The organism is Verrucomicrobium sp. BvORR034 (genome assembly GCF_000739635.1).
Lineage (GTDB): Bacteria > Verrucomicrobiota > Verrucomicrobiia > Verrucomicrobiales > Verrucomicrobiaceae > Verrucomicrobium.
Map to the genome: position 1 here is coordinate 1 of NZ_BATQ01000058.1, position 57,671 is coordinate 57,671.

The window sequence follows — 57,671 nt, forward strand, 5'->3', positions numbered from 1 at the left end:
TGACCGCGTTTTTACAAACGTAGCTACGAGTTGCTTCTGCTGCGGTGCGGGAGGGGGGAAGCTTGTGGATGCATTCGTGAGAATGCGTGGGTGCAAGTGGTCGTGTAGGGCGGCTTGACCTCTTGTCGTGCGAGCGATGCCCCCCTGACCGCGTTTTTACGAACGCAGATACGAGCTTCTTCTGCGGCGGTGTGGGAGGGGAAGGAAGCTTGTAGATGCATTCGTGAGAATGCGTGGATGCAAATGGCCGAGTGGGGCGGCTTGGCCTCTTGTCGTGCGAGCGATACCCCCTGACCGCGTTTTTACAAACGCAGCTACGAGATACTTCTGCGACAAGGTTCCATTCTTGAACTGGGCTTCATCTTCTGGGAGGCGTGTTCGTCGTCGGTGTGCATTGGCTGATCCATCATTCAAACCTGCGACCAACTCAGCCCCCGAAGGATCAGGTCTGACAGGGCAGTTCAGTTGTCTCGTGCGATTTTCCTGCTCGGAGGTGCGAGGGAAGTGCATTCTGCATGTTTGCTGCTTTGAGCGACAGCCTGCCCAGTCCCACAATCGCTTCACGCTGAGCGCTTGGATTTTGTGGTGGCGGTTTGGTATGTCCCGTGCCCAAGGGCTGGCATGCTTTTCTTCAACCTTCCCAAGCGCCCCGTCGCGGTTCCCTCCACATGTGAGTGTGGTACCATCGTCTTTTTCGAGAACACCGTCTGTGTCGGTTGCGGTCGCCTGCTGGGGTATGTGCCGGAGACGGGGCGGGTTCATTCGTTCACGCAGGAGGCCTCCTCAGGAAACTACCGCAGTGGTGATCCTGCGCTGAAGCAGCGGCGCTACCGCTCCTGCGAGCACCGGGGCGGTGTTCTCGGCTGCAACTGGATGATCCCTACCGGGGAATCGGTCAACCAATGCCAGTCCTGCTTGCTGACCCGGACCTACCCAGACATCAACATCCCCGGCAATGATGCCAAGTGGGCCCAGGCGGAGGCCGCCAAGCGGCGGGTGGCTTCGCAGTTGCAGCGTTTGGGCATCCCGCTTGTGTCACAGTTGCTTGCGCCGGAAGGGGTATGTTTTGATTTTCTGCAAACCTCACCTGGCGATGCGCCCGTCATCACCGGGCATGAGAATGGCGTCATCACCCTGAATGTGGATGAGGCCGATGCCGCCTCTCGCGAGCTGGTCAGGCAGCAGTTGGGGGAGGAGTTTCGCACTCTGGCCGGACACATGCGTCATGAACTGGCGCACTATTATTGGGACGTACTGGCGTCCGACCCCACGTGGCTGGCAGCATTCCGGCAGCGCTTCGGAGACGAGCAAGTGGACTATGGCGGCAGTCTCACTCAGTTCTATGGGGGAGGGGCGCGGCTCGACTGGAACCAGGACTGCATCACACCCTACGCCTCAGCGCACCCGTGGGAGGACTGGGCGGAGACCTTTGCTCACTTCCTGCATCTGCATGAGGGCGTGCACGTGGCACGCACTTATGGGTTGGAAGGCGGACAGTTGCCGTTCGCGATTCAGAAGTTTGATTTGAAGGTGCTCGGACCTCGAGTGCCCAAGCGGGAGGCGCGCTTCTTCCTGGAGGATATCAATGCGTGGGTGAAGCTCAGTCTGCTAACCAACGAGATGTCCCGTGCGCTGGGGCACCCCAATTCCTATCCCTTCGTGCTCAACGGCCCGGTCGTTGGGAAGTTGTGGTTTGTCCGACAGAGCATCTCCCTCATTGCCGAGCGATTGCACGGAGCGAGCCAGACGGCCTGGTCGGCAGCTGCTTGACGAGGTGCCGAGCGGGCGAAGACGTCTGGAAGGCCAGCTTGTCGGCAAGACTCCGCCGATTGTGCTGAATAGCGTTTGACGGCACGGTCCGACGTCGCTCATTTGCGGTCGTTTCTTGCATGAAGCTGATCCGATCCCTTGCCCTAGGAAGATTCGCCTCCGGGGAGTTTCTCCGCCGCGTTGTATTGTGTCTGGGGTTGGCGATGCTTTCCGGTGCCGGAACGTTGCAAGCCCAGGCCTATCGCGGGGGCACTCAGACAGGGCCGTCCTTCGATGACATCCCCGTGATCGTTTACCGGATGGTCATTCTGGAAAGCCGGCGTCCGCTTGTCGAACACGGGGCGCAGTTTTCTGAAGCAGATTTTTCCACCCGGTTGCAGCAATGGCGCACGAGTGGCTCTGCTGATGTGGTAGTGGACAAGGGATTCATCCTTCCAGAAGGCGCTCAGGCCATTGATCCGAACTTCAGTGGTGCGGGCGGCCGGGCTCTCATGATGGGCACGCAGGACAACCGGTCTCCCGGGCCGGCGATGCGTCTCAAGTCCGGCCGTACGGCAGATGGATTCCATTCTGAAGTGAAGCTCAGTGTTTGGGCAATGTCGGGTCAGTCACTCAAGGACAGCCTCGCCACCTTGGAAAACCCCGCGATGGTGGCAGGCTCAGCTCCTGTGAGCAGCCAGGGTCCCAAAGTTGCCGAGGTGCCCTGCCAGCAGGGCCCGGAAGTGCAGCATGCTTGGAACAGCGCCTTGCGGACGGTGACGGCTCTGGTGTGCCAGTCCGGTGAAGGTTCAGGTCGCTACTGCAACATCTTCCTGAATCCCATTTCCTCCCGGCCATCCTGGATCGATCAGCCCGGATTGCCCAAGCAGTACAAGTCGGCTGACTTGCGAATGGTAGGAGGAGCGGTGCCCTCGAGCACTTTCTGGAGCTACATCAAGAACACCCGGCCGGACATCATTCGTCCCAAGGTGATGGGTGGGGGGATCCTCGAACTTTTCTGGAGCGATACCGAATGGCAGACCTTCACGGACCTGACCAAGCAGGCGGGCACTGCGTGGGCCAATTTGCCAGATGCCCGGCTCTCAGCGGAGAAGCCTTCCATCAAGCTGAACTCCCCGCAGATGAACGTCAGCATCTCCCTGGCCAGCGAACTGCCATCGCAAGGCTATCTGCTGAAGCTGGACTGCCCCACCATGACCTCCGAGAGCAGCGGAACAAAGCTCACGGGAGACCAGTTTGGCATCTCGCTTCCGGCGTTGTGTGAATCGCACCAACATCGGTGGACAGTCTTCGCCCGGCTGGCGGGCAACGTGACCTATCTGCTCGCATTTCGACCTCAGTTTGAGGAAGCGGCGAATGTGGAGCCTTCCCGCGCCGTCGCCGTTCCAGATGCTCTCCCCGGAGGCAAGGCCACCGTGCCGGAGATCTCTGCTCCGGCACCGGTCGCCCCGATGCCTGAGCCCAAAGGTCCACCCCCGCTGCCCGAGGCTCCTCCCATGGCTCCGGTGCCAGCCGCTCAAGCGCTCCAGCTCTACGCAGGCGAGTGGCAGGGCACCATCTATGGCCGTCCCAACGCTCGCATGCGCCTCAGTTGCATGTGGGATGAAAAGCGGCAGGAACTGACCCGTGATACCAAAATCGACATGGAGCCTGGTTATTCCCGGCCCATTCTGAACACCACGGTCTTGAGCCGTGATCCGGTGACCGGGGCGTTCAAGTCCCGCATGGTACCCACCACCAAGACGCCTCCGGCGATCGCCGATGGCGAATGGGATGCCGTCAAGCGCACCTTCACGTGGAGCTCGGTGGACAAGCGCACCGGCAGCCGCATGGTCACGACGGCCATGTTCCCTCTGGAGGGTGTGATGGAATGGCGTCAGGTCCTTACCCACTCAAGTGGGGAAGAGGCGATCAATGAAGGTGGGCGGAGTGTACGGGTAAAGCGCTAACTGCTTATCAGTTGCGATAGAGAGGTGGCAGAACAGGTCCTTGCGGCATTGCGCTTTGCGTTTGACGACAGGAGCTGGAACCCCTTCTGTGTTGGCAGTAGCTTATCCATAAATTTCCATGATTTCTCCGCGTCGCGTCTCCCGTCTCCATCGCTGGCCGGTTCTTAAAAGCGCAGTCTTGGCCGCTGTGTTGGGAGGGGTGCAAGTCTTGGCGTCGGCAACTGCGGCAGCTGCTCCCGCGGGGCCACCCTCCTATGACGATGTCCCTGTGTTGGTCTGCCGCCTCGTGGTAGTGGAAAGCACGTCCCAACTGGTGGACAAAGGAACGCAGTTGAGTGAATCCGCCTTCAATCAGGAATTGGAGCGCTGGCGTTCTACGGGCGGGGGCGAAGTGATCGTGGACGAAGGTTTCTTGATGCCTGTCGGTGCTGGGACGGTGAGCCCTCATTTTGATTCTGCCGGTGGGCAGGTGGTGCCAATGCCTGGGGGCGCGGGCGTGAGGGAGCCGGGGCTGACCTTGCGAATGGTGGCTCAGGCCCATGGGGCGAAGTTTCAGATCGCCGCGGCATTCGGAGCCTGGAGTCCCCCGGGAAAATCTCTGAAGGAGGGGCTTACCCTGACGCGATTGCTGCGTGCCCCCATGGAAGGGCGAACCGCTGGAGTGCTGGCAAGCCTGCAAGGGAGTCAGGCGGGCAAGGAGCTGGAGTACCAGTGGGAAACCGGACTGCAGCAAGCCACGGCTGTGTCGGGGCATTTGCTGCAGGGAGCGGGGGCGCGACTGCACCACTCTGTTTTCATTTTGCCGATTGCCACCCGTCCCTCGCTGGTGGCTCAGCCAGGCCAGCCTGTTCGTTTTCAGGGCGGGAGCCTGCAGTTGGTGGAGGGGCGAGTGCCCAGTTCGCTCTTCTGGCGGGTGGTGAACCATGTGCGCCCGGATCTTGCCCGACCGCCTGCCTATGCGGGGCGGGTGCTGGATCTCTACTGGCCAGATGAAAAGTGGGGACTGCTGGTCAAAACCATGCAGGAAGCTGGGGGCTCATTTTCGGCCCTTCCGACGTTGCCGCTGACGGCCACCCCGGAACCCCAACGAGTGGTGGGAAATGCCATGGTGGTCCGATGGAAATGGCAAATGCCCCTGCCAAGTGCGGCTTTCACCGTGGATATCGAAGATCCGCTCTCCGATGGTGCGTCGGGCGGTGAGCCACTCGTCCGCCACTGCGAATCGCATCAAGGCCGCTGGATATTGTTTGCCCGCCCCATTGGCGAAGAGACGAGGCTGATGGCCTTCCGCGCTACTTTCACGGGAGGTGAGACTGTGCCGGTGAAAGCCCTGGCGGTGACTGAGGAAACCATTGCCATGCCGGTAGCCGCGCCGGTCAAAACTGCTGTCGCAGTCCCGGTCTCGCCCTCGGCTGTCACTGCTGCGTCCAAGGCGAATGCCCAAGGACCGCTGGACCTCTATGCTGGGGAGTGGTCAGGCACGATCAACGGCCAGGCCAACTCCCGCGTGAAGATGATCTGCAACTGGAATTCGTCACGCACCCAATTAATGCGTGATAGCAGCGTCACGATCGATTCTGCCACACAGTCACCGGTGTACAGCTCCATGATCATGAAGTTCGATGAGCTGACGGGCAAGTTTCACTCCCAGATCGTGGCGAAGGATACCGACACCCCAAGTGTGGCAGAGGGGAGCTACGATGCAGCGACGAAGACTTTCATCTGGACCGCCGCCAATGACCTCACAGGTTATACTATGGTGACCCGGGCGGTGTTTCCTCGAGATGGCGTCATGGAATGGACTCAATCCGTTCTGGACCGAGAAGGGAATCTGGTCAGCCAGGGGGGCGGAAAGAACGTCCGTCAACGCCGCTAGGCCACACCATTCTCCTGGGCGGCTCCTCGTCCGAAGATCAGCAAGTGATTGTTGAAGGGCGTGCCCTCGTGAAGGGGGCGGGCTGTGAGCAACTGCAAGCCGGCCTCATGCAGCACCGCCTCCAGTTGCCCTTGCTCCGGATAGGAGACGGGCGGGGACTTCATGAGTTTCACGCGGTTCATGAGCCTATCCGTCATGAGGGTGACGCGGTAGCGCCAGTTGTCCGCCTTCAAGCCAGTACGAATCACCAGCCGCCCACCAGGGGCCACATGACGGGCAGCAGAGGTGAGCAAGGTCGCCTGTGCGTCGGTGGGCAGGTAGTGCAGCACATCCAGGAGGCAGACGTGACCAGAGATGTCTGGCCAGGGATCGCGGGCGTCCCCCTGATGAAACACGGGTGGATTGGGCAGAGCCTCCGCCGCCTTCCGCGCCGCAGCGATCTTATGGGGATCGAAGTCCAACCCATGCAGCGGACCCAGTGCGCCGCGTTCGAGGAGATAAAAGCAAAGCAGACCAGTCCCGCAGCCTACGTCCAGCACGGGCAGTGACGAGCCCGCCAACAAACCACCGACCCCTTGGTAAAGCGGATCCATCTTCACCTTCCAGTAGGCAAAGTGACGGTCGAACGGCGTGCCATACCGACCCGAAATGTTCCGGGCGACCACCTTGAGTGGATGAGCATCCGGCCGCCTCGCCACGAGGGGGGGAGGCGCTGGAGCCGGGGCTGGAGGAAGCGGGGTCAACGAGGGGAGAATTATAGCAGGTCGGTACCGTAGGTGCCTGACGCTGGAGACTTGAGCCGCGACCGCAGGGCGCTGTCATCCAGGGCACGGTCAATCACATCCTGCAAGGCGCGGGACATCAACTCCCGCAACACGGGGATCGGAGAGCCGCTTCCGGGCATGTAGGCCCCCATTTCCCGCTCACCCGAATAGACACGGCTGAAAAGCACCTGGCCGCCCCCGGACCGAACCACATTCACACGGATCTTAACATAAGCTGCAGGTCTGACGACCTGATCGCAGCGCAGTTCGAGGATCTCGCCGGTGATCATGTAAGGAGCGGTGGTATGGGAAACCAGCATCTTCCGTGCGCTCAAACCGTGCGCGAAGGCATTGCGCACCAGTTCTGCCACCGGCACGTTGGCCATGATGTTTTCGATCGGTGTCCCGATAGGCGTTTTGACGGTTCCCAAATAGTAGGGGTGATCGTTGCGCAAATCGGCGAAGCGGCCGGCGGCGACGCGACGAGGTCCAACGGGGCCCTGGCTCAGTCCTGGTTGGTAGTCCAGGCTGACCGGAGTCGAGGAGCAGGCGGCGAGAATCAGCGCCATACCGGCGCCCAAATAGAATCTAAGCAGCGTCGCGGGAAATCTCATGGGAACTAATTACTACGGAGCTTCCTTCCAAGCAACTTTGGAAGTCTTAACAGAAAGCCAAAGAAGAGCCGGGTGAACATCCAGGTGAGCAACACGTTGTCCCGGTAATAGTTGAAATGGGACACTCCGCCTTCGGCTTTGGTGAAATATCGGCACGGAGCGGGGACATTGAGAGGAGGGTGACCTTTCCAGATCAGCCGCATGGCCACCTCGGGGTCGAAGTCAAAGCGGCGGGCCCAGCGGGTCTTGTGCATGACCTGCTTGAGAGGTGCCGCAGGGTAAACGCGGAATCCGAAGAGACAGTCACCCAGATCAGACATCGTCTCCAGCCGGGCCCACCAGTTCGCGATCCGCCGGCCACGCAGACGGATGAGAGGGGCGCTGCTGTCAAATTGGGGCAAACCCAGCACGACCGCCTCCGGCTTGCTCTGGGAAGCTTCCATGAATTTCCTGATCGAGCCGGAGGCATGCTGCCCATCGGCATCCATGGTCAGCACATGCGTGTAACCTTCGGCCACGGCCTCGGTGGTGCCCCGCAATACGGCAGAGCCCTTGCCGGAATTTGTCGGCAGTTTGAGAATTCTGAGGTCGCCTTCGTGCTCGGACAAGAGCGCTTCCACTGCCTTCTCACTACCATCGGTGCTGCCATCCACCACCACCCACACCGGTGACCATTCTTCCAATGCACCCTTCACCGTCTCCACGAGCTTTGCGCCCGTGTTGAAGGAGGGAATCAGTAGAAGGTGAGTACGGGAGCGTTCTGGCATCGCGCTGTCTTAGCAGGCAAGTTACGCCGTGCAAAGGTTTGCTTGTTTGAGGGCCTGATTGGACAAAAACCCGCAAATAAGGGGTGTGTTACGGGGCTCGCATTGCTGGCATGCGGCATCATCCTGCCTTGCGGGTGGGCACCCATGGAAAGGCCTTTCCACACCCGCTCAGGTCCGTGCAGCAGTCGCAATTTTCTCGACTCAGGGCACGCGAAACACCTTCTGGGTTGTGGGGTCCATCGCCAGCGATCCACTGGAAAGACCGGTCACGTCCAACTCATTGTAAGGAGGGTAAGGGCTCTTCACGCGACCTGGCTTGGCGGTCTTGGACCCCACCAGCGGGGCACCTGAGGCGGCCGGGCTGGGCGTGGAGGGTTTCGAATTTGAAGCGGTGCTGGGCTCGTCTGCGACGGTGGGCTCCTGACGGCGGGGCTCCGGCGCTGGCGTGCTGTCGGGACTCGTCACGGGCGAGTTGGAAGTCGTGGTGACAGGGGAGTGGTTGCCGCTTGCAGGCTTCGAAGGGGTCTCGTCCGGCTTTGGAGTTGCGGGCGCGTTGTTCTTTGGCGTCTGCGTTTTGCCCAGAGAGGGGGAGGGTTCCTGGCGACGGGTCGGGGGCTCCACGGGTTTCTGCCGCGTAGGCGGTGCAGGTTCCGAAGGAGGAGACTCGTAAGGAAGGTCCTGTTGCGTCCGCTGGCCGGCATTGGGTCCCTGCCGGCTCACCGGCGGGTCATACTCTTCATCGGGGCTGACAGCCGGATTGGTGCGAGGGCGAGGGGCCGGACGTTCTGGCTGGTCATAATTTTCCCGATCATAGTCGCCGGAACCGCCAGGAATCGGCGGAGGAGCATCCAGGTTGAAGCGCCGGGGCTGCCGGCCTTGGCCTTGCGGCGGAGAAGAGCGGGTGGGCGGATATTCGTTGTAGCTGGGCGGTGATTCGTCCCGGTCCACCAAGCCCTTGAAAAAATTGACGATTCGTGAACCAAGTTTCGCAGGTGGCTGTGATGGGTCGCGGTCTGCCGCGAGGCCTTGGCTGAAGGGAGTGATGAGCAGGGCCGCGGCCACAAAAAGGGGGGTGAGGCCGGGCTGGGTGGGCGTTTTCATGACGAAAAAAGGTGGTCCAAATCGACGGAGTTGCAAGTGCTTTGGGAATCCGAAGTTTTCACCAAGGCGTGGACTGGCTGGCGCAAACCCGAGATTGGGGGGATGCTTCTGACGGGGGTGCCCCGTGATCTATTCATCGGGACACCGGGGTTCGATCCCCGGGAGTCTGACTTCAAACGGCTCGCATGAAGCCGCGGGCCGTGTAGGCACCCAGAATGGCGAACTTACGAAGCTTGCTCAATCCGATGCGGCGGCCAAAGACCTGGAAGCGGTGTTTGCGGATCTTCTGGAGGATCTCGCTGTACACCTGGGCCATCATCTCTGCGGCGAGCATGCGATGCCGGTCCTCCTCCGGAAGGAGCCTCTCGGCTTCCGCATAGTAGTGCATTGCCTTCTGATACTGGTGCTCCATGAGCGCCTCGAAACTGGCCGGCGGGCGTCCTTCCAGAATCTGACGCTCTGTGACATGAAAGCGCCTCAAGTCTTCCAAAGGCAGGTAAATGCGGCCGTTGCGGGCGTCCTCGCCGACATCGCGGATGATGTTGGTGAGTTGCAGGGCATAACCCAGTGCCACCGCATAGTCTTTGCACGCAGGGTTCGTGTAGCCAAAAATTTCGATGCTGACCAGACCCACCACACAGGCCACCTTGTAGCAGTAGGCCAGGACCTCTTCCTGGGTTTCATAGAACCGGTGGTCAAGGTCGCTCGCCACGCCATCGATGATCTCGGCCATCATGGCGCGATCAATCGGATAGCGCTTGGGCAGTTCTGCGATCTCGCTCTGGAGATCGTCTGGATGGGGGAACCCGTGAAGAAGGCCGTCCCGCCACTCTTGAAGCATTTTCCGCCGCTCTTCCACACTGGCGATGTCCTCATCTCCAATGTCGTCCACCACACGGCAGAAGGCATAGAAGGTCATCATGTCCCGCTTCCGGGTCCGTGACAACGTTGACAGGGCGAACGCGAGGTTCGACTTGCTGCGTCGTGCGATCTGGTTGGTGACGGACTCGCCAGGGGTCATGCTTCTTCGAGGGAAACGGGAGCATCATCAACATACCCACCCCACAGGAGAAGCAAGGCAGCGCTGACGAAAAGCCACAAATGGATGGTGGCGATGAGAACCCCTTCCAGGAAGAATCTTGCCATAGACAGGTTTCCTGATAGTTGATCAGGAAGAATCCCTAAACAAAAGTGGAGGAGCGCGAGGATGGGGAGGGCGGTGACGGCAAACGAAGCCAGCAGCTTCCCGCGTTGCAGCCACCATTGGAGGGTCAGTTCTCCCACGCGGAAGAAGCTGCCGCGCAATGTGGCGATGGCCAGGGGCAGGGGCGCAAGGAAGAGCAGGTATTCCGGCAGGAGCCATTGTTTGGCAAAGTTCCACTCCGGTCCGGGCTGTTTTTGGATCCACCACCAGGGCCACTGATAGGCGGCGAGCACGATCACATTTGGCCACCGGATCAACGTCTGACGAAGGGAGAGCCCTTCTTCAGTGAAAATATTGCGGGTGTTGATCAGGTAGCAACCAAACCATACCTGGGTGAAGGCGCAGATCAACGCCTGCAGGGTGGCGTCTGCCCAATGGCCGGGCCAAAAGGAGGGGAACGCCAGCACCCGGTGAAAGAGGAGGCCGAACTGCTGCCATCCACTGGCCAGACCGTCCAAAAAGATCTGGGGCCAGGGGGCCATCTCCATCGCCAGTCGTTCCGGTGCCACTGCGGCGGTGCCTGCCTTTATGGCCGTTCGGTGGTCCCAAAAGCGGGTGAAAGTGAGGCTCGCCGTGAGCCAGAGCACCGGTGCGGGGTGTCGGCCCAGCCAGTTGAGTGCCTGACGGAATATCTTTGCCAGGGGGTGGAGAAAAAGATGCAGGCCCAGGCAGAGCGCGAAACCGCCCAGCCAGAGAAAAGGAATGGCATCTTGATAGGGTGACAAGGAAAGCATCTGTCAGCCCGAGGAAATACAGAAGGATGCCGGGGTTGTCACTGATAAGCTGCAAAATGGCCCGAAGCCATGGCGATCAGCCTACATTACACCCTGGACAGCTGACGCCGCAGGGAAACGTCCAGCACGGCAATCACCATCACAAGGGTGACCACCATGACGATAAAGTTCATCCAAAGGGTCGGCACTCGCAACTCCTGCCACCAGGGTTTTACTTTACGGGTATTGTTGCCAGCGGTCGCGGCGGCACTGCTCACCCGGGATTCACCAAGGGTGGTGGTCGCAGCGGCCCGTGCTTCATCCTCCGTCGCCGGGGCAGGGGACGAGGGTTCAAAGAGGGGGTAGGTCTTGACTGTGCCGAAGAACACGTTGGGGCTGGCAGTGCGGCGGTAGTCTTCGCGTTCCATCTCCGCCTTGGTCACCAGGTCCAGGACCTTTCGGTTCACATAGATTTCTTCCGCGCTGACGCCTTTCTTCAGCTTCATGTCGTCGGGAGAGAGGTGGCCTCTCGATACGCTTTCCTGGATGCGCCGCAGCCGGCTGCTGACGCCGGAAGCATCCACATCCTGCAGCCCGGAGACGACGGCTAGCGCCTGCTTCGTCAAATCCAGATCCGCCCGTTGTTCCTCGGTCATGGGGATGTGCCGGGGCAGGTTGATGAGGCCCTGGATGCGGTCCTCCAGCATGGACTGGGCGCGGCTGAGCGGATTGAGCTGGGCCTGGGAGATGATCGCGCTCTCATAGGACCAGCGCAGGGGCATGATCTGGCAGATCAGCGGGACCTTGAGCTTGCTGGCCTCGGTCGTGTCCTTGTCCTCGCCCTTGGCCGACCACTGGCGGATGGAATACACGAAATCCAGGTTGCGGTTCATTTCCTCGTACTTGATCAACGCCCCGCCGAGAATGATCTGGGGGATGAGCAGCAGAGGGATGATGTTCAGCGCCGTACGGATGTCGTGCACGAGAGTGGAGACGAGCAGTCCCAGGCAGACCCCGGTGAGAGAGGTCATGAACATCCAGAACAAGTGGACGACGAACATCTCCCGAAGCTCCAGCACCGCATTGCCAATGAGCAGATAGATCACGCACTGGATGAGTGAGAAGGTCGAGAGTGAGAGAATTTTCCCGATGATGTAGTACCGCACCCGGAGGTTGTGATTTCGCTCCCGGTTTAGCATCGGCCGGTCGCGGATGATCTCATCCGCGCTGTTTGTCAGCCCCAGAAACATGGCCACCACCAGAGTCAGGAACAGGTAGGTGGGAATGTGGAAGGCGCTGGCGAAGGTATAAGAGTCATCCTCCGAGTACCGGAGGACCATAGAGATGAGAAAGGCCAGCAAGGGCGCCTCCAGAAGCGTCGTCAGGAGGTTCGCCCGGTTCCTGAGCTTGCTCAGGAAGGCCCGCTTTATCATCGTGGCAAAGAGGATGGACTCCTCCCGCATGGTGAGACGGGGCGGCTTGGGCAGCTTGCGCTGTTGCGAAAGCGACTCTCCGCGAGACTCCTCCCGTCGGGCATTTTCCCGCCGGGTTTCCGACTGCGACATGCTGCTCATCAGCACATGCGTCTGGTAGCGGTCACGCCAGAAATTGGGCGGGAACCGCCGTGCTGCCATCAGGTGGCCATCGGTGGTGCGCTCGTGGATGATATCGCCGCTGATATCGCGAAGGGGCGTCTCCAACACATCGAACACCAAGTCTGGCGTGACCATGTCCGGCATGGGCACATTGGCCGCATTCTCCTCCTGAGGGGCGGTCTCTTCGCAGTAAGCCTGCCAGAAGTACTCAAGCATGCCCTGCGGCGTGCCGAAGTAGGCCATCTTCCCGCCCTTGTCGAGCAACAGCGCCTTGTCGAACATCTGCAGGAGCTTCATGCTCGGCTGGTGGATGGAGGCCAGGACGATCTTGTTGCGTGCCAGGGAGCGGATGAGATCCAGGACGTGCTCGGAGTCCTTGGAAGACAGGCCGGAGGTGGGCTCATCGAAGAGGTACACATCCGCAATGCCGATCATGTCCAGGCCGGCGTTGAGCCGCTTGCGCTCACCACCGCTCAGGAACTTCTGCTGAGGGGTCCCGGCAAGCCGGCCTCGCATCTCATTGAGGCCAAGCTCCACAAGCTTGGCATCCACACGCTTCCGCCTCTCGTCCCCGGGCAGGTGAGGACAGCGTACGGCGACAGAGAAATCGAGGTTTTCCTGAACCTTGAGCAGGGAGTCAAAGGCGTCCTCCTGCGGGATGTAGGCGACATAAGGACAGAGGTTGTCCAGGCTCCCATAAAGCGGGAAGCCATTCATCTGAATGTCGCCGAATCGGGGCTTCAACTGGCCGCCGATGGTGCGGAGCAGGGTGCTCTTGCCGCATCCGCTGGGGCCCATGACGCAGATCATCTCCCCGCGCCGGGCGGTGAGGCTGATGCTGTCCAAAGCTGTGTCACGCTGGTCGAAACGGTGTCCCACCTCGCGCAGTTCCACCTGCCGGATGATGTTGCGTTCCTCCTCGATGATCCGGTCGGCAAAGTGGCAGCGCAGGTACTGTCCCTCTCCGAGGGTCAGGGTGTCCCCGTCATTGAGAATGGCCCGGTCTTTGATGGGGATGTTCCCCACGAGGATGGGCCGGTCGGCGCGCAGCACCTCCAGTTCACCGGTCTTGTCCTCGTAGTTGCAGATGATCTTGAGCAGGATCTCGCCGTCGCCATCCTGGGAGAGGAGGATGTCCCCTTCGTCCAGCAGATCCGGGTTGTTGGAGACGAGGTAGGTGTTGCGGCTGCCTTCCAGGCGGAATTGCTCTCCGAACTCCCTCGCACGGCGGCGCAGTTCCTGAAGAGAGATTTCCAATTCATCCTTGGCGATGATCTTGTCTTCGATCGAGGCCTCGATGATGGTGCCTTCGCGCAGCCGCTTGCCGTTGATCTTCGCGTCGGTGTCGCGCAACGCCTCAATGGTGACCCCGAGACCGAAGCTGATACGGAGGTTCGTGCCTCGACTGCGGGTCTGGGAGATCTCGGCGCTGCCCTCGTCGGTTAGGGTCAGATAAAGCTGGGTGCCTGTGAGGTTCTTCTTGGCATTGAAGTAGCCAATGAGATCCGCGTAGTCCAGGGAGACATCGTCCAGCACCACGCGCTCGCCCTGATACAGACGGGAGAAATCGCCGGGGCGCAGGGTGCGGCTGCGGACCAGCACCGAGGTGGCACCGACGTTTTTGATCAGCAGCAGGTTCTGGTAGCGGAACGCGGCCACGGAGCAGTCCTCGCCCAAAGAGCGCAGGAGCACGTCGCATGGCTCGTGGGCCGCGATGCGCAGCATCTCCAGCGGCTGCCCGCCTTTGCTGCGGAACTCCCCATCATCTGCGGGTTTGTCCTCGGCATTGAGCTGATAAACAATGTCGATGGCCTGGGCGGCAATGCCCAGGTTCGTCATGAACAGGTAGAACTCCACCAACTGTTGCCGGGAGTTCTCTGAGCGGGAAATTAGGAGGTAGAGCTGTACCCCAAGAAGGATTTTCTGCTCGACCGTCAAGCTGCGGCTCAGGTCACGAGCCCGGGCGCTGAGGTCCTGGGGCTTCTGGAGCGCTTCGAAGTAGATGCGGCGCAGCTCAGAGTAAATGGCTTCCGGGTAGTCATACCGCATGAACCCCAGGCTGGAGTCGATCTCCTCCTCCATCACGGAGCCGTCGATCTTGGAGAACCCGGCAAACACCTCCATGAGCACCGGCAGCATGGTGTTGCCAGCTGAATCCGGGCTGCGGCCCGTGAAACGGGTCAGGAGGCGCTGCCACCAAGTCGAGCGCCCACCCGTCAACGGCGATAGCGCCGGCCGGGCCGACCCTTTTTTGGGGCGCGGAGGGGGCGGCTGGGGTTCGGCGGAGGGCGACATGGGCAACGAGGGCGCAAACTAGGCATGGCATACGGGCGCACACAAGGGCAAGTGCATGAGCTTGGCCGCTTTTTGGCACTGAGGAAGACTCAGGGCTTGAACATTCTTGACAACGCTGTCACTAAACCCTTGCTCAACCTTCGGACCGTGCAATCGGGTGCGTCCGGGGTCTGAGCGTCAGCGTTCCGAAATTTAAGGGTTTCCACGACCTCTGTTCGGTGTATCCTTCCTAAAGCCCTCTTTTTTACTATTTCACTATGTTCGACGAAGAACAGAATCCCCAGCGCAACAACCGCAAGACGCCCGAGCCCCAGTTTAACTGGAAGGGGTTGGTGCTTCTCGGCGCATCCGCGCTCATCATCGCATGGGCCTTTTTCCTCAACCAGGACAAGAGCCTCGGCGGCGGTAGCAAATTGAACTTTGCAGAGTTCAAACAGTTGCTTGAGAACGACCAGATTATCAGCACCAAGGAAAAGCCCCTGTTTCTGATCACCAATCAGGGCACTGGCACAGAATACCTGAGTGGTGTTTACACCAAAGGTGTGCCTGTGGATGGCAAAACCAAGGTGCCAGATGCCAGCTTCACCACGGAAGTGAACATCGCTTTCCAGAAAGATGAGCTGCATCGGATGATCGAGAAGGCCAACAGCGAGCGTCTCGCCGCTGCTGAGAAGGAAGGCATCGACAAGTCCAAGGTGGAGTCGATCGTCATCACCCCGAAGTATGAGACCAACTACACCGGTACGATCTTCTTCACCCTGCTGCCGATCCTCGTGTTTGTCGGCCTGTTCCTCCTGATCCGCCAGCAGATGAAGATGGCAGGCCGTGGAGCGATGAGCTTTGGCAAGAGCCGGGCCCGTCTTCTCAACCAGGATCGCAACAAGATCACCTTCAAGGATGTGGCCGGCGTGGAAGAGGCCAAGGAAGAAGTCTGGGAACTGGTGGAGTTCCTCAAGGATCCCAAGAAGTTCCAGCGCCTGGGTGGCAAAATCCCGAAGGGCGTGCTCATGGTGGGCTCTCCTGGTACGGGCAAGACGCTCCTCGCCAAGGCCATTGCAGGTGAGGCTGACGTGCCATTCTTCAGCATCAGCGGTTCCGACTTCGTCGAGATGTTCGTGGGGGTGGGTGCCAGCCGCGTGCGTGACATGTTCGAGCAGGGCAAGAAAAATGCCCCGTGCCTGATCTTCATTGACGAAATCGACGCCGTGGGCCGCCATCGTGGTCATGGGCTCGGTGGTGGACATGATGAGCGCGAGCAGACGCTGAATGCCATGCTCGTGGAGATGGATGGTTTCGACACCCAGGAAGGCGTCATCATCATTGCTGCCACGAACCGTCCTGACGTGCTGGATCCCGCTCTGCTTCGCCCCGGCCGCTTTGACCGTCAGGTCACGGTGAGTCTTCCGGATGTGAAGGGGCGTGAGGAAATCCTCCGCGTCCATGCCAAGCGCGTGAAGCTGAGCGAGAACGCCGACCTGAGCAAGGTTGCCCGTGGGACCCCCGGCTTCTCTGGTGCCGAGCTTGCCAACATCATCAACGAGGCGGCCCTGCTGGCGGCTCGTAAGAACCTCAAGGCCATTGGTACCCCCGAGCTTGAAGAAGCCCGTGACAAGGTGCGCTGGGGCCGTGAGCGCCGTAGCCTTGCTCTGAGCGAGAAGGAAAAGGAAAACACCGCTTATCATGAAGCGGGACACGCTATCCTGATCGAACTGCTGGAGCACACGGATCCCCTGCACAAGGTGACCATCATCCCCCGCGGCCCCTCCCTCGGCTCCACAATGTGGCTGCCGGAAGAGGACAAGTTCACTCACCGGAAGAGCGAGCTTCTGGACGATCTCGTGGTCGCCATGGGTGGCCGCGTGGCAGAAGAAGTCCAGTTCAGCGACGTGACTAACGGAGCGATGGGTGACATCCGCCAGGCGACGAACATCGCTCGTAGCATGGTATGCGCCTGGGGCATGAGCGAGAAGCTCGGCATGGTGGAATACGGGGAAGGGGACGGAGCCGTCTTCCTGGCCCGTGACCTCGGTCGTTCCCGCAACTACAGCGGTGCCACCGCTCAAAAGATTGACGAGGAAGTGAAGCGTCTCATCGACGAAGCCTACTCCAAGGCCAAGGACATCCTGCTCGCCAACAAGGACAAGTTGGACGCCATCGCCCATGCCCTTCTGGAGTTTGAGACGCTCGACGGCAGCCACATCAAGGAGATCATGAAGACCGGGAAGATCCAGAATCCTCCCCAGTCTCCCAAGCCTCCTACACCCCCACCCGTACCCAAAGCCACCCCTGAGCGGACTCCCAGCTCTGCTGAAGACGAACAGGAAGGCGGCCTGCCTGGCGGTGTTGTCGGTGTTCCGGCCTGATTGGTGAACTCTTGATCCTTTTACAAAAAGCGCCTGCATGCTCTCCAGCGTGCAGGCGCTTTTTTTGTCGTCTAGGCAAGCGCCCCAGCGAGATTTTTCGGTCTTGTTGAACTTGAAGGGGTTGCGAGGCAAAAATTCGCCTCGGGAAAAACCCCTTGCACCACCCGGTGCATCCCCGTACTGTCAATTCTGTCAGTTCGTCAAAGCATGCCGCTTTGAGGCCCAGTCCTGGAAATGCTTCGCAAATGCGCTGTCCAAGCCCGCGAAAAGCACCTAACCGCCTCTCCTTCCAGTCATCCATGACTTTGGAAGCTCTTTGTGCTGCCTTGACCCGCCACCGTGCATCTTCGGCGATGCCAGCCGTCTCCGCCGGTGGCCAGAACTGCATGCGAAGCCCCAGTCGCGCCGCACTTTCTCCGTTCGCTTCGGATATAGCTGGATCTGCCGTTTCTGCGGATCCGTGCCGTGCCACGCCCTGGTCATGCTTCGCTCCAAAACCAGAGAAAACGAAATACCGTTCCGATGAGCGACTACAACAGCAATGGCTCCGGCCGCCCGAACGGGCGCCGTGGAGGCCGCCGCCACCGCAGTGGCAACCACCGCCCCGACAGCAACCGGAGCAGCAATAGCAGCAGCAGCAGCGATACCCGCGGAAACTTCCGCCCCAACCGCTCTAAGCCCCCTGAACCCACTGGATTCCAGAAGTTCCTTTCGGTGGTGACGTTCGGTCTGCTTGGCAAGCCCAAAGCTCCTGCCAAGCCTGCTCCGCAACCCAAAGCCCCTCGTGAACTTGGTCCGATCGCCCGTGGTGATCGTGAAGCCGCCAAGTCCCGTGTTGAGTCCAGTCCGAAACCAGCCCGTCCCCCGCGGCAGGCCCCGATTTCGACGGAAGTCACCACGGAGCGCCTCTATGTGGGCAACCTGAGCTATGATGCCTCTGAGAGCGATCTCTTTGAGCTCTTCAACGGCTCCGGCCGTGTGAAGAACGCTGAAGTGGTGGTGAACAACCGCACCCAGCGCTCCAAGGGCTTTGCCTTCGTCACCATGATGAGCGTGGACGAAGCGAAAAAGGCCGTGGACGACCTCAATGGGAAAGACTTCATGGGACGCCCTCTCGTGGTGGGCGGTGCCAAGCCCATGTCCCCTCGTGATGATGAAGAGCCGCAGCAGAGAGAATCCTCGGAGGCACCTGCCGCCGCTGCCTCGGAAACCTCTGAAGAGCCCGGCCCGACCCTTGCCGCCTAAGCAAGCGAGTTTCGGAAATTGACCTTCCTCAACCGCCTGTCGGCTTTCTGCTGACAGGCGGTTTTTTCTTGTGCCCGACAGGCGATGTCCCACCTTGGGGGTGCGCATCGGTTCCTATCTGTCAGCTCTTGTGTCCGCCAGCCCCGTCATCAAACCCTTTTTTGTGGTCGGTCCTACCGGCTCAGGGAAGTCTGCGCTCGCAGTGGAACTGGCGGAGCGTTGGGGCGGGGAGGTGGTAAATGCGGACGCTTTCCAGCTCTACAAGGGACTCGATATCTGCACGGCGAAACCCACTTCAGAGGAGCGTGCGCGAGTTCCTCACCATCTCTACGATGTGCTTGCCCTCACCGAGGTGGGAGACGCGGCCTTCTATTCCGAGCTGGCCAAACAGGTGATCGAAGAGATCGCGTCCCGGGGCAAGGTGCCGATTGTGGTGGGAGGCAGTGGGTTATATATCAAAGCGCTGACTCACGGCCTGAGTCCTCTGCCGTCAGACGCCAGCTTGCGTTCGAAGCTTGAGCACCTCACTACTAGAGAACGCGTGGCTTGGCTGTTGATGCGGGATCCCCACGCTGCGACGACGGTGAACTTGAAGAACGACCGCTATGTCACGCGGGCCTTGGAGATCTGCCTCCTTACCAGTCAGCCTCAGTCGGAGCTCCGTTCCGCATGGAAGCTGCACGAGCCTGACTATCACGGCGTGCGTCTGCAGTGGCCCAAGGAGGCGTTGCACATTCGCATCAACCAGCGCGTTCTGAACATGGTGAAGGCCGGCCTTGTGGCGGAGATCGCTGAGGCAGGGGAGCTTTCTGGTACAGCAGACAAAGCCATTGGGGTGAATGAGGTGCGTCGGTACCTGGCAGGGGAGTTGTCTGAGATCGAGATGATTGAGGCCATCCAACTCGCGACCCGCCAATACGCCCGGCGTCAGGAGAAGTGGTTCCGGCGGGAGAAAGGTTTTCAGGTGCTGGAGATGGAAGAAGGGCAACGGGAATGGCCGCAAATCGACTGGCCTTTGTGAGTGGGGGGACCCCGGCATTTGAGGCTTGCCGGTGAGAGTCATTCTCCGGTATTCTCCAAGGCACCCCCAAATGAAACCTCTGTTGGTTTGTTTCCTCGGATCTTTCTGTCTGGCTGGACAGGTGGCTGCCCAGCGTCTGGACTGGAAGCCGGATGAATTTGTTTCACTGACTTCGCTGCCCTGGTTGCAGAAAGAGAGGACGATGGAGGAAGTCCTGAAGTTGATCTTCAAAGAGCCGGATCCCGAAATTCGCTATCCCGTGCTCGCGGAGTATTTCGGCAAAGAGGTTTCAGTTCTCGATTTGTCGAAAGCATTCAACTTGTGCATCAAACTGGAGGGAACACAGCAGCCCAGTCAACTTGTGGGCGTCTTGTTGCCATTGTGGGCGAAGCGGGATCCAGCGCATGCGCTGGTCAAAGTTCGTGAACTGATGGAGCGGGTCATCTTGGAAGGTGGGCCCTTGGCACTGGATTCGTGGGAGGGTCCTGGTTGTCGGCTGGTCAGCCTGAAAGGGTTTAGGGAGGCTCCTTATTGGCTCTCTCCATGGTCTCTTGGTGGGTTGGGACCAGCATTGGCAGAGGGTGACCAGCCACCGGAGGCACGTAAGCGACGGATGCTGGAGTATGCGGGTCTTTTTGTCGACAAGGTGGGGGCGCTCCCGGCAGCGGGTCCAATTCGTTACCCGACGTTAAATCGCCCTTTGTTGGACGTGCTGGAACTTCCGTTGCCGTTGCTCCGCGGAAAGTTGCAAGGGGCCAACGAAATCGAGTTCGATGATCCAGCCTATAGAGCTGCAGTTGCGAGAATGCTCCGTTTGGATCCAGCCTCGGCGGCCCAGTGGGTGGATTCTCTGAAAGGGGATCGACTGGGATATCTCAAGTTATGGGCGCAGCTTGACCGGCCTGGCTTGTTGAGGTGGATTCTTGAAAGGCATTCTGTGGAGGCTGATGCCGCGCCAGATGCAGAGAGCGTATTGCTTGGCAGCGTGGATGACGAAACCCGCAAGCGATGGCTGGATGTGGCAGCTCGAAAATCGGAGACAGGGGAATCCCATCTGACGGCCTTGTTGTGCGAGTGGGCACGAAGCGACCCTGAGTCCGCGCTTTCAATGGCAGTAGAATTCCGCGATGCGGATCTCATCTGCGATGTGGCAAATCGGGCAGTCTATGGGGGAGCGTCACTCTACAACACCAGCCACTATGGAATCGGTGTGCTCCGGACATTTGATCTGACGCCGGTAAAGCGAGCTGCGAACGGGGAGGCAAAACAGTCTCTCGACTGGCACTGGGGAATCACCGAGATGGAGCAGTGGCTGGACATTGATGTCGCCGAAGCTGCTGAGTACGGATTCAAGTATCTCACCCAAATGCAGGGTGCGAATAGTGCTTCTCGCGAGAGTTTGATCAAGCTTTTCTCGGGTGATGATGGCTATGCCTCAGACTCCGATATGATTGACCGGACCCTTTGCGCGCTCCGCTTCTGGGCCATGTGGAAGCCCGAGACCATGAGAAAGTGGATTGCCACCCTGAACGATCCAGAGATGCAAAAGGCTCTGACCTGGACGCTGGAGAACCCCTGGGGCAAGAGGAATTCACCGGTTGGGGTGCCGCGGTGAGCATCCGGGGAATGCATGCCCCATCTAAAACCCACTTGCACTCAGCCCTGGTCCGGTCATGACTGAGGGTTCCATGTCTGAATGTCTCTCAGTCCGCGTCGATCTCGCCGAACGTAGCTACGATGTCTATGTAGGGAGCGGTTTGCTTCCGCATGTGGGAACCTACGCGACGGAACTTCTGGGAAGGAAAAAGTGCGTGGTAGTGACGGACACCAACGTGGAGCCTCTCTACGGTCAGACGGTGATCGACAGCCTCGAGCAGAGCGGGATCACTGCCACCCTGGTCGCCGTTCCGGCGGGTGAGCCCAGCAAGGCCATGTCGGTGGTGGAAGATGTGTGCCGGGAGATGCTGAAGGCCGGGCTTGATCGGAAGTCCTTCCTGGTGGCACTCGGCGGGGGCGTGATCGGGGATTTGGCTGGGTTTGCCGCCTCAATCTTTTTGCGCGGAATTCCCTTCATTCAAGTGCCCACGACGGTGCTTTCCCAGGTGGACAGCAGTGTCGGCGGCAAAACGGGCGTGAACACGCCGGAGGGCAAGAACCTTCTCGGTACCTTCTACCAGCCCAGCCTGGTGCTGGCAGATGTGGACACCCTCTCCAGCCTCCCAGAACGGGAGTATCGCGAGGGGTTCGCGGAGATCATCAAGCACGCCGCCATCCGGGATGCCTTCATGTTTGAAGCCATCGCCGAAGTGGGAGAGGGTAAAGGCGACCTTGCAGCGTTGATCCACCGGAATGTGGCGATCAAGGCCCGCATTGTGGAAGCGGATGAACATGAAACCAAGGGGGAGCGGGCATTGCTCAATTTCGGCCATACCATTGGCCATGCCATTGAGGCCAGCGCCGGTTATGGTCAGTTGCTGCACGGGGAGGCCATCAGCCTCGGCATGATTGCGGCGACGTCATTGTCCGCTCAGCTTGCCGGGCTACCGCCTGTTGGCCGCGCGAAGATCGCCAACATGGTGAAGCTCTTCAACCTGCCCACCCGGCTTCCGGAAGGGATGACCACCGAGACCATCCTGGACTACATGAAACACGACAAGAAGTTCAGCGAGGGAAGCATTCGCTTTGTACTGCTTCGCGCCCTCGGGGATGCCTATGTGAGCAAGGATGTTACCGAAGCGCACATCGTCAGTGCGATCAAAGGGCTGCGGTTTTAGTTCGCGATCTGACGGTGAAACTCCTGTGATGGGGCGCCCGGCACAAGATACGCTTCGAGGGCTTGAAATCCAGGTTCAGCGGGAAGCGTGAGATGATGCTTTCCGGGAGCCTCAAAATTGAGGCTCTCTATGATTAGTCTTCCATCTCCGTCGGTGAATTGTTCCGCCTTGTTACTCGTGTAGAGATGGCTCGTGTACCGCAAACTGACAGGCTTGTTGCGGCAGGGGGAGCCATCTGGCTCCAGAATCGTGACGTGGATGGGTGGGCTTGGACGGACCTTGAAGCTGAACTCCCGGATTGGTTTCTTTTCATCGATTGCGAACAATGGGCTTTCGATGAAGAGGGAGCCGGCGTTGAGCACCAGTCGGTATTTGTTGCCGAAGGGGAGGTTCGAGAAGTAGACCGTTTGAGAGTCCTTCAAGAATTCTACTCTGGGGTCTATGGGAGGTCTTGAGATGCCAAGCTCGCTATTGTCCAGAACGTCAGCCGAGATATTGCCAAGACGATCGGAGAGTTCGAGCTTTGCGACAACGCTTCCCGCCGGAATCAGGGACATTTCGTGCACGATGGGGGCTGCACCAGCGGTGACCACGAAGAACGGGAACCTTCTGGACAGGGTGTAGCCCTTCAGGCCATGCCCCTCGGTCGATACCTGGGCTCCCAGAGGCGCATTGAATTGCAGGGAATTGTTGACCACCTTGACAAATGTTGGCCTGGCCTGGACGTTGAACGCAACCTCACCTGAAGCCGGAGGACTGTCTTTCGGAGGGACCAGATTAAAGATGATCTTGCGGGTCTCTCTTTGTTCTTCGGCGGGGTTGGTCGGGGGCGTTTCGGTGATTCCTGATCGGGTGATATAGAGATCCAGGTCGCTCTGCGAATGAGCGAGGTCTCTTTTCCAGGTGAGTCCTCGTCCCAAAACAACTTCCAAGGGGCCTGGGGAAAGATCTCCTAGGACGACTCGTTGGCTCCTGAGCCCGCGGTCTATCGGGATGGCTGATCTCCAACCCACACTGAGTTGCCAATCGTTTAATTTAGGGAGAGTGAGCGTGGAAGTTGCGGAGAACTTCACACCTGCAGCGAGTTCAGGGAGGAGGCCAAGAGGGTCATGAATGGTTGCGTCAAATTTCAGCCCTCTAGAGAGATGAACTTTCAGATTGTTGGTGCGACTGGCCCCACCTTGCGGGATGAGCAATGCCTTGGGGGCATATCCAGGAGCTTTGACGATCACACCATATAGGCTGGACGGATGACAAACATCCAGATCCAGGCGACCTTCACGATCTGAAGCAGTCGAAGCGAGCGGGGGCTGTTGGTCATACCAACTGCCAAAGGAGCTTCCCCAGCCGCGGCCTCCGCAGAACGCCCATGCGCCTTCGACTGGTTTGCCAGTCTCTTGGTCGAGTACCCTCAGCGTGATTGGAGTGACTCGCTTCAAAGTAAGAGTTCTCGCTTCGCCCGGTAAAAAACGTATGCCCCCAAAAAGGGTCCACTCATAACCGTGAGCAAACGCTTCCAACGTGACGCGGGACGAACCTGTAACATGGCCGAAGCGGATCCGGCCGTCTGATTGAGATTCAAACGGAGATCGAAGTTGGAATGCGCTTCTTTCAGGCGCCGAAGAATCTACTGTAACCATCGCACCAGGGATCGGCTCGCCTGCTTCGTTGACGATTATCAGTTCTGCCGGGAATCCTTTTTCGAGTCTTACTCGGTGGGGGGCTGTGCTGGATGCAAGGTCAGGCGAGGGTATCCTTGTAGTGACCGGAGCGTGCCCATCAGGCCAGGCGGAGACTTGTGCCCACTGCCCTCTCCCGCGGACATTAAAGTGCGACGCCATATCCGTCTCGAATGCGTCTGATATTCCAATAGAGAACGTTGCGATCTCGATCTTCGTTTTGCCCCCAGGCAAGGTTACTCCGGCTTCGTCAACCAGTTGTGCTTGGGCCGACCATTCGACATCGGACTCTTTTGGCAGGTTGGTCTCGACGGCTGAGATGGCGGCAATTCTCTCTTCATCGGTCATCGCGCGGGCTGCACGAGGTACGGCGACAACAGCGAAGACAAGCGACAAAGCCGTCACCGCATGGATCATCAGACCCGGTTGCCAGAGGGGGCTCAGACTTTCATGACTGGCATCGGTCGGCATAAGGAGAATCCTCCGCAACCTCGTCATCAGGTGGTGATTTCCTGTGGCAGCTAATGCAAGACCCTCATCCCTGAACGTTTCCAATTGAGCCAATGCTCTGGCATACGTCTGACGATCTGAGTTCATGGAAATGACAAGGTCATCGCAGGCGAGCTCAGCCTCCCATCGTGCCCGGCGGACCAGATCTCTGGCGGCAGGGTTGAAGAAGAGCAGAGTCTCGACTGCGGTCAGTGCCAGATTGATCGCCGGATCCCGTCGTTTAAGATGGGCCAGTTCATGCAGAAGCAGCGCCTGCAACGACTTTTGGTCCATTCTGCCAATCAGCTGTGCTGGAAGCAGAACCACCGGACGAATCCAGCCAACGACCAGGGGCACGGAAAGAGCGGGCGCAGCCAGGACCTCGGCCGTGTGCAGACCGATTCTGGCCAGAAGTTGGTCGACGTAGGGCGGGCCGACCCATGGGGATGCTCCTAATCTGATGCGGGCGAACATCCGGTGTCCGACCAACAACCGCAGGGTGAGCAGCACGATTCCCAACACCCATCCCAGAGCGATGAGGGCGGCCCAGTTGGATTGTCCTTGGGGGCTTGAGGGAAGCTGAATCTCATTGGACAATGGCGCTGACAATGCGGCTGTTCTATCAGTGCGTGAGTTGGAATGCCCTCCCGGCGACATTGTTGCGGGAGTTGTGGAAGCAGCCTCGGCGCGGGCTTGGAGGACGTGAGGCGCGACGGTAGCGCGGCCCAACCAAGCCACGGTGGTTGGGATACAAAGGGTCAACAACGCGATTGCTGTCAGACAGATCCGATGACGCACTTCTGGCGAACGTCGTCGGCACAGTGCCAAAATGGTGGCTGTGACAGCCAGAATGACTAACCCCTGCCACAGGGAATGGAGCAAGCCCATCCCAAGATGGTTGAGCCAGGGAGAGATGATGATCGCTTCCATAAATCAAGCTGCGCAGTCGAGGAGGGATGAATGTACGATGATTATCGTATAAAATGGCATGGGTGGTCGGATCTAGTCAACGATAATAATCGTACTTGCGTTCGAGGGTTCGCTTTGAAACCCGGTGCGTTGTTGACACACGCCAGGGCAACTGTACAAATGAGTAGTTGTTTTTCTTCGCGCTGACCATCGCCATTCAGTCCTCCTATGACCCGCACCGAAGCCTATCTCGTCCTCAACCTTCTTCCCAAAATCGGTCCCGTTCGAGTGCGGCGCTTGGTGGAGTGGTTTGGCGGGCCGGTGGAGGCTTTGTCGGCACTGGCGGCAGACATCAAGCGGGTGGAGGGCTTCGGAGAAGAACTGGCTCAACTGGTGGCCGGGTGGGAAGATCGCGTGGATCTGAGCAGGGAGTTGCGGAGAATCGAGGAAGAGCGGATCACCATCCTGACCCAGGAGGATGCCAGTTATCCCAAGCTGCTGAAGCAGATCTATGATCCACCGCTGGTGCTCTACGTGAAGGGAACGTTGCTCCCGCGGGACCAGCATGGGATCGGCATCGTGGGTTCACGGCATGCCACCCAGTATGGCTTGAGCACGGCCAAGAAGCTGGGCTTCCAGCTTGCCTACGCCGGATACAGTGTCATCAGCGGCCTGGCTCGTGGCATCGACACCGCCGCCCACGAGGGGGCGCTGGCCAGCAAGGGGCGGACGATCGCGGTGATCGGCTCAGGTCTGGGCAAACTGTACCCACCGGAGAACAAAGCCCTGGCAGAAAAGATCGCCGAAAACGGGGCTGTGATCAGCGAGTTCCCGGTGGATTGCCCGCCGGACAAGCAGACATTCCCCATGCGAAACCGGATAGTGAGCGGATGGAGCTGCGGGATTGTCGTCGTGGAAGCCCCGGGCCGAAGCGGCTCACTTATCACGGCGCAGCAGGCCGTGGAGCAGGGGCGAACAGTCTATGCGGTGCCCGGCAACATTGACAGGCCTTCATCACAGGGGTGCAACCGGCTCATTCAACAGGGTGCCAAGCTCATCCTGGACGGCGGGGATGTGCTGGATGATTTGATGACGCTTTTCCCGACCGAGCCTCAGGCACCCAAGATGGAAAGCGTGCAACCCGGCGTCACTCTGGCCGCGGACGAGGCTGCGGTGTTTGAGGCCATCGGCTCAGGGGAGGTTCATATCAATGAAATCACGGAACGCTGTACCACGCTCTCCGGACCGGTGGTCTCCGCGACGCTCATGAAGCTGGAGATCAAGCGGGTCGTGAAGCCACTCCCGGGAAAGCACTATGTGAAGCTGGTGTAGGTTCCTGGTGCTATTTCGCGTTGGCTCCTGAAGCGGTTTCGGCGGGTGGGGCGGGGGCGGTCTTCGGCTTGCGGGAAAGGATGAGCTTTCCTGCGATGGTGAGACCACAGAGGCTGAGCATGACGATGGAGAAGAGATCGCCGAAGCGGGCGTAGAACGTGAGTTCCGGCTTCTTCTCGATCATGACCTGTTGGTCCAGGACTCCTTTGGTGAAGACGCTGCCTTTGCGGTCCATCAGCTTGGCCCCTTTGGGGATGCGCCCCTGGGCGTCGATCACACACGTCACTCCGGTGTTGCACGCCCGGGCCATGGGGCGGCGCAGTTCGATGCTGCGAAAGATGGCGTTGGCGAGGTGAACTTCGTTCTCTTCACTCTGAAGGAACCAGCCGTCGTTGGTCAAGTTCACGATAAGCTGAGGGGCCTCGCGGGCGAACTTCCGGGCGAGCCGGCCCACAGTGTCTTCAAAGCAGACCAGCGGGATCAACTGGACGCCTTCAGGACGATCAAGCAGGAGAGGCTCGGTGGAAATGCCCGGCTGAAAATCGCCTGGGAGCACATTTCCCAATGCGGCACGCACCAAGGGGATCTCACGCAGCGGCAGATATTCCCCAAACGGAACGAGATGGATCTTCTGATAGAGCTGGTGGTGATCGAAGGTGCCCTTCATGAGAGCGGCTCCGGTGTACATCGCTTCATTGGGGAGCTCGATGTCCGTCCCCGTCAGCAGGGAGAAATCTCCCATGCCGAGTACGTCGTTGAGGAAGGGAATGTGATTGGGATCATGGAAGCGGTAGGGGAGGGCGCTTTCCGGCCAGATCACGAGATCGGGTTTGTTGTCCGAAGGACGGGTCACGAAGAGCTCGGTGAGCCGTGCCAGGCCGTGGTAGATTTCCTCGACCCCCTCACCCGTGCCCCTTGCCAGGAACTTTTCACCCTGGGGCAGATTGAGCTGAACCATCAAAAGATTGAGGCGCACCGACTCCCCTGAGGGGCGGGAGAGCTGGTACACGCCGTAACCGAAGTTGGTCAGCAAGAGGCAGATGGCCAGAAAGAAGTCCGCATGAGGGCGGACGCGTGAGGTGCGAACTTCCTGCCGGAAACGCAGCACGGTGTTGTATCCGATGGCGGCCACAAACACCGGCAGAAAAGAGAGGCCGGTGACGCCCACCAGATCCGCGCTCTGGATCATGGCGATGTTGGAATGGAGGGCCACCCCAAGACCGTTCCAGCCAAATCCGGTCATGACGATGCCGCGAAGCCACTCACAGGTCACCCACATGGCCCCAGTCAGGAAGGCCGACCGCAGCGACTCCAGTGAGACGCTGAAGAGTTTCCCGGAATCCCCGTCGGTGGGCAGTCCGTCCGCACTGATGCGGGGGCGGGCGATGGATGCGGCGAAAGAGCCCCACAAGCCCCAATAGAGAGAAAGGTAAAGACTCAATCCAAGCACCGCTCCCATGCCCATCAGTTCGGGGCCCCAGCCCATCCACTCGTTGCCGACGGCTCCATGGACCACCCGGGAGGAATGCCGCACCCAAGCGAGATTGGGCACGAAGAAAGCCAGCCCGGCCGCAAAACCGACCTTGAACCCATGCCGGACCCTGGATTTTTTCTTTTCCAGACTGAAGAGCCGGTTGCTCCACAGGGCGTAAAGGACCGGGAATATCCAGAGCCAGCCGAGCAGGCCGATGTTCCAGCGAGGGTAGGCAAAAGTGAGGGCAAATCCGCCGGCAAGGGCAAGGAGATAACGGGTGAGCCGCATGGGGCATTCCCTTCATGCAAACGCGGGATTCGCGCAAGTGGCGGATATGGCAGGTGTAGGCTGGCCTGGGAGCAGACAATAAAAAAGCGTGAGCCACACCAGGGTGGCTCACGCTCAATGAGAAGGGCAAGATCAGTTCCCGAAGAGCTTCTTCAGAATCCCGCCAGGACCACGGGGCCGGTCTTTGTCACGATCGCGGTCATGATCGTGATCGTGACGATCCCTGTCCTCAGCACGGGCAAAGAGGTAGCCTTTCTGGTCCTCCACCTGTTTCACGAGGGTGCGGGTCTGCCAGAGCGCGCTCCGTGTCCGCTCAGTCAGGCGCAGGTTCTGGCTGGACTGGGAGACTTGATCCATCGCATTCCTCAGGGAGTAGAAGGTGCCCTGTAGCTTGCGGGAGGATTGGCGGGACTCTACATCCGACCTCAAGGTGTGGCTGGCAGCCTCCAAACTGCGGGCGGCGTCCAGAAAGCGGCGCTCGCTGCCACGAGGTGGTCCCTGTTTGTGACGGCGGAGGTCGGACTCATAGGAGTCCACCAGTTGATGGGAGGTGCTATCCAGCTGTGTTACTGCAGCGGGGATACGATCACGGTCACGATCTCCCTTGGGGGGAGCGGCGCTGGCGGGGGTGGCGAGAAGAGAGATGAGCGCAAGGGCGGCCAATCCGGTGGAGAGCAACTGGTTCAGTTTCATGGCTTTTTGGGGAAATAGTGTCACTCTGCAACTGACGGGGTTGCTGAGCAATCTATTCATCCGTTGAAAAGAAATCGTCAGTGGAAAGAACCTGGCTGCGGCCAAATAAACAATTCGCGGGAATCAACCTCTTTTCCCCCGAGGAAACATTTTCATCACCCAAGAGCAGGTCCTCGCTATGGTCGCCGATGGCCCGTCCGAAGCCCGCCGTTATTTTTATCTTCATCACCCTGTTTTTGGATATTTTCGGGGTCGGGCTCATCGTGCCAGTGCTTCCTGAACTCGTGCAGCAGATGGAAGGCGGGGACGTCTCGCATGCCGTTCATGCGCTGGGCTGGCTGGGCTCGATCTACGCTTTGATGCAGTTTGTGTTCTCGCCGGTGCTGGGGAGCTTGTCTGACCGGTTTGGCAGGCGACCGGTCATCCTCCTGGCGTTGCTGGGCTCCGGTCTTGACTATCTGTTGCTCGCCTGGGCTCCCAGCCTGGTGTGGCTCTTTGTGGGCCGGGTGATTGCGGGGATCACCGCGTCGAATTTCAGTGCGTGCAGTGCCTACATTGCCGATGTCACTCCGCCGGAGAAGCGGGCGGCCGGCTTTGGGATGATCGGTGCCGCCTTCGGTTTGGGCTTTGTGGCCGGGCCGCTGGCGGGCGGTTGGCTGGGGGATGTGGGGCTGCGGGTGCCGTTTTTGGTGGCCGCAGGCATCACCCTCCTGAACTTCCTCTACGGGCTCTTCGTGTTGCCAGAATCGGTGAAACGGGAAAACCGCCGCCCTTTTCAATGGGCCAGTGCGCATCCAATCCGGTCGCTGATGGCGCTGCGCCGATGGCCCATTGTGGTGAGTCTGGCCGAGACGCACTTCTTCATCCATCTGGCGCAAAACATTTATCCCAGTCTCTGGGTCCTTTACACAGGCATCCGATACGGCTGGGACACCAAGCACGTCGGAGCCTCGCTGGCCATCGTCGGCATCCTCATGGCCGTGGTACAGGGAGGGCTGGCAGGGAAGATTCTTGGCGTCTTGGGAGACCGGAAGGGCCTGGCCTTGGGATTGCTGGCGACCGCTCTAGGCATGGTTGGCTACGGTCTGGCCACCCAAGGCTGGGTGGTCTATCTGGTGCTTGTTGTTGGAGCGTTGGGCTGCATTGCCGGGCCAGCCGCGCAAGCGATGATTACTCGCGAAGTGGGGCCGGATGAGCAGGGGGCCGTTCAAGGCGCGCTCAACAGTCTCACCAGTGTGGCAGGGATCGTGGGCCCCATGCTTTGGACGTGGCTCTTCGCCATCGGGATCGATGCGGATCCTGCGAAGATGCAGCCGGGGCTGTCGGGAATGGTGGGTTCGACGGTGTTTCAGCTCGCTGGCGTCATTGGTCCTGCAGCATTCGCTGGTGTGACTGCCACCCAGCTTGGCGAGCCTTCACTCGGCTCCTGGCCGGGACTGCCGTTTCTCGGGGCAGCCGTAGCGACCTTGATCGGACTGGTGATGGCCTGGCGAGCTGTCGGGCGGAAGTCACCACTGGATGAGGGCTGGGAGCCATCGCCTCAATCGAAGACGGAAAGCCTCAAACGGGACTCATGCAAGCCGGGGCGGGACAAGATCAGCGTTTCATGAACCACACCTGCGGGGTGCGATAGCCGGGGCGTGCCTCACCACTGGGGATCACCCAACCTCCCTGCCATGGGGTGACCGGTGCGGTGGCCAGGGAGAACGGCACGGACGCGAGCTCCAACCAAGTGCCAGTGCGGGGGGCGAAGAGAAGTCCGCTTTTGGGAAAGCCCGGATGATCGGTCTCTGGCTTGAACCCGACCTTGCTGCCATCATCACCTGAAGCAATCAGAAGCCCTTCTGCAATGGAGGGTGTCGGGGAGGGGGCCGCGACGACCACGCGGGGAAGGTCTGGCAATTTCTCCCATCCGCTATTGGGAGTATATCGCCAGGCGTCCTTCAGCCAGATCCGGCTGGCCTTGCCATCTGGGCCGGCCTGTAAACCTGCTCCGCCAAAGAGATAGAATGCTCCTTCCCATGACCCTGCTACGGCCAGCATGCGAGGTGTCCCTGGGCACTGAGGAAGCTCTTGCCAGGTAGCTGCTACATCGCTCAGGCGGAGGGCCCAGAGCGTGGCCATCGCCGAGGTTGCGTCCGGGCGATCAATCCCGCCTGAGATGTACAAGACCTCATTCACCAGTGCCCAGCTCATGTTGGCGCAGGGCTTGGGAAGCTTGGGGAGAGGTCGAGTGACCAGCTTCCCTTGATCGAGTCGCAGGGCAAACGCATCTGCCACATGCCCGGTGGAGTGGCTGCCGCCTGCGCAGATCACCTCATCCTTCCAGGTGACGCTCGCGCCGTAGCCCAGCGGTTGGGGGAGTTGGCCCGCCTTCTGCCAGGTTCCCTCCGGCTGGTTCAGCGTCCACACCGTGTCATACCAGACTTTGGTCCCGCCTTCCCAAGGGCGTTTGCCTGGGAAGTTGGCTCCGCCCGCGGCAAGTAGCACGCCGTGACTCACGCCGCTGTACATGCTGGCAAAACCTTCAGCATCCGACAGGGCGGGAAGTTTCTCCCATTTCAAGGGAGGTTCGGAGGCCGTGACAGTGGCCATGGCAATAAGGACGGCAGTCATACCTGAGACGAGTGCGCAGAGATGGTGAGGTTGTTTCATGGATGACAGGTGAACGCGTTGGGTCCCATCGCTGGCTACCATTCGCCGTCTTTATGGAACTTTGCCCGGGCAGCTTCTCCGAACTGACGCCCCGCTGCCGCCAATTGATCGAGGATCTGACTGGCCGCCAGTCCGGAGGTGCCACGTGCGGCCGGGATGACGGTGTTGCATTCGTTCGCGTCCATGAAGCGGGCGGCATCCATGAGGCCGGCTTCGTCTTCCGGAGGGACCACGAGGAAGCCGTGCTTGTCCGCATGAATAAGCTGGCCGGGCTGGACGGGCGTGCCAAACACCTCAACCTCACAGTTCCATCGCACCGGGTGAACGGCCGCATGGCCCACGCAGAGACGTCGTGCCAGGGCTTTGAATCCCGCGTTGGTCATCTCATCCACATCGCGAATGGCACCGTCCACGATCGTGCCCACGCAGCCCAGAGCACGATGCATGTTGCTGTTCACCTCACCCCAGAAGGCTCCGATGACCCCTGGCTTGTCCAAATCTTGCACGACGACAATCTTCGGCCCTGGCGCACTGGCCACGTACTCCCGGTATCTCAACCAGGCGTCAGGGGACTGGGTGCGGTGGTTGGGATTGCTGGGCTCGATGACCACGGTCACCGCGTACCCGACCATGGGGCCCATTTGCGGCATGTAGTCCCGAGTTTCCTCCCTGTTGAAGCCGTCAGCACAGGGATTGCGCCGGGTGATCTGCTCCCAGCCGTTATAGATCGTGGGAGTGTTCCAGCGTTTCAATTGCAGCAGGTCAGAGTGGGGAAGGCGGGGAGCATTCATTGCGGTTCTGGGAGATGGCACCGAGCTTAACGTCTGCCAGGGGGGGGCTTCACTGGTAAAGAAGGCGGACCAGCTCGACGGCGGCCGAGGGGATTGGGAGCTTGCGCAGCCGGGCATTTCAAGGCATGAAGTGCGCGCATGCCCCCCACCTTCATCCACCGGATCCGGGTACACCTGGCCACCGCGGTTGTGTCTGCCCTGGCCACGGGACTGGTGCCGTTGCCTCTGGCGGCCCAGACCCAGGTGCCGACTCCACCCCAGCCGTTGCGGGAGTTTCGCGGGGCCTGGGTTGCGACTGTAAGGGGCATTGATTTTCCCTTCGAGCCCGGAGATCCCACCGCCAAGCAGCAGGCTGAGCTCACGGGCATTCTCGACAAGGCCGTGACCCTCAAGTTGAACGCCCTTATTTTTCAGGTGCGGCCTGCCGGGGACGCGGTGTACGCGTCGAACCTCGAACCCTGGTCCCCATGGCTGACCAATGAGATGGGCAAGGCTCCAGCCCCGTTGTGGGATCCCCTGGCGTTCTTTATCAAGGAGGCGCATGCCAGGGGTATTGAACTGCATGCCTGGTTCAATCCCTTTCGCGCCCTGAGCGGTCCCAAGTACAAAGGGGCAGGCAAACACATCACGATCACGCACCCCCAGTGGTGCATGAAGTACGGGGAGGACACGTGGATGGATCCGGGTGAACCAGGGGTGCGTGCGCACTCGCTTGCCGTAATGCAGGATGTGCTGACCCGGTACGATGTGGATGGCATCCACATGGACGACTACTTCTACCCCTATCCCGTGAAGGGTGCGCCCTTCCCTGATGACCGCAGCTACAGCGCCTACCAGAAAGCGGGCGGCAAGCTGGGCAAGTCTGACTGGCGGCGTGAGAACGTGAACACCTTTGTAGAGGAGCTCTACAACATGGTGAAGCGGGAGAAATCCTGGGTGCGAGTGGGCATCAGCCCCTTCGGCATCTGGCGGCCCAACTATCCAGCTGGCTATGCGAAGGGGGCGCTGGATCCCTATGAGGCGCTTTCCGCAGACTCCCTAAAGTGGTTGCAGCGAGGGTGGGTGGACTACATGGCTCCTCAGCTCTACTGGCCGAACGAGCCAAAGAACCTGAGCTTTGCCGCGCTGTTTGACTGGTGGCTTTCGCAGAACACGGCCCGCCGCCATATCTGGCCCGGCATGGCCTCAGACAGAGTGCTGCAGGATCGCCAGCCCCATGAGATCCTTCGCCAGATCGGAATCGTGCGTATGCGTGCCGCTTACATGCCGCCGGGGCATTTGCACTGGAACTACAGTGCCCTTGGCAAGAACAAAGGAACCCTTGCCGATCTCTGCCGTCAGCGGGCTTATCAAGAGTTTGCCATCCCCCCCTCGGCCTCCTGGCTGGGGACGGAAAAGCCGCTCACGCCGGTGATGAACGTCTCAGGAAACACTGTTTCATGGGACTATCTGGACGAGCGCATGTTGAGCCTCACCAAGTGGTGGCTGGTGCAGACGTATGAAAACGGCAACTGGGTGAGCAAGAGATTGCTGCCCACAGAGGTGAAAATCTACACGTTGCCCCCTGGTGCCAAGGCCGTGGCCATCCGGGCCATCAGCCGTTCTGGGATCAGTGGAGACCCCGTCGTGCGTTGACTTTGCCGGGCAGGCCCGAGGAAATACTGCGCCGCCCTAGAGGGGCGGTGCCACGTACACGCCTGTGGAGGGTGGCGGGGTGCGGTGATCGAGAGACTCATCGGCCTTGTGCTCGATCTTCTCACCCAAGATCTGCATGTCCTGACCGAGACCTTTGGTGGCCATGCAGGAAGAGAGGAGCAGGGAGGCGGCTCCCAAGGCCAAACCGAGCAGAAGGGTTTTCTTCATGACTCCAAGGTAGTCATCTCTGTCGATCGTTCGCAAGTCAATTGCGTCGCAAAACCAGCACGATGTCGGCATAGCTGTCGTCCAGCTTCCGGAGGTCCTCTGCATCGTAGTGGAAATCGTGACAGGCCACGCAAGTGAAGTCGGGGACTTTGCGCAGCAGGGCTTTCACCTGGCGGGCATTGTAGGTGCGGAACTCCCAGCGCGTTTCCTGAATCCCGGTCCGGCCGTCTTGGGTGATGTGGAGACGGGTGCGCAGTTTCTCGCGGCGCGTCTTGCGGTCGGGTGGCCAGGTGTGGGTGTTGCAGACGACTCGTACGCCATCGCGATTTCCTGCCCACCGCTCGTGCTGTTCGTTGGGATCATCGTAGTCGGTGAGATGAATGCCCAGCACATACAGACCGCCAGGGCGGAGGCTGTCGGCCACCCGCTGCAAATGGGAGGCAGCACCCGCTTCCTCCATCACGTACTTGAAGGTGCTGACCAGACAATGGGCGAGGTCGAACTTCGTCTTGGCCTTGCGAGGAAGGGTGAAGTCTTCCATCCGGTCCTCCCACACCGTGCCTGGGGCCTTCAGGGTCTCCAGCCGCTGCCGTGTGTAGGCTGTCATGTTTTCGTTCAGGTCAAAGCCCCACACGGTATGGCCGCGTTGGGCGAGGGCCGCCATGAGCCTGCCGGATCCGCATGCGGGTTCCAGGACTCGCAGGGGTTTGTTGCCTGCTTTCCCCCCGTGACGCTGCATCATGGTCTCCAGGAAGGCGACTTCTTTGTCCGTGTCCTGGTCAAAGATGATGTCGTAGTAAAAAGGCGTGTCGTACCAGTCGGCGAGAGTCATGTCAGGTGTCGGGAGCGGATGGGTCACGTATCATGGCGGGGGCCAGCCCCCAGTTCAACCGCAGAACTTGCGCCGAGGACAGGAAGCAAAGCCCCGCACTTGCGGCCGGGAAATCTCTCGTCAACGTATCAGTCCCGTGTCGTCGCTTCCGTCAGCCCCGTTTCAGACTCCGCGCCAGATCTTTGCCGCCTTTGATCGCGGAGATCTTTCGCGGGAAGCTTTTCGTCAAGCCATGAACGAGCACGCCCTCCAGCTCATTGAGGAGATGGAAGAGGTGCATCAGAATCCCGTGGCTGCCTGGATGGAACACCTGAGGAGCCGACGGGCGGCAGGGAAACTCGGCCGCGAGTATGGGGAGGCCATGGTGCGTGAACTGCTGGTGGCGCTCTCTGAGGTGCCTGAGTTTCCCCTCGCACGCTGGCTCTGGAACGCGGACCGGCCACACCTGCCGTTGTACTGTTTTCTCCGGCCCAAGGCGGAACCAGTATTCCGGGTGCAAAAGATCGTCAGCGCTCCGTTTGTCGTGATGGTGCGGGTGGAGTACGGCAGCAGTGAAAAGTCCCAGACCGTCCGGGAGAAGTTTACCTTTACTCGTGATCAGGTGGGGCGGCTCCGGATGTCTGCGCGGGAGCGTGTGAAGTAGTTCTGAGCGCTCCCATTGCAAAGAACGAGGGAGGGCTTCCGTATTTTCTTTCCTCGCACCCATGTTGTTTGTCCCTTCTTTCCTCAGGCCCTGGATTTGGTTCACCTGTCTGGCTCTTGGCGTCATGCCGGCTGTGGCAGAGGCTCGCACGGTGAACTTTGCAGAGGTCGCAGGTCAGGCAGTGGGAGGAGGCTCCACCGACCACCGGGAGGCTCTGGCCAAGGTGTTGAGTTCCCTGCAAGCAGGCGACATCCTCCTGGTTCCACCCGGGGAGTACCGGGTGGTGTTGGGAAAGGCGGGGCTTACGGTGCCGGTTGGCGTCACCATTCTGGGGCAGGGAAGGAAGTCGGTATTTGTCTTGGCCTCTGAAGGGGGTGAAAAGGAGTATCGGGAATTCTTGCGACCCCAAAGTGGGGTGGTCTTGGAAGGCATCACCATCGAGCGTCGGGGGGCCTTCCCGCTGGTGATGATGCCAGTGGTGGGCAAGGTGGAGGGGCTGACCCTCAGGGGGGGCCGCTTCATCGGAAACTCGGCTGCCTATCCGGGAACTTACTGCCATGCGCTGCAGGTGGGTGGTGGTGATCTGTCCCAGTTTGAGATGGATGGGGTGGAGATTCGCGGCTGCACTTATGGCCTCTTCCAATCCAATCAAGCCAAGGGAAAGGTTGAAGGCGTCTTGGTGAGGAACTCGGAGTTCGCGGAGAATGAATCCTCTGATTTGGAGTTCAATGCTCCCAACGGCATCATGCGTGACATTGTCGTGCGCGACTGCGTGTTCCGTGACAATCGCAGCAAAAATGCCTCCGGTGGATTTGCGGTGGGCTTCGCCAACGTTCAGAAGGCAACCGTGCAGGACTGTCGCATCGAGAACTACGGGGCGGAGGCGCTGCACGTGGAGGACCGCTCGGCAGAAGTCCTTCTGAAAGGCAACACGGTGGTGACCGCCTCAACCCTGCAAAACAACGGCATCATTCTCGTGGTCAATGCGTCGCATGGCGTCGTGATCGAGGGCAACTACCTGGATGCGCGTCGCAATGGCAACGCGACCCACATGGTGCTGGCCACGGCAGGAGGTTCGAAGTTTGAGAAGCCCACAGACGTGGTCGTGAAGGACAACATCCTGATCATGGGTGCCGCCACCAAGAAATGGTATCTGGAACCCGGAGTGGAGGCCGCGCCGCCATCCGGGAACAAAATCATTCCTTGGGAATCGCCCTGAGCAGGAGCTAGAGGAGCTCCAGAGAAAGGTCGAGCGCGCGGACAGTGTGCGTCAGCGCGCCGATGGAGATCGCATCGACACCCGTGGCGGCATACTGCGGCAAGGTGTCGAGGGTGATGCCTCCACTGGCCTCCAACAAGACTCGCTTGTCCACCACGGCTACGGCCTGGCGGAGCACGTCCGGGGGCATGTTGTCCAGCAGGATCACGTCCACGCCTTCGAGCTTCAGGAAGCGTTCCACCTGCTCCAGGGTGTCGGCTTCCAGTTCGATGCGCACTCGAGGATGCTTCTGGTGCACGGCCCGAATCGCTGCCTGCAAGTCTTCCTGGCGATCGTCTGCCAGCAGGTGATTGTCCTTCACCATCACCATGTCATAGAGGCCGATGCGATGGTTCGTGCCGCCCCCGCATTTGACGGCATGTTTTTCCAGCAGTCGCCAGCCGGGGGTGGTCTTCCTGGTGTCCAGGATCTTGACCGGGTGAGGGCGCACCGCTTCCACATGGCGGCGTGTCTGGGTGGCGATGCCACAGAGTCGCTGCAGGAAATTGAGAGCGGTGCGTTCGGCCGTGAGGATGCTGCGGGTGCGGCCTGCCACCTGAAGGATGGTGTCCCCGGGTTCAAAAGGAATCCCATCGTGTCGCTCCAGATGCACCGAAAGAGAGGGGTCCACCGCCTCGAACACCTGCCGGGCGATGTCTGCTCCAGCAGTGACACCGCTTTCCTTGGCGAAGATCCTCGCCTTGGTCACGCTGTTTTCGGGGACGAAGAACTCGGACGTGATGTCTCCGCTGCCCACATCCTCCAGCAGCGCGGCTTGAATGAGGGTGACTGCGGATTCGGGCAGAAAGGTGTCAGACATGGGGAGGGGGGATACTTCAAACGGCAACGCTCACTGTGCAAGGAAAGTCCGATTCCGCTTTTGGATTCCTCACTGCTCCAAATGCGTGCCGCCATGTTTGATTTTCTTTGCCAATTCACAGAGAATTCACGTGCCGTTCGCACGGCTTGCATTTGGTGGAAGCACAGGTGAGAGGAACTCCAATCCCATCCCGCATGACCGATCCCGCTCTGCCGACTCCCGAGCCCATTCAAGCTCCGCGCCACCGTTTTCGTCGCATTTTTACCCGACTGGGATTGATCGTGCTCCTGCTTGGGGCTGCCGCTGGCACCACGGTGCTTGTTGTGTTTGGTCAGATGGCCCGGCAGTACGACATCGCCAAGCTGGGCGAGATGCCGCAGCGCTCGGTGGTGCTGGATGTGAAGGGGCGGGAACTGGGCAAGTTGCATGGGGAGAATCGCGTGGTGGTGCCTTTCACCAAGGTCTCGCCGTTCTTTATCAAGGCGCTGCTGGCCCGGGAGGATGCCCGGTTCTATGACCATGGCGGGGTGGATTACATCGGGGTGCTGCGGGCGGCGGTGCGCAACCTGAAGGACAAACGGGCGGTGCAGGGGGCGAGTACGATCACCATGCAGCTCGCCCGCAACAGCTTCGACGGGCTGAATGCGAAGACTCTCAATCGCAAACTGGTGGAAGTGATGCTCGCCAGGCGGATTGAGGCCGAGAAGTCCAAGGAAGAGATCCTTGAGCTCTATGTGAACCGCATCTTCTTCGGCAGCGGGCTCTATGGAATCGAGCGTGCGAGCAAGGCCTACTTCGCCAAGTCGGCCTCCGAACTGACGCCCGGTGAATCGGCGATGCTGGCTGGCATCATCCGCAGCCCCAACCGCTTTTCCCCTTTCAGAAACTGGAAAGGAGCCCTCAAGGAGCGGGACGATGTGCTGAAGCGGATGGTTGCCACCAAGGCCATTAGCCAGGAGGAGGCCGATGCCGCCATGAAGGAGGACATTGTGGTGGCAGCGCTGCCCGTGATTCGCTCCCAGGACAACTACATGATGGAGGCAGTGCGCCGCGATCTGGAACTGATCCTCAATGACCAGGATGTGGAAGACGGCGGCTTGGTGATCCACACCACTCTGGACAAGGACATTCAGGCGTCGGCTGAAGCTTCCCTGGAGAAGCGACTGAAGGAAGTGGAAAAGCAGCGCAGCTACAGTCACCCGACCAAGGCCCAGTTTGATGCCTCCTGGGATGGAGCGACGGAACCTCAGTCCGTACCTTACCTCCAAGGGGCGGTACTGGCAGTGAACAATCACACCGGCGGGATCCTGGCGGTCGTGGGCGGGCGGGACTACACACAGAGCCGCTTTGACCGGGCCCTTCAAGGGACCCGGCCCATCGGCTCGACGGTCAAACCGTTCATCTACGCCGCTGCTTTTCAGCAGGGCCTCCTCCCCGGCACCCTGGTGGAGGATGCGCCGATCCGCCCTGGCGAGTTGCAAGACACCGACACGAACTGGAGTCCGGGCAACTCTGATGGGAAGTTCCTGGGGTGGCAGCCCGCGTCGGTTGGCCTCGTGCGCAGCCGCAATGCCATGACGGTGCGGGTCGGAAACTATGCCGGCATGGAGAATGTGCTGGCGCTTCTGCGGGACTCCGGCTTGGGCGAGCCTCAGGTAATCACCCCCCAGATCTACATCGGGAACATGGGAACCAGTCTGAAGTCGCTCACCAGTGCGATGAGCGTGTTTGCCAATCAAGGGGTGAGAAGGCGGCCCTTTCTTATCGAGCGCATCTCCGACTCCGAAGGGGAGGTGATCTACTCCACCCCAGTGCTGGAGGCGATTGCCATGCCTCACTACATCGCCAATGCCACACGCCGTCTGATGGAGAAGGTGATGGACCAGGGTACCGGAGCCCCCGCCCGCAGTGAGTATGGGTTCAAGGAAAGGGCGGGTGGAAAGACGGGCACCACCAATGACTACAAGGACGCCTGGTTCGTCGGCTACACTGGCGAGATCACCTGCGGCGTCTGGGTGGGCCTGGACATTCCGCAGACCATCGCCCCAGGCGGGTATGGCGGCAAACTGGCGCTCCCCGTGTGGGCGGATGTCATGAAGTCAGCGGTGGCGCTCGATTACAAACCCGTTGCTCTGGCGGCGGAGGCTCTGGACAGCGAGGTGACCCTCTGCCGGGTGAGTGGACAACTCGCCACGGCTGCCTGCCAGCAGGCCGGGCAAGCGTACACCGATGAGCTTCCGGTGGAAATGGTGCCGCAGTCAGCCTGCGCCGTGCATGGGGGAGGGGGAATTTTCACCCGAACAGAGCCACGGGAAAAAAAAGACGGCTTTTTTGGCCGTTTGTTCCGATGGTTCAAGTGAGCCACTCCAGAGAGCCTCTGGCAACTAAATTGCTATAAGGCTGGGAGCTGGGAAAATTTCCGCAATTAGTATAAATAATTCTTGTGAAGGGTAGGGCATTTGCCTAATATTATTTCCAACGGCGTGCTGCTCTGGCAACAGAGGTCATCCACAGTGCGTTTCAGTACTCCAAACGGATTGTGGAAAAAAGCCCCGACATGTGGCTCGGGTAGGCAAATCCTCAAGACTCCATCACCCCATGAAATCGCGGAAATCATTGAATGGGACGTCCATGTCTTCGAACATCGGCGTCATCGCTGCACAGAGAAATGTATTGGCGGGAGATCGGCGAGGTGCGATCCCCCAAACCCCGCCGCAGAGCCGCAGGCGTGCGGCCTCCATGCGAAGTGCGGTGGTTGCGACGGACCGGCCCAGGGCTCTTGAAGCGGCCCACTATGCCGGAATCACGGTCAATCGGCTGATCACCGTGAAAGAGCGTACGTTGGGCGTGTCGGCTGGAGGTCGGCTGGTGATCACGCTGGCTCAAGTACACACCCGACTCCGTGAGATGCTTCTCATGGAAATCGGCCAGGACGTGAGCGACCTGCCAGAGGATGGGTACTTCTCATCCTCCCTCAATCCCACGACCAGGATGGAACTGCAGTTGCCCATCCAGAGCACCTATTTCTGCGAGGTGAAGTGCCGCGTGGGGGTGAAGGCTCTGCGGGATGCCAATACTCCCGAAAAATTGGCCAAGGCCATCTGGTCTGCCATCCCGCTCGCCCATCGAGCCAGCACGGCCGTAGCGGAGGAGTCTGCTGAGTCATTTGCCGCATAGGCGATTGCCTGTCTCCCCATCAATCAACCGTTTCTTCACAGGGCCTTCCGGCTGGCAATCTTGCCTTTCGGGTGGCCCTTCTCTTTTGCATCGTCGAGCTTGCACTCGCTGACGGAGGGCGTCGGTGACGAAGATCAGGTTCGACGCAGCCTGTTGGGGATTGGAGTGCGATCCAGTGAATAGAAAGGAGACCAGGCCAGTCTGAATGGGCGGGGACTGGTCCAGACCTTTTTACTCCAACACCCCCTTGCTGCGCCATGAAAACACTTCCATTGCTACTCTTAAGCTTCGCCCTTTGGTGCGTTGCTCTTCCGCCCCGTGCCGTGCAGGCACAGGAAACGGTCTCGTTCGAACTCTTCTACGACTCCCTGGATCCGTACGGTGAATGGATCGAAGTGGATGACTACGGGTATTGCTGGCGCCCCTATGCGGCCATGGATGACGCGATGTGGCGTCCCTATTCCGATGGATCCTGGGCGCACACCGATGGTGGCTGGACCTGGGTGTCCAACGAAGACTTTGGCTGGGCCACCTATCACTATGGCCGATGGGCTCGCGTCATCGGAGTGGGGTGGGTGTGGGTCCCGGGGTATGAATGGGCCCCAGCGTGGGTGTCCTGGCGTGACACTCCCGACAAGGAGTATGTGGGCTGGGCTCCTCTGCCTCCCGAAGCACGATTTGAGATCTCCATCGGGTTCAATACCTGGGTCGATGATTACTACGACATCGGACCTTCCTGCTACAATTTCGTGAGATACCGTGATTTCGGCGAACCCCGGCTGCGCACGGTGATCATGCCCTATGAGCGGAACGTCACGATCATCAACAACTCGATCAACATCACGCACATCAGCTACCGTGATTCGATCGTGAACAACGTTTACATCGGCGGGCCCCAGTACGGATTTGTGCGGGAACGCAGTGCACGGGAAGTGAGAGAACTCAAGCTGCGTCGGCGGGACGACTTTGACTTCGACCGTATGCGCCGGGATCCCAAGGAATATGGCCGCGCCATCAACCACCGCGAGGGGGACAATTTCCTGGTGGCTGCTCCAAACATCCGTCGTTTTCGTGACGATGAGCGACGCGAACCCACCAAGGTGAAGGAGCGTGTGACGGACCGCCGCATCGACCGCGGCTGGGACGGCGTAAAGGACCCGGCCGTTGCTCAACGCATTCGCGAACGCATGCGTCAGGACGGTGATCGGACTCGTCCCCAAGTGATGCCAGAAAAAGTGATCGGGGGTCGGGAACGGGATGGCCGGATTGGCGCAAATGACGACCGGGATCAGAAGGGGCGGGATAATCGCGAAGGACGTGAGATGAACCGTGACGACCGTAGCACCGGACCTGGGGCTTTGCCTGGTGGTGGACGGGACGAACGCGTCACTCCTGGCGGAGCATCGCAGGCGGATATCGCCCGCCGTCTGGAAGAGGAGAAGAAGCTGCGTGAGCAGCGCGGCGGCACGGCCATGGATGACCGCGAACGCAAACGCAACAATGATGAAGATGGACGTGTGGGCCGCCCTGGTGGTGCTCCTCCTGACATGGCTGACCGCCGTGAAAAGGAACGTCGCGATGCCATCGAGTCAGAGCAACGTCGTCGTGCCATGGAAGGTGAAGATGCTGCCAAGAAGAAGGAGATGGCCGACCGTGAACGTGTGGATCAAGATCGCGGCGAGAAGATGAAGGTGGACGCCCAGCGCGAAAAAGAGCGCCAGGCAGCCATGGAGTCCAAGAAGCGTGATGACTCGGAACGCATGCAGCGGGATCGTGAGGAAAAAATGAGGGGTGATGCGCAACAGGAAAAAGAACGCCAGGCGGCCATGGAATCCAAGAAGCGCGACGACGCGGTGCGTGCGCAGCGTGAACGTGAAGGCAGTGAGCAGGCCGCAAAGGAACGGATGGAAGGTGAACGTCGCAAGGCGATGGAGTCCCGCGCACGTGAGCAGAATGAGGGGCAGGAGCGCATGCGGAATGTGGAACGTGAAAAGCAGCAACGTGCTGTGAAGGAAGCGCAAGATCGCCAGCGCGCTGCCGCAGAAGGTGCCCAGCGTCGTGAAGCAGAGAATGGCCAGCGCAAGGCCATGGAGGATGCCCGCCGCCGGAGCGATGACAGCCAACGTGAGGCCGCGGAGCGCTCCCGTCGTGCAGCGGAAGAGGGCCGTCGTCAACAGATGCAGAGCCAGCAACGCCGCGCCGAAGAATCCCGACCCCAGCCCCAGCCTCAGATTCAGCGCCGGGAGGACACCCCCCCTGCAGGTGGTCGTGAGGGTGGCAAACGCGGCCACGACAAAGACGATGACAAGGAGAAGGAAAAAGGCCGCAAGTAGTTTGTTGAAACCCGTTTGAGCAAGTTCAGAGAGGTGTGCCCCGGAAACGGGTCACACCTTTTTTTGTGCCAGATGTTGGATCTGCTGCAGCCCGTATCTCTCCGCCATCTCTTGCCAACAAAAAGCCTCCGCCCAAAATCGGACGGAGGCTCGTGACAGGTCTCAGATCGTGGGGAGCGGAGGCTCAACGCTTACTTGGCCACGGCCACTGGCTGTTCGATCTTTGCCAGGGTCTCTTTCACATGGGCCACAGTGAGCAGCTCGCTCAGCACCACCGGTTCCTTCTTGCCAGGGACATAGAGCACGTTCACGGGAACGGCGGCTTTTCCCAGTTCCTGGAGGGCCTTGAAGATGACCTCATCCTGATTGGTCCAGTCAGCTTTGAGAGTCACCACTCCGAGACGATGAAACTCGCTGCGCAAGGCGTCATCGCGGTACACGAGTTTGTTTGTCTGGCAGGTCACGCACCAGCGGGCTGTGAAGTCGATGTACACTGGCTTTTTCTCGTCGCGGAGCTGGGCCACCAGTTCTGGGGACCATTCCTTCCAGCTGAGGGCTGGCACGGCATTTTCTTCCGCCTTTGAGTTCTTCTTGATGGGCTCGGGCCAGGCGAGGGCCGTGCCGAAAATGGTGAATGCCAGTGTCAGAATAGAGGCGGTGAGGCGTGTGCGGGAAGATTTGTAGGGAAGCTGCCAGCGTCCATAGATCCAGCACGCCACTCCCACCAGAACGAGTCCGAACATGGCCTTGAGCAGGCCGTACTCGTCCACCATGCCCGCCAGCGTCCAAAGAAGAAATGCGGCGGTCGCAAACATCAAGAAAGACATCGCCTGCTTGAAACTCTCCATCCAGGCACCCGGGCGGGGCAAGAGTGCCACGAGCTTGGGAAAGGCTGAGAGAAGCAAATAAGGGAAGGAGAGGCCGAGTCCGATGACGGTGAAGAACAGGAGCGAAGGGAGAGGAGGCAACACAAGCCCGTAAGCCAGGGCGGGAGCCAGAAAAGGGGCGGCACAAGGAGTGGCCACGATCGTGGCGAGCAGCCCTGAGAAGAAGGAGCCACCCAGGCCTGCCTTCTGCGTGAGGCCGCTGCCAACCGCTGTGGCGGAGGTGCCTACTTCAAACAGACCGGCCATATTCAGGCCAAAGGCGAAGAGGAAGAGGGTGAGCAGCAGGACGAATACGGGCGACTGTAGTTGGGCTCCCCAGCCAACATGGGTGCCTCCTGAGCGGAGAATTTGGATGGTTCCTGCGAGAATCCAGAAACAAATCAGCACCCCTAGGGTGTAAGCCAGCCCGTGCAGGACGACCCTGCGATGGTCTTCCCCAGACTGGTTCACCACCCCGAGAATCTTGATTCCCAGGACGGGGAACACGCAGGGCATGACGTTTAGGATCAATCCTCCTGCGAAAGCAAGTAGGAGCTTTCCTGCCAGTCCGCCTTCGGCTTGCGGCGGGGCGGTTGCCTTGCCTGCTTCCGGAGGAGCGGGCGGGACGGGGGCAGGCTCCGGAGGGGCGGTCTTCGCTGCCGGAGTCGCTTCGGGCTGCTTGGCTTCCACGACCGGGGGCGGGTTCGGTGCCGCTTTTTCCGGTCCGGCCGACGCAAAGATGGTGGTGTTCGCGGCATTCACGCCGGGCTCACTGCCGAGGGGAAGAGTGAGGGTGAATGGCAGCTTCACCGGCATGCAGGTTTGCGGATCGCAAACGAGCGCGTCCACCTGACCCTCCAGCTTCACTTCACTGCCCGCCGCCGCAGAGGCGGGAGGGGTGATCTGATAGGGGAGATAGACTGTTCCCTCGTAGGCATCCATCATGACGCCCCCTGTGGACTGAATCCGATGGGTGGCAGGCCAGGGAAGCTCTTCTGCCTTCCAGCCTTCCGGCAGCTTCCAAGTGACCCGGGTGGGCAGGCCGGGGGCGCCATCGGGAATGGTCTTCCCATAGACGTGCCAGGTGGGCGAATGCTCAAGTTTGACAGCCACCTTGAAGGGCTTGCCCGCACCAACGGTGCTCAGCTCAGAAACGAGATCACCAGTCACCGGTTTGTTTTCGAGACCGAACTGAGCTCGCACCCCGAGTGGAGCCAGGAAAAGAGCGAGCAGGGCCAGGAGGAGCAAGCTGTGCCGTCGGGATTGGGGCGGGAAGGCGGTCATAGACATAGGGGAGTAACGCCTGTCACCGCTGAAATGTTGTCAGCGGGGAGAGGTTCACACTAGTTGGAACGAAGATGGGAGGGCGCTCGTTGGAGCTTATTCCCTCAATTTTTGCCCGAGACGGTAAGTGCAGCGATATCGCGCACCAGAGCCGGACCCCGGTAGACGAGTCCGGTATACACTTGCACGAGGGCAGCTCCGGCATCCAATTTCGCCTGAGCCTGGGCTGCCGTCATGATGCCACCCACCCCGATGATGGGCATGGAGGTGGGAAGGGCAGCGCGCAGGGTGGCGATGACTTCGGTGGATCGGGTGGTGAGAGGCGCTCCGCTCAGCCCGCCTGCTTCATCCGCCAGGCGATGACCTGCGACGGCTTCCCGGGAGATGGTTGTGTTGGTGGCGATCACGCCATCCAGTTGCTGTTCTGTGAAGACACGTACCAGGCTGTCGATCTGGGCGGGCTCCAGATCGGGGGCAATCTTCACTAGCAGCGGCTTCTTGTCGCCGTGGCGGGCGGCGAGACGCTGTTGCTCTTCTTTCAAAGTTCCGACCAGCCGACGGATCGGTTCCTCGGCCTGCAGATCCCGCAAGCCTTTGGTGTTCGGGGAGGAAATATTGACCGCGATGTAGTCGGCCACGGGATAAGCCGCCCGCAGGCAGGTCACATAGTCGTCCACGGCCTTCTCGTTGGGAGTATCGAAGTTCTTTCCGATGTTCACGCCCACGATTCCGGTGCCCTGCCGCTTCTCGAGCCGGGCGACGGCGGCCTGGATGCCGGGATTGTTGAAGCCCATTCGATTGATGATGGCTTCCTTCTCAATAAGCCGGAAAAGGCGGGGGGTGGGGTTCCCAGGCTGCGGGCGGGGGGTGAGCGTGCCGACCTCGACAAAGCCGAAGCCAAGCGCACCCCAAGCGTCCACGGCGGCAGCCGACTTGTCCATACCCGCAGCCAGACCCACCACGTTTGGAAACTCCAGGCCGAGGACTTTGATGGGAGGTTGAGAGGGTGCGTCAGACTCAGCTCCTTCCAGCATCCCCAGCGCATGCCCCATTTTGAGCAGTTTCACCGTCCACTCATGGGCAGTTTCTGCGTCGAGCTGAAAGAGAAGGGGGCGAAGGAGTGGGTAGAGCCGGTGGATCAAGGACATAGGATGAATGTCGTATGCCATACCGCGCCGCGACAAAATCGCAAATAGGGCGATCTATCAGAGAATTTAATTGTTTGACTGAAAATAATTGCCAAGGGTTCTTCTTATCTGTAGCACGTAGCAACCAATACAGGTGCCCGGGGTTGGCGGAGAAGTGGTGTGGTGCCGTTTTGGCTTCTTTCTTTCGCCGCAACCTATTTCCCCGTCGTGTTCCAGTTTCTCCAGAGGATGCCCTTGTTTTGGAAGTTTCATTGCGCTGGTTGGATGTTGTTTTCTCTGAGCATGCTGCCTGTGCGGGTGGTGATCGCCAAGCCGGCAGGGGGAGAGTGGGAGAGCCTCGTGCCGGATATGATCTTCTTTCTGGGTCGTGACTTGCTGGGGTTTTTGCTCTGCCTTGGCTTGCGGTGGGTTTACCGCCGTCCGTTTGCCCAGAAGGCAAAGCCGGTGCAGTTGGCACCCTTGCTTGTGGGGCTGGCGGCGGCAACCGCCGCCGTGGATGGCTATGGTGCGGAATGGTTGTTCAGGATGTTGGGAATGGGACGGGGCAACGTGAGCGCGCCTATTTTCGTGGCGGCATCTTTTTGGCTGCATTTCATCATTTTTTTCTTCTGGGGCCTCATGTTCTTCATGCTGCGCGCCTTTATTCGCGCGAAGAGGAATGAGAAGCGGCTCGCACTTGCGGCGGCCCGGCAGAGGGAGTCGGAGCTCCTCATGCTGCGTGCGCACCTGGAGCCTCATTTCATTTTCAATGCTCTGAATGCCATCACCATCCTGTCTCACGGCAATACCAAGGTGATTCCTGTCGTCAGAGGGTTGTCTGACTACCTGCGATTCTGCCTGGCCAACCGGGACAAGCCGTTGGTCCCGCTGGGGGAGGAGTTGGATGCGATTGGCGAGTACCTGAAGGTGGAGCGGGCCCGCTTTGGCGATGACCTGATTGTGAGGATGGATGTGGACGAGGCCTCCAGCCGGCACATCCCCGTGCCAGGTGTTTTCATGATGCCACTGGTGGAGAACGCAATCAAACATCGAGCCCCTGGCAATCACCCTCTCTACCTCTGGATCCAGGTGGACCACCGGAAGCAGGCGGGGGACGACGCCGTGCTGGAAGATTTGCGGATGCGCCCTGTGCACGGCGAGCGGCACGAGCAGGAAGCCGCCCCAGACTTACAGGAGGTGGCAGAGATGATCTTCGACAGCGAAGTGCCGGATTTTCTGGCGATGGAACGTGAGTTGATGATCCGTGTGACGAGCAATAGCGTCTGGAAGCCAACGGTGGAACGTGTGGATGTAAGTCCTGCCAGTGGCGTGGGGCTGAGCAACCTTCAGCGACGCCTGGAACTGCTCTATCCGGGGGAAGGGCGTACCGAATTCTCAATTGGACCATCGGAAGGCTATGTGGTGGCCCAGATTCGTATCCGTGCTCCCCTCCACGCCTTCAAGAACCGGGCGGGCGCTTCTCGTCCCACGCTGCCCGAGGTGCCCGGCCCGGGAGTGAAACCGCGTCGGAAGGCCGATACCTTCGCCGGGATCATCGGCACGCAGACTCCGCAGTCGTGACGCACTGCGCAGGGCTTTTTTCCATGGCATAAGTTGGAGCCTGTGGTTCCGGATGGGAGGGTTGGAACTCCATCTATGACCACAGTCCTTCGCAATCCTTGGTTCGCCATTCTGGTGCCTGCGCTCGTGGGTTTTGGAGCCGCGGTGTATGGGATCCGTGCTTTCGAGCGCTATGACCTCGTCCTTTTCATCGGGGTGCCGATCTTGGTTTCATTTCTGTCGGCATTCTGCACCTCGTATCGCCGGGAGGTTGCTTACGGCAGGGCCTACGGGAGAGCCGTTGCTTCGCAGCTGGTATTGGGGCTGATGATCCTGCTGGTGGCGATGGACGGACTGATCTGCTTGTTGATGGCACTGCCCCTCGCCATGTTGACCAGTCTCATCGGCGCGCTGGTTGGCATTGCTGCGGGGGCATCCTTTTCGAAAGGGGCTGGAACTCTCGTACCGTTGCTCGCGGTGGTCATGTTTCCGGGTTTGGTGGCCTTTGAGGGCCGCACACCCTTTTCCCCACCGCTGCGTCAGGTGGTTACCTCGGTGGAGATTGATGCGCCGATTGCGCGCGTCTGGGATGTCGTCGTCGCTTTCCCGCGAATCACCGCCGAGCCAGCATGGATTTTCAAGGCGGGCATCGCCTGTCCGATTGAGGCCAGGATCGAAGGCGTTGGTAAGGGGGCCATCCGCTATTGCACCTTTTCGACAGGGGATTTCGTGGAGCCTATCACCCAGTGGGATGCTCCTCATCTGCTGGCCTTTGACGTCACTTCGAGTCCGGCCCCCACGGAAGAGTTCTCACCCTATGAGCATGTGGACGCCGCCCATCTGCACGGCCATTTGAGATCTGAACGCGGACAGTTCCGGCTCATCGAGAAAGATGGGAAAGTGATCCTGGAAGGCACCACCTGGTATCGTCACGAGATGGCACCGCAGTGGTATTGGGGACGAGTGTCGGAAACGATCATTCATGAGATTCATCAGCGGGTGCTGGATCACATCAAGGAGGTGGCAGAGGAGGCTGGCAGCAACGTGGGTCCCAATTGAACTCACGATCACGATTCCTCGCATGCACCGCTATCTCACGCTTCTACTTCACCACCTTGGGTTTTGCGACCATCCTGAGCCTTGGATGGGACCGGTGGGGGACTGCTTCATCTCGGACAAAGAGCTCACCTGTGCTTACCTCGCAGATCGAGGACCTTTTTCCCCAAGGGCAATCGAGATGGTCAGCGAAATGCTTGGGTTCACGATGGTTGCCACGATCAAGGGGCGCCGATTCTTGATTGCGAAAAGCTATGTCGAGGAAATTTTACAGCACAGGGTTGTTCGTCGCGGAAAGGACTATGCCATTGGGGAGACCTATTCGGCAGTCTACGAGCGCATGTTGAGATCGCGGGTCGTGCGTGACTTTGATGGGACGGGGTATTGGGTCTGCCAAGATGATCCTGTTGGCGGTTTTCGAGAGCACTTCAAGCCTATGACGGCCGCAGAGTTTCATGAGGAGACTTCTCACCTGCCGTTTGATGAAGCGGGTTTTCCGGTGGTGACACCGCCGGATGAAGAGACCTTGAGAATTGCCCGCAGCCTTCGCAAGCCGGGTTGATTTTCGACCGATGGTGTCAGATTGATTTGAGCGACTACGAAGGCCCGGTGGACGTATGAATAAAAAATGAGCTGACGCACCAGATGAGAACTGGAAAACGTATCTCGTTGGCGTGAAAACCAACCTTCAGATTGTGCACGACCTGTACAAGGCGTTCCGCGAAAAAGACTACGATGCCTTTATCGTTCTCTGTGCGCCGGACCTGGAGTGGGTCCAGAACGAGGGCTTTCCGCGGGGGGCCACATGGCATGGACCACAGGCGGTGGTGGATGGCGTGTTCCGGACGTTTGACGACACCTGGGAGGACTGGAAGTACGAGGTCGAACGGTACCTTGATGCCGGCAACTCGATCGTCGTGGTCGGGCGCTATCGAGGGAGGCACCGTCTGACGGGCAAGACGTTCAATTCACCGGCCGCCCATATTTACGATCTCATCGGAGGCCGGGTGCAGCGCTTTCGCCAGTTCACCGACACCAAGGTGATCTGGGATGCGATGGAGTAGCGGTGAGGCGGACTGTGGTTGCCTGCAGAGAAGTTTTGGATAGCATGAGTCAATTCTTTGATCACCATGTTTAGAGATTTACCGGAATCGGACTGGAAGAAGTTCAGGCTCATCCATCAGGCCGCTCTCCAGCGCTTTTCTCAAGGCAGACTGGATGCCTTGCAGAAGCTTGCCGTGGCTGAAGGAAAGAATCCGCAGGAGCGCCTGATTGATGTCTTTGAGTTTGCACGACAAACCCAAAGAGAGATGGCGCGGATCTTTGACAACCCCAAGAGATCCACTGCGTTGATGTTGCTTGCTCAGATGCACGCCGAGCAACTCGTCGAAGCGGAGGAATGGAATGGCCTCTCCGAAGAAACCCGCGAGATGGTCGAGGTGATCGTCAGATGACCCTGTCGTGTTGTCGTGGCCTTGCCGCTGCATTCATTGCATGACTCAGCCCCTTCACGCTTTTCATTGCCGCTGCCGTGCGCCTTACGAGGTGGAGCAGCATTTTGTGGGACGGCTCATCAAGTGCGGTTGGTGTGGCGTCTTTGTGGTTGTGCCACGCCGGGCTGGAGAGCCAGTGCATGTGCCGACATTTGCTCGCACGACCGACCGGCTGGAGATTGATCTGGCGGTGCGTCGCGACTGGCGTCAGGTGCACGAGATCGACCGAGATCCGGAAAACTATGGGTTCGAGATCTCCAGTCCCAACACTCCCCGCGAAACCCGTCGCAGGATCCGGGCAGGACGGTTTCCCTCCGGGTTCAAGAAGTCCGGGAGGTTGGTTTTCAAAGTGGTATTGAAGGAGACCGGAAAGGTGATTGGACTCGTGCCGGTGGGATACGTGCTGCCCTACTACAGTGTCAATCTGGGAGTGGTGATTCATCATCCCCATGCAGGAAAGGGATATGGACGGGAGGCCGTTGCGGCAGTCACGGCGATTCTGTTTGAGGAACTGGGCGTCTTCAAGATCAATGCCATGTGTGACAGCCTCAACCTTCGGTGCGTGAACTTGCTGGAATCCGTGGGATTTGAGCGGGAAGGTGAGGCCCGTTCCTGGTTTCTGCATCCGACCCGCGGGTGGATCAACTCGCCTTATTTTGCGATGTTCAATCCCGCTGACGCCGCCATTCGGGCGGGACGGCTCGCTGTGCCGGGTGAAGGAGGAATACCGTGACGCAATCACCACGAAATGCTCCTTTGACGTTGCGATGGGCCCGTCTGGGGTTCTCCTTGCTGGCTCTTTCTGCGATCGCGGTGCAGTTCTATGAAAGTTACAGAGTCCGCCAATTCCCGGCGGTCAATTTTTTCAGCTTTTTCACGATTCAGAGCAACCTCTTTGCCGCAGCTGTCTTGTTGCGAGGGGGAAGCTCAGGCAGAGCCGGTCATGGCTTGAATACATGGAATATGATTCGAGGGGCGGCGGTGCTCTATATGAGCATCACGGGGGTGGTCTATGGCCTTTTGCTTGCGGGCTACCAGGAGGCTTTGCAGACCACCATTCCCTGGGTGGACACGGTGCTGCATCGCCTGATGCCTCTGGTGATGGTGGTGGACTGGTTGATGGATCCACCGCGCAGCAAAGACATGACCTTCATTCACTGCGCCACCCGCTGGGCCGTGTACCCGCTGGCCTACGCAGGTTGGTCGCTGCTCCGTGGCACGTGGGCAAGCTGGTACCCGTATCCATTCCTCAACCCCCAGGTGGTTGGGGGGTATCCCATTGTGGCGCTTTACTGCCTGGGAATCGCGGCTGGTTCTCTGGCCTTTGTGGGAATGGTTGCCTGGCTGGGACGTCGCTGTCATCTGGAGGTGGAAGGGGGTTAGGAGTCTGGTCAAGGATTGTGACCAGGACATTCCTGCAAGTCACCCCGGTGGTGGCCGTAGATGGACGCATGAGCGCTTTACGATTTCATTGGTGGCTGCGACTTGGGCTGGGGTTCGTGATGGTGGGGGCAGCTCTTCGTCTGACGGGCCAGGAGCAGGGGGCTCCTGTCACCATTGTGGCCTTTGGAGATTCCACCACCGCGCCACGTGGGGCGGTCACGGTCTATCCTCTCCTTTTGCAGGAGGAACTGCGGCAGGTGCGGGTGATCAATGCGGGTGTGCCTGGTAACACGACCACGATGGCGAGGCAGAGGTTTGAGAGCGATGTGCTGGCCAAGAATCCTGAGATCGTGATCCTTCAGTTCGGAATCAATGATTCAGCCGTAGATGTCTGGAAAAAACCGGCAGCGACGGGGCCCCGGGTGACTCTCGATACGTATGAGGCGAACCTGAGATACTTTGTGCAGACCCTCAAGGCCCGAAAGACTGAGGCGGTATTGATGACGCCCAACCCTCTGCGCTGGACGGCCAAGCTCAAGGAAATGTACGGACGCGAGCCCTACCTGCCGGAACAACCGGATGGCTTTAATGTCACACTGAATCCTTACGCTGAGAAGGTGCGGCTCATCGCGGCTGAAGAGAAGGTGGGGCTGGTGGATGTGCCGCCTGCCATGGTCGCACGAGCGGCGGAGATGAAAGGGAGTGTGGATCAACTGCTCGCGGACGGGATGCACCCCAACGATGAGGGACATCGTGTGGTGGGCAACCAGCTCAAGGCTGCTCTCCTGAAGATGGCGAAGGAAAGAAAGCTGCCGATCACGGCAGCCCCCGCCTGGCAGTCGAGTGGGGCCACGGCAATCATCCATCCTGCGGCCAGGGACATCACTCTCGATTCTCCGCATGACACCGTTTTGGGGAGTGGGCTGGCGCTGTTGAAGGATCGAACCACGATGATGGCGGTGTATTCCACCCCCTCCAGCTACTACAGCAAGCCTGGCACGGTGTGGATTGCCGCACGACGCACGCTTGATGGTGGCAAGAGGTGGGAGGTGGAGCAGGTGGTGGCCCGTCATCCGGATTGTCAGCCCTCTCATCCCTCCGTGCTGGTTTCCAAGGATGGCACGATCCATGTCTTCTATCTCGGATTCAAAAAGTGGGCGTGGCATGGAGTCAATCCCACCTCGGACACTTCCAGCGATATCTGGACGACGCGAAGCCAGGACCAGGGTGCCACATGGTCGGTGCCGCAGAGAATCTTCAACGGTTATAGCGGAGCCACCAATGGGGCTGTTGAAACGGCGGATGGGAAACTGGTGGTGCCGTTTTCCCACTACGTGAACAATCCGGGACGGCTGGTCAGCCGCGTGGCCATCTCCGCGGACGGCGGAAAGACTTGGGATCTGGGCGCGCCATTGGACATTGGTGGAGCAGGAGATCACGAAGGTGCCTTGGAACCGGCGGTGCTGCCGTTGAAGGACGGGCGGATTTGGATGCTGATTCGCACCACCCGCAAAGTCTTCTGGGAATCGCATTCTTCAGATGGCGGGCTCAACTGGACGGTGCCTGTGCCTACGACAATCGATGCCTCCTCCGCACCGGCCAGCCTGACCCGGTTGAGAGACGGGCGAGTGGCGTTGGTCTGGAATCAGCGATCCAAGGCGAGAAGGGAGCTCCAGTTGGCGATCTCCGCCGATGATGGGAAAAACTGGTCTCCCTCAGTCCCGTTGGTGAGGGGAAAGAGTGTGACTTATCCCTATGTCATTGAAGGTCCCTCCGAGGGGGACCTGTGGATTGGCTATCACGATGTGCCGAATGGGTGGAACACACCGAGGGCGCGGCAGATGAGAGTGGATGTGAGCATGTTGGAGATGGTGAAGCGGGAGTGAAGGATGATGGAATGCATCTCGGAGAGGTTTAGCCAGGCTCTGCCAGATCGAAAAAGCACCAGACCTTCGCGGAAGAGACTTTCCGCGGAGTTGCAGGATCGATGCAATTTTGCCGAACTGGTTGCAAAATTAATGGCTGGTCCGACTGTCACGGCCCGCCCGGAATGGACATGCATTCACCATGAACCCCGCCAGTCAGCAGCTTTTTCAAGATGCTTTGAGTCATGTGAAGCCTCAGGACATCCTTGAATTCTGCCCGGAGGAGCAAGGTGGGACGGGATACATCCATGAGTTCACGGCGATTTATCATGCCCGCGAGGTGCCGGAGGTCTATAGCTTCAACATCACGGAAACCATTGGGCTGACCCAGTGGGGTGAGGCGGATCAGGAGGCCAGCCCGGATCGGTTCCGCCGTTTTCGCATTTTTGCCAATGCGGTGGGGGCGGCGATGTGCTCAGGCAACAAGGGGCCGGATGACAACCTCCCTCCGAACTATCTGGCCATCAGCCTGCTCGATGATGCATGGGAATTGGGCGACGAGGCATTGCTTGGGCTGCTGGGGAAGGTGTATGAGGAAATGCACACCCGTGTGGTGACGGCCCGCTGGTGTGCGGACGATGCCCCTTTCCTCCTGCTGGGTCAGCTGCTTCTGGCCCTCCACGGCAACTATGACGTGGATCCCAACCAACTGGCGGGGCCGCTGATGGAGTCCGAGCGACTCCGGGCGAGACGCAAGGGGCGCGAGGTTTTCTTGTGGGGCTGCACGGTCTTCAACCAGATGCATATGCGCTGGCAAGACCGTCTGGCGCAAGCTTTTGCCGGGTATGCAGGGCGAGTCGAGGAACCTCTGGCCAAACTGCAACGCGGACTGGCCGGGAAAGAGGATCCTCGCCTGCTCGTGACGGGTTGAATCCACCGAACGTTATGGCACGTTGGCAGTGTCAGTGAAGAAGCGATATCACAACAGCCGTCCGCGCACGCCTGAGGTGTGCCCCGTGTGCGGGGAAGACGTGCCTCCAGGGGCACCTGCCTGCCGGGGGTGCGGGGCGGATCATCGCACGGGCTGGAATCTGGCCGCGAGCGACTACGACGGTCTGGATCTGCCCAGCGACGAATTTGACTACGACGAGTTCATGCACCGCGAGTTTGGTCAGCGCTCCAAGTCAGTGTTTGGAGGGCTGAAACCCCTGTGGTGGCTCACCGCCGTCATCCTGCTCATCGCGATGGGCATTGCCCTTTTCCGATGAGGGAGCTTACGAGGTCTCGTGGGCCCGGCCCCGCTCTTGTACCCGGTAGTCCGTCGGGGGGAGGCCGGTGAGTTTCTTGAAGTCCTTGCTGAAGAAGTAAGGGTCCCGATAGCCGCACTGCCGGGCAATTTCCTTGATGGGCTCGTCGGTATCGATGAGGCGGTGTTTGGCCTGGTTCATCCTTTCGCGTCTCAGCCAGTCGATGGGGCTGGTGCCCATGGTGCGCTTGAAGGTGCGGATGAAGTGGCTCACGCTCATGCCTGCCAGGTGAGCAAGGTCCGAGAGGCGCAGGGCGTCGGCATAATGCTGGCGCATGCGAATGAGCGGGCGCTCCAGGGTGCTGGGAACGGGCTCCGCGTCCTGGCCGCCGTCTTTGAAGCGGTTCTCGTACAGAAGCGAGAGCAGGCGGGCGACGGCCACGTGCATGGAGGCCGGGGCATTGGGGCTGGGGGACTCCAGGATGTTGAACGCATCCATGAAGCAGGCCTTCGTTGCAGCATCGTCCAGCAGGGGGAAGACGGGAGTTTCCCGAATCCGGAGCAGGGAGGCCAATGCATCCAGCCCGGGTCCCTCAATACGGACCCAGTACAGTTCCCAAGGGTGGAGGGGGTCGGCCTGGTACTGGTGGGGATGCCAGCAGGAGACCCAGTAGAGTCCTCGTGCCTTGACCCGGTGAACACGCCCTGCCACGCGCACCGTGCCCGAACCGCGCAGGCAGTACACCAACTCGTGTCCCGCCAGGGTTTCCCGCTCGATGTGGTGCGTTTTGTCGGCGGTCAGGTGCCCGGCCCGAACGGTGGTGTAGAGCGACGCACGCACGGCATCCCGCTCCGTGTGGAAATAACTGCGTACAAACCGGGTCATTGTTGGGAGTGGCTATGAGGCTAGTCGAAATACGGGTGCGGGATCAAGAAACGTTCGACGGGGTTTTGAAGAACGCGCAATCAAGCACGGGAATTGCCAGTGGAGTTTCCATAAGGCATGTAGAATATTAGCGGATGCAGAATTCCTCCGCCCGCATTTCTGACCCGGTTGAGACCGGCGGGCGGGCTCGTGGATGGTGGAGGGGGCTGGCATTCCTCCGGAAGATTGTCAGAGAGTTGGGGGAGGCTTTTGCTCTGGATCTGAGATCCCTGGCTCTATTCCGCATGGGTCTGGGGCTGCTGATTCTGGTGGATGTGGGGATTGCGATCACCAACGTGGAGGCGTTTTATTCTGACGCGGGCGTGCTGACCCGGCAGGTGCTGAAAGATCGCCTGTGGGAGAATCCGGCCCAGTGGTCGCTGCATGCCTTGCATGGCGGTGTGGGCTTTGAGAAGTTGCTCCTGACGGCGCAGTTGCTTGCCGGGGTGGGCCTGGTGGTGGGCTGGCGCACCCGCTGGATGAATTTTCTCTGCTGGGTGCTGGCCTGCTCATTGGAGACTCGGAATCCCCTGGTGAGCAATGGAGCGGATGCGGTGATGCGGCTTCTGTTGTTCTGGAGTTTGTTCCTGCCGTTGGGAGCCTGGTGGTCCTGTGATGCGAAAAGGCGTTCTCGGCAGGGAGAGGAGTCTCTACCGGTGCGATGGGTCTCGTTCCCGGCGGTGTGCTGGGTGATGCAGGTGGGGTTTATTTATGTGTTCTCGGCAGTGATGAAGGATCGCGGGGCCTGGTTCGTGGAAGGTACAGCTCTGCAAACCGCCCTGCATCTGGACTTGTTTGCCCTGCCGGTGGGAGTGTGGCTCCGGGAGCACGCGGAACTTTGCCGATGGCTGACTCGGGGCACGGTCTCGCTGGAACTGGTGGGGCCGTTTCTCCTGCTCCTGACGGGGCGGTCGCCAGCTCTGCGCGGAATTCTCTGCATCGCTTTCATCGTGCTTCACCTGGGCATCGGGTTGTGCATGAACATTGGGGCCTTCCCCTGGATGATGATCGCGGCCTGGCTGGCGCTGCTACCCGGCTCCTGGTGGGATCGCCTCAGAACAGGCGGGAAGAGCAACTCCTACCTGCTGTTGTCGCCAGCCATGCGGACCCCTCCCGTGACGGTGGTTTTTACCTCCGTTTGCCTGGGGTATGTGTTCCTCTGGAACCTGCGAGGAACGGACTTCCCGCGTTGGGAGAAGTTCTTTCCGCGATCCCTGAACGGAATGGCTTTCGCGCTCAGACTGGATCAGCACTGGAGCATGTTTGCGCCTTTCCCGACCCGGGAGGATGGTTGGTTTGTCCTGCGGGCGGGCCTGTCGGACGGTTCCGAGGTGGACCTGTTGCGGAATGGCGAAGTGACAGACTGGAGCAAGCCATCCCGGCTAAGCTCCACCTTCAAGGACGCCCGCTGGCAGAAGTACCTGATGAATCTGTGGCTCCAGCGGTATCACGAGTTCCGCCCAGCCTATGGGGACTGGCGGGTGCGGCACTGGAATGAGGAGCATGGCGGACTAAGCCAGGTGGTGGCCTGGCAGTTCTACTTCATCCATGAACCCACGCTGGAGGGGGGCAAGACGGG

45 protein-coding genes (1 of these 45 running past the window's edge) are annotated in these 57,671 nt (G+C 59.8%); 27 read left to right on the top strand and 18 right to left on the bottom strand.

Translation table 11 applies throughout. The annotated features are described in order from the left end of the window. The first annotated feature begins 621 nt into the window (after positions 1–621). The 3 genes from BV034_RS10760 (at position 622) to BV034_RS10770 (ending at position 5,595) form a co-directional block, all read left to right on the top strand. Entirely contained in the window at positions 622–1,770 is a 1,149-nt protein-coding gene (locus BV034_RS10760) for a putative zinc-binding metallopeptidase (RefSeq protein ID WP_050026868.1), read from the top strand. 119 nt (positions 1,771–1,889) lie between these two features. Continuing rightward, the gene (locus BV034_RS10765; RefSeq protein WP_265592862.1) at positions 1,890–3,719 is read left to right on the top strand and encodes a hypothetical protein; all 1,830 of its coding nucleotides are present in this window, start codon (positions 1,890–1,892) and stop codon (positions 3,717–3,719) included. Between the two features lie 118 nt (positions 3,720–3,837). Next, positions 3,838–5,595: a hypothetical protein gene (locus BV034_RS10770; RefSeq protein ID WP_265592863.1), complete on the top strand. Its 1,758-nt coding sequence runs from the start codon at positions 3,838–3,840 to the stop codon at positions 5,593–5,595. Here BV034_RS10770 and BV034_RS10775 read toward each other — a convergent pair. The 7 genes from BV034_RS10775 to BV034_RS10805 all read right to left on the bottom strand — a co-directional run bounded on the left by BV034_RS10775 (position 5,592) and on the right by BV034_RS10805 (position 14,648). Further along, positions 5,592–6,338, bottom strand: a complete 747-nt coding sequence (locus BV034_RS10775) for a class I SAM-dependent methyltransferase (protein ID WP_265592864.1) — start codon at positions 6,336–6,338, stop codon at positions 5,592–5,594. The genes BV034_RS10770 and BV034_RS10775 overlap by 4 nt on opposite strands. Before the next feature lie 11 nt (positions 6,339–6,349). Next, positions 6,350–6,928 carry a hypothetical protein gene (locus BV034_RS10780; RefSeq protein ID WP_050026876.1) on the bottom strand — a complete coding sequence of 193 codons (579 nt, stop codon included), beginning with the start codon at positions 6,926–6,928 and terminating at the stop codon, positions 6,350–6,352. Between the two features lie 50 nt (positions 6,929–6,978). After that, positions 6,979–7,740, bottom strand: a complete 762-nt coding sequence (locus BV034_RS10785; RefSeq protein ID WP_050026878.1) for a glycosyltransferase family 2 protein — start codon at positions 7,738–7,740, stop codon at positions 6,979–6,981. A gap of 201 nt (positions 7,741–7,941) precedes the next feature. Next, complete coding sequence (locus BV034_RS10790) at positions 7,942–8,841, bottom strand: hypothetical protein (RefSeq protein ID WP_050026880.1); 900 nt, start codon at positions 8,839–8,841, stop codon at positions 7,942–7,944. A gap of 172 nt (positions 8,842–9,013) precedes the next feature. Then, positions 9,014–9,862: a squalene/phytoene synthase family protein gene (locus tag BV034_RS10795; RefSeq protein ID WP_050026883.1), complete on the bottom strand. Its 849-nt coding sequence runs from the start codon at positions 9,860–9,862 to the stop codon at positions 9,014–9,016. After that, a complete protein-coding gene (locus BV034_RS10800) occupies positions 9,859–10,779 on the bottom strand; it encodes a hypothetical protein (RefSeq protein WP_050026885.1) in 921 nt (306 codons plus the stop codon). Before BV034_RS10800 ends, BV034_RS10795 begins: the two co-directional genes overlap by 4 nt. An 86-nt stretch (positions 10,780–10,865) precedes the next feature. Then, positions 10,866–14,648, bottom strand: coding sequence for an ABC transporter permease (locus BV034_RS10805; RefSeq protein WP_081887727.1), 3,783 nt, complete (start codon positions 14,646–14,648; stop codon positions 10,866–10,868). A gap of 257 nt (positions 14,649–14,905) precedes the next feature. On the opposite strand from BV034_RS10805, the gene ftsH reads away from it, so the two are divergent. From ftsH to aroB, 5 genes are all read left to right on the top strand, one after another. Continuing rightward, positions 14,906–17,011: an ATP-dependent zinc metalloprotease FtsH gene (ftsH, locus tag BV034_RS10810; RefSeq protein WP_050026888.1), complete on the top strand. Its 2,106-nt coding sequence runs from the start codon at positions 14,906–14,908 to the stop codon at positions 17,009–17,011. 522 nt (positions 17,012–17,533) lie between these two features. Beyond that, complete coding sequence (locus BV034_RS34170; protein WP_063768742.1) at positions 17,534–18,256, top strand: RNA-binding protein; 723 nt, start codon at positions 17,534–17,536, stop codon at positions 18,254–18,256. 130 nt (positions 18,257–18,386) lie between these two features. Then, complete coding sequence (miaA, locus tag BV034_RS10820; RefSeq protein WP_063768748.1) at positions 18,387–19,277, top strand: tRNA (adenosine(37)-N6)-dimethylallyltransferase MiaA; 891 nt, start codon at positions 18,387–18,389, stop codon at positions 19,275–19,277. Between the two features lie 70 nt (positions 19,278–19,347). Then, the gene (locus BV034_RS10825) at positions 19,348–20,892 is read left to right on the top strand and encodes a hypothetical protein (RefSeq protein ID WP_050026892.1); all 1,545 of its coding nucleotides are present in this window, start codon (positions 19,348–19,350) and stop codon (positions 20,890–20,892) included. Between the two features lie 73 nt (positions 20,893–20,965). After that, positions 20,966–22,051, top strand: coding sequence for a 3-dehydroquinate synthase (gene aroB / locus BV034_RS10830; RefSeq protein WP_265592865.1), 1,086 nt, complete (start codon positions 20,966–20,968; stop codon positions 22,049–22,051). On the opposite strand, the gene BV034_RS10835 is transcribed toward aroB, so the two are convergent. Next, complete coding sequence (locus BV034_RS10835; protein ID WP_081887729.1) at positions 22,048–25,149, bottom strand: M56 family metallopeptidase; 3,102 nt, start codon at positions 25,147–25,149, stop codon at positions 22,048–22,050. The two genes, aroB and BV034_RS10835, sit on opposite strands and share 4 nt — an antisense overlap. A 207-nt stretch (positions 25,150–25,356) precedes the next feature. Here BV034_RS10835 and dprA point away from each other — a divergent pair, with 207 nt between their 5' ends. Further along, complete coding sequence (gene dprA / locus BV034_RS10840; RefSeq protein ID WP_050026898.1) at positions 25,357–26,460, top strand: DNA-processing protein DprA; 1,104 nt, start codon at positions 25,357–25,359, stop codon at positions 26,458–26,460. Between the two features lie 10 nt (positions 26,461–26,470). Here the strand turns inward: dprA and lnt are convergent, their stop codons facing one another. Both lnt and BV034_RS10850 read right to left on the bottom strand, forming a co-directional pair. Further along, positions 26,471–28,222, bottom strand: coding sequence for an apolipoprotein N-acyltransferase (gene lnt, locus BV034_RS10845; RefSeq protein ID WP_050026900.1), 1,752 nt, complete (start codon positions 28,220–28,222; stop codon positions 26,471–26,473). Between the two features lie 132 nt (positions 28,223–28,354). Further along, entirely contained in the window at positions 28,355–28,915 is a 561-nt protein-coding gene (locus BV034_RS10850; RefSeq protein ID WP_050026902.1) for a hypothetical protein, read from the bottom strand. An 80-nt stretch (positions 28,916–28,995) separates the two neighbouring features. Between BV034_RS10850 and BV034_RS10855 the strand changes: the two genes are divergently transcribed. Next, complete coding sequence (locus tag BV034_RS10855) at positions 28,996–30,525, top strand: TCR/Tet family MFS transporter (RefSeq protein WP_343123288.1); 1,530 nt, start codon at positions 28,996–28,998, stop codon at positions 30,523–30,525. Here BV034_RS10855 and BV034_RS10860 read toward each other — a convergent pair. Together BV034_RS10860 and BV034_RS10865 are read right to left on the bottom strand one after the other, a co-directional pair. Further along, positions 30,512–31,531, bottom strand: coding sequence for a galactose oxidase (locus tag BV034_RS10860; protein WP_265592866.1), 1,020 nt, complete (start codon positions 31,529–31,531; stop codon positions 30,512–30,514). The two genes, BV034_RS10855 and BV034_RS10860, sit on opposite strands and share 14 nt — an antisense overlap. A 74-nt stretch (positions 31,532–31,605) precedes the next feature. After that, positions 31,606–32,361, bottom strand: coding sequence for an RraA family protein (locus tag BV034_RS10865; RefSeq protein WP_050026907.1), 756 nt, complete (start codon positions 32,359–32,361; stop codon positions 31,606–31,608). 138 nt (positions 32,362–32,499) lie between these two features. On the opposite strand from BV034_RS10865, the gene BV034_RS10870 reads away from it, so the two are divergent. Continuing rightward, positions 32,500–33,996 (top strand): family 10 glycosylhydrolase, encoded by a 1,497-nt coding sequence (locus tag BV034_RS10870; protein WP_050026910.1) that lies wholly within the window; start codon positions 32,500–32,502, stop codon positions 33,994–33,996. A 36-nt stretch (positions 33,997–34,032) separates the two neighbouring features. Here the strand turns inward: BV034_RS10870 and BV034_RS10875 are convergent, their stop codons facing one another. After that, on the bottom strand, positions 34,033–34,224 hold the full coding sequence (locus BV034_RS10875; protein WP_265592867.1) for a hypothetical protein: 192 nt from the start codon (positions 34,222–34,224) through the stop codon (positions 34,033–34,035). Between the two features lie 37 nt (positions 34,225–34,261). Beyond that, on the bottom strand, positions 34,262–35,056 hold the full coding sequence (locus tag BV034_RS10880) for a class I SAM-dependent methyltransferase (RefSeq protein ID WP_050026914.1): 795 nt from the start codon (positions 35,054–35,056) through the stop codon (positions 34,262–34,264). A 232-nt stretch (positions 35,057–35,288) separates the two neighbouring features. Between BV034_RS10880 and BV034_RS10885 the strand changes: the two genes are divergently transcribed. Further along, a complete protein-coding gene (locus BV034_RS10885; protein WP_265592868.1) occupies positions 35,289–35,699 on the top strand; it encodes a hypothetical protein in 411 nt (136 codons plus the stop codon). Positions 35,700–35,760: 61 nt separating this feature from the next. Beyond that, positions 35,761–36,918 carry a right-handed parallel beta-helix repeat-containing protein gene (locus BV034_RS10890; protein WP_050026918.1) on the top strand — a complete coding sequence of 386 codons (1,158 nt, stop codon included), beginning with the start codon at positions 35,761–35,763 and terminating at the stop codon, positions 36,916–36,918. A gap of 7 nt (positions 36,919–36,925) precedes the next feature. On the opposite strand, the gene nadC is transcribed toward BV034_RS10890, so the two are convergent. Continuing rightward, positions 36,926–37,777, bottom strand: a complete 852-nt coding sequence (nadC, locus tag BV034_RS10895; protein WP_050026920.1) for a carboxylating nicotinate-nucleotide diphosphorylase — start codon at positions 37,775–37,777, stop codon at positions 36,926–36,928. Positions 37,778–37,971: 194 nt separating this feature from the next. Between nadC and BV034_RS10900 the strand changes: the two genes are divergently transcribed. From BV034_RS10900 to BV034_RS10910, 3 genes are all read left to right on the top strand, one after another. After that, a complete protein-coding gene (locus BV034_RS10900) occupies positions 37,972–40,137 on the top strand; it encodes a transglycosylase domain-containing protein (RefSeq protein ID WP_050026922.1) in 2,166 nt (721 codons plus the stop codon). Positions 40,138–40,408: 271 nt separating this feature from the next. After that, complete coding sequence (locus BV034_RS10905) at positions 40,409–40,954, top strand: hypothetical protein (RefSeq protein ID WP_050026924.1); 546 nt, start codon at positions 40,409–40,411, stop codon at positions 40,952–40,954. A gap of 257 nt (positions 40,955–41,211) precedes the next feature. Further along, positions 41,212–43,287 carry a DUF6600 domain-containing protein gene (locus tag BV034_RS10910; protein ID WP_265592869.1) on the top strand — a complete coding sequence of 692 codons (2,076 nt, stop codon included), beginning with the start codon at positions 41,212–41,214 and terminating at the stop codon, positions 43,285–43,287. 191 nt (positions 43,288–43,478) lie between these two features. Here the strand turns inward: BV034_RS10910 and BV034_RS10915 are convergent, their stop codons facing one another. Both BV034_RS10915 and BV034_RS10920 read right to left on the bottom strand, forming a co-directional pair. After that, a complete protein-coding gene (locus BV034_RS10915; protein WP_081887730.1) occupies positions 43,479–45,443 on the bottom strand; it encodes a thioredoxin family protein in 1,965 nt (654 codons plus the stop codon). A gap of 98 nt (positions 45,444–45,541) precedes the next feature. Next, entirely contained in the window at positions 45,542–46,606 is a 1,065-nt protein-coding gene (locus BV034_RS10920) for a quinone-dependent dihydroorotate dehydrogenase (RefSeq protein WP_081887731.1), read from the bottom strand. Between the two features lie 243 nt (positions 46,607–46,849). Between BV034_RS10920 and BV034_RS10925 the strand changes: the two genes are divergently transcribed. The 10 genes from BV034_RS10925 to BV034_RS10970 all read left to right on the top strand — a co-directional run bounded on the left by BV034_RS10925 (position 46,850) and on the right by BV034_RS10970 (position 55,189). After that, positions 46,850–48,145 carry a histidine kinase gene (locus BV034_RS10925; RefSeq protein ID WP_050026931.1) on the top strand — a complete coding sequence of 432 codons (1,296 nt, stop codon included), beginning with the start codon at positions 46,850–46,852 and terminating at the stop codon, positions 48,143–48,145. 75 nt (positions 48,146–48,220) lie between these two features. Beyond that, complete coding sequence (locus BV034_RS10930; RefSeq protein WP_050026933.1) at positions 48,221–49,183, top strand: SRPBCC family protein; 963 nt, start codon at positions 48,221–48,223, stop codon at positions 49,181–49,183. A gap of 22 nt (positions 49,184–49,205) precedes the next feature. Continuing rightward, positions 49,206–49,742 carry a hypothetical protein gene (locus tag BV034_RS10935; RefSeq protein WP_050026934.1) on the top strand — a complete coding sequence of 179 codons (537 nt, stop codon included), beginning with the start codon at positions 49,206–49,208 and terminating at the stop codon, positions 49,740–49,742. Between the two features lie 112 nt (positions 49,743–49,854). Continuing rightward, positions 49,855–50,244 (top strand): nuclear transport factor 2 family protein, encoded by a 390-nt coding sequence (locus BV034_RS10940; RefSeq protein WP_050026936.1) that lies wholly within the window; start codon positions 49,855–49,857, stop codon positions 50,242–50,244. Between the two features lie 57 nt (positions 50,245–50,301). Then, the gene (locus BV034_RS10945; protein ID WP_265592870.1) at positions 50,302–50,634 is read left to right on the top strand and encodes a hypothetical protein; all 333 of its coding nucleotides are present in this window, start codon (positions 50,302–50,304) and stop codon (positions 50,632–50,634) included. A 40-nt stretch (positions 50,635–50,674) separates the two neighbouring features. Then, on the top strand, positions 50,675–51,406 hold the full coding sequence (locus BV034_RS10950; protein WP_081887733.1) for a GNAT family N-acetyltransferase: 732 nt from the start codon (positions 50,675–50,677) through the stop codon (positions 51,404–51,406). 80 nt (positions 51,407–51,486) lie between these two features. Beyond that, a complete protein-coding gene (locus BV034_RS10955; RefSeq protein ID WP_265592871.1) occupies positions 51,487–52,056 on the top strand; it encodes a Pr6Pr family membrane protein in 570 nt (189 codons plus the stop codon). A gap of 68 nt (positions 52,057–52,124) precedes the next feature. Beyond that, complete coding sequence (locus BV034_RS10960) at positions 52,125–53,942, top strand: exo-alpha-sialidase (protein WP_081887734.1); 1,818 nt, start codon at positions 52,125–52,127, stop codon at positions 53,940–53,942. 181 nt (positions 53,943–54,123) lie between these two features. Continuing rightward, positions 54,124–54,852, top strand: a complete 729-nt coding sequence (locus BV034_RS10965) for a hypothetical protein (protein WP_050026947.1) — start codon at positions 54,124–54,126, stop codon at positions 54,850–54,852. 34 nt (positions 54,853–54,886) lie between these two features. Then, entirely contained in the window at positions 54,887–55,189 is a 303-nt protein-coding gene (locus BV034_RS10970; protein ID WP_050026999.1) for a zinc ribbon domain-containing protein, read from the top strand. Between the two features lie 6 nt (positions 55,190–55,195). Here the strand turns inward: BV034_RS10970 and BV034_RS10975 are convergent, their stop codons facing one another. After that, entirely contained in the window at positions 55,196–56,053 is an 858-nt protein-coding gene (locus BV034_RS10975; protein ID WP_050026948.1) for an AraC family transcriptional regulator, read from the bottom strand. A 134-nt stretch (positions 56,054–56,187) separates the two neighbouring features. Here BV034_RS10975 and BV034_RS10980 point away from each other — a divergent pair, with 134 nt between their 5' ends. Continuing rightward, positions 56,188–57,671, top strand: the 5' portion of a protein-coding gene (locus BV034_RS10980) for an HTTM domain-containing protein (RefSeq protein WP_050026950.1). 112 nt of this gene lie beyond the right edge of the window; 1,484 of the gene's 1,596 nt are visible here — the first part of the coding sequence; the start codon lies at positions 56,188–56,190; its stop codon lies off the right edge, out of view.

Bases quoted from the DNA above. Each gene is read 5' to 3' on its own strand.
- BV034_RS10890 (WP_050026918.1), top strand. From the start codon at position 35,761: ATGTTGTTTGTCCCTTCTTTCCTCAGGCCCTGGATTTGGTTCACCTGT.
- BV034_RS10785 (WP_050026878.1), bottom strand. From the start codon at position 7,740: ATGCCAGAACGCTCCCGTACTCACCTTCTACTGATTCCCTCCTTCAAC.
- BV034_RS10950 (WP_081887733.1), top strand. From the start codon at position 50,675: ATGACTCAGCCCCTTCACGCTTTTCATTGCCGCTGCCGTGCGCCTTAC.
- BV034_RS10760 (WP_050026868.1), top strand. From the start codon at position 622: ATGCTTTTCTTCAACCTTCCCAAGCGCCCCGTCGCGGTTCCCTCCACA.
- BV034_RS10875 (WP_265592867.1), bottom strand. From the start codon at position 34,224: ATGAAGAAAACCCTTCTGCTCGGTTTGGCCTTGGGAGCCGCCTCCCTG.
- nadC (WP_050026920.1), bottom strand. From the start codon at position 37,777: ATGTCTGACACCTTTCTGCCCGAATCCGCAGTCACCCTCATTCAAGCC.
- BV034_RS10905 (WP_050026924.1), top strand. From the start codon at position 40,409: ATGTCTTCGAACATCGGCGTCATCGCTGCACAGAGAAATGTATTGGCG.
- dprA (WP_050026898.1), top strand. From the start codon at position 25,357: ATGACCCGCACCGAAGCCTATCTCGTCCTCAACCTTCTTCCCAAAATC.
- BV034_RS10835 (WP_081887729.1), bottom strand. From the start codon at position 25,149: ATGGAAGCGATCATCATCTCTCCCTGGCTCAACCATCTTGGGATGGGC.
- BV034_RS10870 (WP_050026910.1), top strand. From the start codon at position 32,500: ATGCCCCCCACCTTCATCCACCGGATCCGGGTACACCTGGCCACCGCG.
- BV034_RS10770 (WP_265592863.1), top strand. From the start codon at position 3,838: ATGATTTCTCCGCGTCGCGTCTCCCGTCTCCATCGCTGGCCGGTTCTT.
- BV034_RS10780 (WP_050026876.1), bottom strand. From the start codon at position 6,928: ATGGCGCTGATTCTCGCCGCCTGCTCCTCGACTCCGGTCAGCCTGGAC.
- BV034_RS10975 (WP_050026948.1), bottom strand. From the start codon at position 56,053: ATGACCCGGTTTGTACGCAGTTATTTCCACACGGAGCGGGATGCCGTG.
- BV034_RS10925 (WP_050026931.1), top strand. From the start codon at position 46,850: ATGTTGTTTTCTCTGAGCATGCTGCCTGTGCGGGTGGTGATCGCCAAG.
- BV034_RS10795 (WP_050026883.1), bottom strand. From the start codon at position 9,862: ATGACCCCTGGCGAGTCCGTCACCAACCAGATCGCACGACGCAGCAAG.
- BV034_RS10805 (WP_081887727.1), bottom strand. From the start codon at position 14,648: ATGTCGCCCTCCGCCGAACCCCAGCCGCCCCCTCCGCGCCCCAAAAAA.
- BV034_RS10900 (WP_050026922.1), top strand. From the start codon at position 37,972: ATGACCGATCCCGCTCTGCCGACTCCCGAGCCCATTCAAGCTCCGCGC.
- lnt (WP_050026900.1), bottom strand. From the start codon at position 28,222: ATGCGGCTCACCCGTTATCTCCTTGCCCTTGCCGGCGGATTTGCCCTC.
- BV034_RS10920 (WP_081887731.1), bottom strand. From the start codon at position 46,606: ATGGCATACGACATTCATCCTATGTCCTTGATCCACCGGCTCTACCCA.
- BV034_RS10915 (WP_081887730.1), bottom strand. From the start codon at position 45,443: ATGTCTATGACCGCCTTCCCGCCCCAATCCCGACGGCACAGCTTGCTC.
- BV034_RS34170 (WP_063768742.1), top strand. From the start codon at position 17,534: ATGAGCGACTACAACAGCAATGGCTCCGGCCGCCCGAACGGGCGCCGT.
- BV034_RS10800 (WP_050026885.1), bottom strand. From the start codon at position 10,779: ATGCTTTCCTTGTCACCCTATCAAGATGCCATTCCTTTTCTCTGGCTG.
- BV034_RS10960 (WP_081887734.1), top strand. From the start codon at position 52,125: ATGAGCGCTTTACGATTTCATTGGTGGCTGCGACTTGGGCTGGGGTTC.
- BV034_RS10850 (WP_050026902.1), bottom strand. From the start codon at position 28,915: ATGAAACTGAACCAGTTGCTCTCCACCGGATTGGCCGCCCTTGCGCTC.
- BV034_RS10880 (WP_050026914.1), bottom strand. From the start codon at position 35,056: ATGACTCTCGCCGACTGGTACGACACGCCTTTTTACTACGACATCATC.
- BV034_RS10910 (WP_265592869.1), top strand. From the start codon at position 41,212: ATGAAAACACTTCCATTGCTACTCTTAAGCTTCGCCCTTTGGTGCGTT.
- BV034_RS10860 (WP_265592866.1), bottom strand. From the start codon at position 31,531: ATGACTGCCGTCCTTATTGCCATGGCCACTGTCACGGCCTCCGAACCT.
- ftsH (WP_050026888.1), top strand. From the start codon at position 14,906: ATGTTCGACGAAGAACAGAATCCCCAGCGCAACAACCGCAAGACGCCC.
- BV034_RS10965 (WP_050026947.1), top strand. From the start codon at position 54,124: ATGAACCCCGCCAGTCAGCAGCTTTTTCAAGATGCTTTGAGTCATGTG.
- BV034_RS10790 (WP_050026880.1), bottom strand. From the start codon at position 8,841: ATGAAAACGCCCACCCAGCCCGGCCTCACCCCCCTTTTTGTGGCCGCG.
- BV034_RS10885 (WP_265592868.1), top strand. From the start codon at position 35,289: ATGAACGAGCACGCCCTCCAGCTCATTGAGGAGATGGAAGAGGTGCAT.
- BV034_RS10865 (WP_050026907.1), bottom strand. From the start codon at position 32,361: ATGAATGCTCCCCGCCTTCCCCACTCTGACCTGCTGCAATTGAAACGC.
- BV034_RS10935 (WP_050026934.1), top strand. From the start codon at position 49,206: ATGCACCGCTATCTCACGCTTCTACTTCACCACCTTGGGTTTTGCGAC.
- BV034_RS10825 (WP_050026892.1), top strand. From the start codon at position 19,348: ATGAAACCTCTGTTGGTTTGTTTCCTCGGATCTTTCTGTCTGGCTGGA.
- BV034_RS10930 (WP_050026933.1), top strand. From the start codon at position 48,221: ATGACCACAGTCCTTCGCAATCCTTGGTTCGCCATTCTGGTGCCTGCG.
- BV034_RS10765 (WP_265592862.1), top strand. From the start codon at position 1,890: ATGAAGCTGATCCGATCCCTTGCCCTAGGAAGATTCGCCTCCGGGGAG.
- aroB (WP_265592865.1), top strand. From the start codon at position 20,966: ATGTCTGAATGTCTCTCAGTCCGCGTCGATCTCGCCGAACGTAGCTAC.